The organism is Citrobacter sp. BDA59-3, from assembly GCF_015167655.1.
Taxonomy (GTDB): domain Bacteria; phylum Pseudomonadota; class Gammaproteobacteria; order Enterobacterales; family Enterobacteriaceae; genus Phytobacter; species Phytobacter diazotrophicus.
The window spans coordinates 4,710,225-4,767,767 of the sequence record NZ_CP063427.1 but is presented as its reverse complement, the minus strand read 5'-3'; the positions used below and the strand labels follow the sequence as shown (position 1 = coordinate 4,767,767).

The 57,543-nt window shown below is 53.0% G+C and carries 56 protein-coding genes and 2 tRNA genes (2 of these 58 running past the window's edge); 40 read left to right on the top strand and 18 right to left on the bottom strand.

The annotated features are described in order from the left end of the window. The 6 genes from nanR to nanQ all read left to right on the top strand — a co-directional run. Positions 1–614: the 3' portion of a transcriptional regulator NanR gene (nanR, locus tag IP582_RS22400; protein WP_370551777.1), read on the top strand. 169 nt of this gene lie to the left of the window's left edge; only the last 614 of its 783 coding nucleotides appear in the window; its start codon lies beyond the left edge, outside the window; the stop codon is at positions 612–614. A 145-nt stretch (positions 615–759) separates the two neighbouring features. Beyond that, positions 760–1,662 (top strand): N-acetylneuraminate lyase, encoded by a 903-nt coding sequence (gene nanA, locus IP582_RS22395; RefSeq protein WP_071194430.1) that lies wholly within the window; start codon positions 760–762, stop codon positions 1,660–1,662. A 107-nt stretch (positions 1,663–1,769) separates the two neighbouring features. Continuing rightward, complete coding sequence (locus tag IP582_RS22390; protein WP_193794481.1) at positions 1,770–3,260, top strand: MFS transporter; 1,491 nt, start codon at positions 1,770–1,772, stop codon at positions 3,258–3,260. Positions 3,261–3,266: 6 nt separating this feature from the next. Further along, positions 3,267–3,956, top strand: a complete 690-nt coding sequence (locus IP582_RS22385) for an N-acetylmannosamine-6-phosphate 2-epimerase (protein ID WP_193794480.1) — start codon at positions 3,267–3,269, stop codon at positions 3,954–3,956. After that, entirely contained in the window at positions 3,953–4,828 is an 876-nt protein-coding gene (locus IP582_RS22380) for an N-acetylmannosamine kinase (RefSeq protein WP_193794479.1), read from the top strand. Before IP582_RS22385 ends, IP582_RS22380 begins: the two co-directional genes overlap by 4 nt. Then, positions 4,825–5,292, top strand: coding sequence for an N-acetylneuraminate anomerase (gene nanQ / locus IP582_RS22375; protein WP_193794478.1), 468 nt, complete (start codon positions 4,825–4,827; stop codon positions 5,290–5,292). Before IP582_RS22380 ends, nanQ begins: the two co-directional genes overlap by 4 nt. Before the next feature lie 61 nt (positions 5,293–5,353). On the opposite strand, the gene gltD is transcribed toward nanQ, so the two are convergent. Then, entirely contained in the window at positions 5,354–6,772 is a 1,419-nt protein-coding gene (gene gltD / locus IP582_RS22370) for a glutamate synthase subunit GltD (protein ID WP_079497052.1), read from the bottom strand. Between the two features lie 9 nt (positions 6,773–6,781). Next, complete coding sequence (gene gltB, locus IP582_RS22365; RefSeq protein WP_125123811.1) at positions 6,782–11,242, bottom strand: glutamate synthase large subunit; 4,461 nt, start codon at positions 11,240–11,242, stop codon at positions 6,782–6,784. Between the two features lie 679 nt (positions 11,243–11,921). Between gltB and IP582_RS22360 the strand changes: the two genes are divergently transcribed. The 4 genes from IP582_RS22360 (at position 11,922) to mtgA (ending at position 16,885) form a co-directional block, all read left to right on the top strand. Further along, a complete protein-coding gene (locus IP582_RS22360; RefSeq protein WP_193794477.1) occupies positions 11,922–12,845 on the top strand; it encodes a TIGR01212 family radical SAM protein in 924 nt (307 codons plus the stop codon). Positions 12,846–12,934: 89 nt separating this feature from the next. After that, positions 12,935–15,274 carry an aerobic respiration two-component sensor histidine kinase ArcB gene (gene arcB, locus IP582_RS22355; protein WP_039077443.1) on the top strand — a complete coding sequence of 780 codons (2,340 nt, stop codon included), beginning with the start codon at positions 12,935–12,937 and terminating at the stop codon, positions 15,272–15,274. 232 nt (positions 15,275–15,506) lie between these two features. After that, a complete protein-coding gene (elbB, locus tag IP582_RS22350) occupies positions 15,507–16,160 on the top strand; it encodes an isoprenoid biosynthesis glyoxalase ElbB (protein ID WP_193794476.1) in 654 nt (217 codons plus the stop codon). 20 nt (positions 16,161–16,180) lie between these two features. Next, on the top strand, positions 16,181–16,885 hold the full coding sequence (mtgA, locus tag IP582_RS22345; protein WP_228007927.1) for a monofunctional biosynthetic peptidoglycan transglycosylase: 705 nt from the start codon (positions 16,181–16,183) through the stop codon (positions 16,883–16,885). Between the two features lie 38 nt (positions 16,886–16,923). Here the strand turns inward: mtgA and npr are convergent, their stop codons facing one another. The 11 genes from npr to IP582_RS22290 all read right to left on the bottom strand — a co-directional run bounded on the left by npr (position 16,924) and on the right by IP582_RS22290 (position 24,855). After that, a complete protein-coding gene (gene npr, locus IP582_RS22340) occupies positions 16,924–17,196 on the bottom strand; it encodes a PTS phosphocarrier protein NPr (RefSeq protein WP_039077446.1) in 273 nt (90 codons plus the stop codon). Next, a complete protein-coding gene (gene rapZ, locus IP582_RS22335; RefSeq protein WP_193794474.1) occupies positions 17,193–18,047 on the bottom strand; it encodes an RNase adapter RapZ in 855 nt (284 codons plus the stop codon). The genes npr and rapZ overlap by 4 nt, the downstream gene beginning before the upstream one ends. A 45-nt stretch (positions 18,048–18,092) precedes the next feature. After that, positions 18,093–18,584, bottom strand: a complete 492-nt coding sequence (gene ptsN / locus IP582_RS22330) for a PTS IIA-like nitrogen regulatory protein PtsN (protein WP_039077448.1) — start codon at positions 18,582–18,584, stop codon at positions 18,093–18,095. A gap of 80 nt (positions 18,585–18,664) precedes the next feature. Continuing rightward, positions 18,665–18,952: a ribosome hibernation promoting factor gene (gene hpf / locus IP582_RS22325; RefSeq protein WP_039077449.1), complete on the bottom strand. Its 288-nt coding sequence runs from the start codon at positions 18,950–18,952 to the stop codon at positions 18,665–18,667. A 22-nt stretch (positions 18,953–18,974) separates the two neighbouring features. After that, a complete protein-coding gene (gene rpoN / locus IP582_RS22320; protein ID WP_071194438.1) occupies positions 18,975–20,408 on the bottom strand; it encodes an RNA polymerase factor sigma-54 in 1,434 nt (477 codons plus the stop codon). 48 nt (positions 20,409–20,456) lie between these two features. Next, positions 20,457–21,182: an LPS export ABC transporter ATP-binding protein gene (gene lptB / locus IP582_RS22315; protein WP_039077451.1), complete on the bottom strand. Its 726-nt coding sequence runs from the start codon at positions 21,180–21,182 to the stop codon at positions 20,457–20,459. 6 nt (positions 21,183–21,188) lie between these two features. Continuing rightward, positions 21,189–21,755 carry a lipopolysaccharide ABC transporter substrate-binding protein LptA gene (gene lptA, locus IP582_RS22310; protein WP_071194439.1) on the bottom strand — a complete coding sequence of 189 codons (567 nt, stop codon included), beginning with the start codon at positions 21,753–21,755 and terminating at the stop codon, positions 21,189–21,191. Then, a complete protein-coding gene (gene lptC / locus IP582_RS22305; RefSeq protein WP_039077453.1) occupies positions 21,724–22,299 on the bottom strand; it encodes an LPS export ABC transporter periplasmic protein LptC in 576 nt (191 codons plus the stop codon). Before lptC ends, lptA begins: the two co-directional genes overlap by 32 nt. Continuing rightward, on the bottom strand, positions 22,296–22,862 hold the full coding sequence (gene kdsC / locus IP582_RS22300; protein ID WP_039077454.1) for a 3-deoxy-manno-octulosonate-8-phosphatase KdsC: 567 nt from the start codon (positions 22,860–22,862) through the stop codon (positions 22,296–22,298). The genes lptC and kdsC overlap by 4 nt, the downstream gene beginning before the upstream one ends. Before the next feature lie 14 nt (positions 22,863–22,876). Further along, the gene (kdsD, locus tag IP582_RS22295) at positions 22,877–23,863 is read right to left on the bottom strand and encodes an arabinose-5-phosphate isomerase KdsD (RefSeq protein ID WP_039077455.1); all 987 of its coding nucleotides are present in this window, start codon (positions 23,861–23,863) and stop codon (positions 22,877–22,879) included. Positions 23,864–23,877: 14 nt separating this feature from the next. After that, positions 23,878–24,855, bottom strand: a complete 978-nt coding sequence (locus IP582_RS22290; protein WP_193794473.1) for a calcium/sodium antiporter — start codon at positions 24,853–24,855, stop codon at positions 23,878–23,880. Between the two features lie 231 nt (positions 24,856–25,086). On the opposite strand from IP582_RS22290, the gene mlaF reads away from it, so the two are divergent. From mlaF to murA, 7 genes are all read left to right on the top strand, one after another. Continuing rightward, positions 25,087–25,899 (top strand): phospholipid ABC transporter ATP-binding protein MlaF, encoded by an 813-nt coding sequence (mlaF, locus tag IP582_RS22285; protein ID WP_108700569.1) that lies wholly within the window; start codon positions 25,087–25,089, stop codon positions 25,897–25,899. Positions 25,900–25,906: 7 nt separating this feature from the next. Beyond that, the gene (gene mlaE, locus IP582_RS22280; RefSeq protein ID WP_039077458.1) at positions 25,907–26,689 is read left to right on the top strand and encodes a lipid asymmetry maintenance ABC transporter permease subunit MlaE; all 783 of its coding nucleotides are present in this window, start codon (positions 25,907–25,909) and stop codon (positions 26,687–26,689) included. Positions 26,690–26,693: 4 nt separating this feature from the next. Further along, positions 26,694–27,245: an outer membrane lipid asymmetry maintenance protein MlaD gene (gene mlaD, locus IP582_RS22275; protein ID WP_039077459.1), complete on the top strand. Its 552-nt coding sequence runs from the start codon at positions 26,694–26,696 to the stop codon at positions 27,243–27,245. A 16-nt stretch (positions 27,246–27,261) separates the two neighbouring features. Further along, positions 27,262–27,897: a phospholipid-binding protein MlaC gene (gene mlaC / locus IP582_RS22270; protein WP_039077460.1), complete on the top strand. Its 636-nt coding sequence runs from the start codon at positions 27,262–27,264 to the stop codon at positions 27,895–27,897. Then, complete coding sequence (gene mlaB / locus IP582_RS22265) at positions 27,897–28,190, top strand: lipid asymmetry maintenance protein MlaB (protein WP_193794472.1); 294 nt, start codon at positions 27,897–27,899, stop codon at positions 28,188–28,190. The genes mlaC and mlaB overlap by 1 nt, the downstream gene beginning before the upstream one ends. A gap of 126 nt (positions 28,191–28,316) precedes the next feature. After that, a complete protein-coding gene (ibaG, locus tag IP582_RS22260) occupies positions 28,317–28,571 on the top strand; it encodes a BolA family iron metabolism protein IbaG (RefSeq protein WP_039077462.1) in 255 nt (84 codons plus the stop codon). A gap of 53 nt (positions 28,572–28,624) precedes the next feature. Continuing rightward, positions 28,625–29,884 (top strand): UDP-N-acetylglucosamine 1-carboxyvinyltransferase, encoded by a 1,260-nt coding sequence (gene murA, locus IP582_RS22255; protein ID WP_193794471.1) that lies wholly within the window; start codon positions 28,625–28,627, stop codon positions 29,882–29,884. Between the two features lie 51 nt (positions 29,885–29,935). On the opposite strand, the gene sfsB is transcribed toward murA, so the two are convergent. Both sfsB and ispB read right to left on the bottom strand, forming a co-directional pair. Next, entirely contained in the window at positions 29,936–30,208 is a 273-nt protein-coding gene (sfsB, locus tag IP582_RS22250) for a DNA-binding transcriptional regulator SfsB (RefSeq protein WP_039077464.1), read from the bottom strand. Positions 30,209–30,417: 209 nt separating this feature from the next. After that, entirely contained in the window at positions 30,418–31,389 is a 972-nt protein-coding gene (gene ispB, locus IP582_RS22245; RefSeq protein WP_039077465.1) for an octaprenyl diphosphate synthase, read from the bottom strand. Positions 31,390–31,647: 258 nt separating this feature from the next. Between ispB and rplU the strand changes: the two genes are divergently transcribed. The 4 genes from rplU (at position 31,648) to cgtA (ending at position 34,480) form a co-directional block, all read left to right on the top strand. Next, the gene (rplU, locus tag IP582_RS22240) at positions 31,648–31,959 is read left to right on the top strand and encodes a 50S ribosomal protein L21 (protein ID WP_003025032.1); all 312 of its coding nucleotides are present in this window, start codon (positions 31,648–31,650) and stop codon (positions 31,957–31,959) included. 20 nt (positions 31,960–31,979) lie between these two features. Further along, complete coding sequence (rpmA, locus tag IP582_RS22235; protein ID WP_003861831.1) at positions 31,980–32,237, top strand: 50S ribosomal protein L27; 258 nt, start codon at positions 31,980–31,982, stop codon at positions 32,235–32,237. Between the two features lie 95 nt (positions 32,238–32,332). Beyond that, on the top strand, positions 32,333–33,298 hold the full coding sequence (locus tag IP582_RS22230) for a DMT family transporter (RefSeq protein ID WP_039077466.1): 966 nt from the start codon (positions 32,333–32,335) through the stop codon (positions 33,296–33,298). A 15-nt stretch (positions 33,299–33,313) separates the two neighbouring features. Further along, positions 33,314–34,480 carry an Obg family GTPase CgtA gene (gene cgtA, locus IP582_RS22225; RefSeq protein WP_039077467.1) on the top strand — a complete coding sequence of 389 codons (1,167 nt, stop codon included), beginning with the start codon at positions 33,314–33,316 and terminating at the stop codon, positions 34,478–34,480. Between the two features lie 85 nt (positions 34,481–34,565). Here cgtA and dacB read toward each other — a convergent pair whose 3' ends face one another. After that, complete coding sequence (dacB, locus tag IP582_RS22220; protein ID WP_193794470.1) at positions 34,566–35,999, bottom strand: serine-type D-Ala-D-Ala carboxypeptidase; 1,434 nt, start codon at positions 35,997–35,999, stop codon at positions 34,566–34,568. 250 nt (positions 36,000–36,249) lie between these two features. On the opposite strand from dacB, the gene greA reads away from it, so the two are divergent. Beyond that, positions 36,250–36,726, top strand: coding sequence for a transcription elongation factor GreA (greA, locus tag IP582_RS22215; RefSeq protein WP_125123815.1), 477 nt, complete (start codon positions 36,250–36,252; stop codon positions 36,724–36,726). Between the two features lie 153 nt (positions 36,727–36,879). Here greA and yhbY read toward each other — a convergent pair whose 3' ends face one another. Further along, complete coding sequence (yhbY, locus tag IP582_RS22210) at positions 36,880–37,173, bottom strand: ribosome assembly RNA-binding protein YhbY (RefSeq protein WP_039077470.1); 294 nt, start codon at positions 37,171–37,173, stop codon at positions 36,880–36,882. A 121-nt stretch (positions 37,174–37,294) separates the two neighbouring features. Between yhbY and rlmE the strand changes: the two genes are divergently transcribed. From rlmE to IP582_RS22180, 6 genes are all read left to right on the top strand, one after another. Further along, a complete protein-coding gene (gene rlmE / locus IP582_RS22205; RefSeq protein ID WP_039077471.1) occupies positions 37,295–37,924 on the top strand; it encodes a 23S rRNA (uridine(2552)-2'-O)-methyltransferase RlmE in 630 nt (209 codons plus the stop codon). Positions 37,925–37,979: 55 nt separating this feature from the next. Then, the gene (gene ftsH, locus IP582_RS22200; RefSeq protein WP_039077472.1) at positions 37,980–39,911 is read left to right on the top strand and encodes an ATP-dependent zinc metalloprotease FtsH; all 1,932 of its coding nucleotides are present in this window, start codon (positions 37,980–37,982) and stop codon (positions 39,909–39,911) included. A gap of 100 nt (positions 39,912–40,011) precedes the next feature. Further along, entirely contained in the window at positions 40,012–40,866 is an 855-nt protein-coding gene (gene folP / locus IP582_RS22195) for a dihydropteroate synthase (protein ID WP_193794469.1), read from the top strand. Next, positions 40,859–42,196 carry a phosphoglucosamine mutase gene (gene glmM, locus IP582_RS22190; RefSeq protein WP_193794468.1) on the top strand — a complete coding sequence of 446 codons (1,338 nt, stop codon included), beginning with the start codon at positions 40,859–40,861 and terminating at the stop codon, positions 42,194–42,196. Before folP ends, glmM begins: the two co-directional genes overlap by 8 nt. Before the next feature lie 226 nt (positions 42,197–42,422). Then, on the top strand, positions 42,423–42,755 hold the full coding sequence (gene secG, locus IP582_RS22185) for a preprotein translocase subunit SecG (RefSeq protein ID WP_071194444.1): 333 nt from the start codon (positions 42,423–42,425) through the stop codon (positions 42,753–42,755). Positions 42,756–42,766: 11 nt separating this feature from the next. After that, a tRNA-Leu gene (locus IP582_RS22180) sits at positions 42,767–42,853 on the top strand. Between the two features lie 181 nt (positions 42,854–43,034). Here IP582_RS22180 and argG read toward each other — a convergent pair. Further along, positions 43,035–44,378, bottom strand: a complete 1,344-nt coding sequence (argG, locus tag IP582_RS22175; protein ID WP_039077476.1) for an argininosuccinate synthase — start codon at positions 44,376–44,378, stop codon at positions 43,035–43,037. Positions 44,379–44,756: 378 nt separating this feature from the next. Between argG and IP582_RS22170 the strand changes: the two genes are divergently transcribed. The 12 genes from IP582_RS22170 to mtr form a co-directional block, all read left to right on the top strand. Then, positions 44,757–44,833: transfer RNA gene (locus IP582_RS22170), tRNA-Met, on the top strand. Between the two features lie 208 nt (positions 44,834–45,041). After that, positions 45,042–45,494, top strand: coding sequence for a ribosome maturation factor RimP (rimP, locus tag IP582_RS22165; RefSeq protein ID WP_047373469.1), 453 nt, complete (start codon positions 45,042–45,044; stop codon positions 45,492–45,494). Positions 45,495–45,522: 28 nt separating this feature from the next. Beyond that, a complete protein-coding gene (gene nusA, locus IP582_RS22160) occupies positions 45,523–47,010 on the top strand; it encodes a transcription termination factor NusA (RefSeq protein ID WP_039077477.1) in 1,488 nt (495 codons plus the stop codon). Between the two features lie 24 nt (positions 47,011–47,034). Next, a complete protein-coding gene (gene infB, locus IP582_RS22155) occupies positions 47,035–49,749 on the top strand; it encodes a translation initiation factor IF-2 (RefSeq protein WP_039077478.1) in 2,715 nt (904 codons plus the stop codon). A 212-nt stretch (positions 49,750–49,961) separates the two neighbouring features. Next, a complete protein-coding gene (gene rbfA, locus IP582_RS22150) occupies positions 49,962–50,366 on the top strand; it encodes a 30S ribosome-binding factor RbfA (protein ID WP_039077479.1) in 405 nt (134 codons plus the stop codon). Further along, a complete protein-coding gene (truB, locus tag IP582_RS22145; RefSeq protein ID WP_193794467.1) occupies positions 50,366–51,313 on the top strand; it encodes a tRNA pseudouridine(55) synthase TruB in 948 nt (315 codons plus the stop codon). The genes rbfA and truB overlap by 1 nt, the downstream gene beginning before the upstream one ends. 144 nt (positions 51,314–51,457) lie before the next feature. After that, positions 51,458–51,727 (top strand): 30S ribosomal protein S15, encoded by a 270-nt coding sequence (gene rpsO / locus IP582_RS22140; RefSeq protein ID WP_004385056.1) that lies wholly within the window; start codon positions 51,458–51,460, stop codon positions 51,725–51,727. Positions 51,728–51,977: 250 nt separating this feature from the next. After that, the gene (pnp, locus tag IP582_RS22135) at positions 51,978–54,113 is read left to right on the top strand and encodes a polyribonucleotide nucleotidyltransferase (protein ID WP_193794466.1); all 2,136 of its coding nucleotides are present in this window, start codon (positions 51,978–51,980) and stop codon (positions 54,111–54,113) included. A 108-nt stretch (positions 54,114–54,221) separates the two neighbouring features. Beyond that, the gene (gene nlpI / locus IP582_RS22130) at positions 54,222–55,106 is read left to right on the top strand and encodes a lipoprotein NlpI (RefSeq protein ID WP_039077482.1); all 885 of its coding nucleotides are present in this window, start codon (positions 54,222–54,224) and stop codon (positions 55,104–55,106) included. 107 nt (positions 55,107–55,213) lie between these two features. Continuing rightward, positions 55,214–55,294, top strand: coding sequence for a protein YrbN (gene yrbN, locus IP582_RS22125; RefSeq protein WP_103245196.1), 81 nt, complete (start codon positions 55,214–55,216; stop codon positions 55,292–55,294). Beyond that, positions 55,287–57,206 (top strand): DEAD/DEAH family ATP-dependent RNA helicase, encoded by a 1,920-nt coding sequence (locus IP582_RS22120; RefSeq protein ID WP_039077483.1) that lies wholly within the window; start codon positions 55,287–55,289, stop codon positions 57,204–57,206. The genes yrbN and IP582_RS22120 overlap by 8 nt, the downstream gene beginning before the upstream one ends. 137 nt (positions 57,207–57,343) lie before the next feature. Then, positions 57,344–57,543: the start of a tryptophan permease gene (gene mtr, locus IP582_RS22115; RefSeq protein ID WP_039077484.1), read on the top strand. 1,045 nt of this gene lie beyond the right edge of the window; only the first 200 of its 1,245 coding nucleotides appear in the window; its start codon is at positions 57,344–57,346; its stop codon lies off the right edge, out of view.

The following is a 57,543-nucleotide window of genomic DNA, read 5'->3' as shown; positions in this document are numbered from 1 at the left end:
AGCTGATGGAGTTTTTCAATGTGGGCCGCCCCTCGGTACGCGAAGCGCTGGCGGCGCTCAAGCGTAAAGGATTAGTGCAAATCAGCAACGGTGAACGCGCCCGCGTTTCCCGTCCATCTGCCGATACCATCATTGGCGAGCTTTCCGGCATGGCGAAAGATTTTCTCTCCCGTCCCGGTGGTATTGCCCATTTTGAGCAGCTACGCCTGTTTTTCGAATCCAGCCTGGTGCGCCATGCGGCGGAACATGCCACGGATGAGCAAATTGAACGTCTCGGTAGGGCTCTGGAGCTGAACAGTCAGTCGCTGGACGACAACGCGCTATTTATTCGCTCCGATGTTGAATTCCATCGCGTACTGGCTGAAATCCCCGGTAATCCTATCTTTCTGACGATCCATGTTGCCCTGCTGGACTGGCTGATTGCCGCTCGCCCCACGGTGCCTGAAAAAGAGCTGCATCAGCACAATAACCTCAGTTATCAGCAGCATATTGAGATCGTCAATGCCATTCGCCAGCACGATCCCGATGCCGCCGATCGCGCATTGCATGTTCACCTCAACAGCGTTTTCGCCACCTGGCACGCGTTCGATAAACAGCAAAAATCCAGCAACTGATTGACCGATCCCTTTTGCGCGCTAGCGATCGTTTAGTGCGTTAGATCCCATTTAGCGTTTTCTCTCCCCGATGGCGATCATTTGCACTGGTATAATAGGTATAAAGGTATATAGTCAAAACGCACTCATGCAACAGGAGAAGATGATGACTGCTCAGTTAAGAGGGGTGATGGCCGCGCTGTTGACCCCGTTTGATGCCAGCGAAAAGCTGGATACCGAGAGCCTGCGCCGTCTGGTGCGTTTTAATATCAATCAGGGGATCGATGGGCTGTACGTGGGGGGATCCACCGGGGAAGCGTTCGTACAAAGCATTGCTGAGCGTGAACAGGTGCTGGAGATCGTCGCCGAAGAGGCGAAAGGCAAACTGACGCTGATTGCCCATGTCGGCACCGTCAGCACACACGAAACCCGGCAGCTTGCGCAGGCGGCCAGCCGCTATGGTTTTGACGCCGTCTCTGCCGTTACTCCGTTCTACTATCCGTTCAGCTTTGAAGAGCACTGCGACCACTATCGTGCAGTGATCGACGCCGCTAATGGTCTGCCGATGGTGGTTTACAACATTCCGGCGCTGAGTGGGGTGAAACTCACGCTGGATCAAATCGACACGCTGGTTACCCTGCCGGGCGTGGGCGCGCTGAAACAAACATCGGGCGATCTCTTCCAGATGGAGCAGATCCGCCGGGCGAATCCGGATCTGGTGCTCTATAACGGTTATGACGAGATCTTTGCATCCGGGCTGATGGCGGGCGCGGATGGTGGTATCGGCAGTACTTACAACATCATGGGTTGGCGCTATCTGGGTATCGTTCGCGCGCTGCAAACGGGCGACATTGCCACCGCGCAGCGCCTGCAGGCGCAATGCAATGAGGTTATCGAGCTGCTGATCAAAGTCGGTGTTTTCCGCGGCCTGAAAACGGTGCTGCACTACATGGATGTCCTGGCGGTACCGCTGTGTCGTAAGCCGTTCGCGCCGGTGGCGGAAAAATATTTGCCAGAACTTAAAGCGCTGGCGGCAGCACTGCAACAAGAGAAAGAACAACAACAGTGATCCGGAGCTGTCTGTCCGGAGGTGCTGCGCTGACCGGACAGACGGAGCCGCTCTTAACTCTGTCGGTCTACATAAGCGATGGGCAACGCCCATCGCGGGAGTATCACATGAGTACTGCTATGCAAAATATCCCGTGGTATCGCCATCTTGATCGGGCGCAATGGCGGGCTTTCTGCGCCGCCTGGCTGGGCTATCTGCTCGACGGTTTTGATTTTGTCCTTATCGCGTTGGTGTTAACGGAAATTCAGAGCGAATTTGGTCTGACGACGGTACAGGCGGCAAGCCTCATCTCCGCAGCCTTTATCTCCCGTTGGTTTGGAGGGCTGATGTTGGGCGCAATGGGTGACCGCTACGGTCGACGGTTGGCGATGGTCACCAGTATCCTTCTGTTCTCATGCGGTACGCTGGCCTGCGGGTTGGCCCCCGGCTTCACCACCATGTTTATCGCCCGGCTGGTGATCGGTATGGGGATGGCCGGAGAGTATGGCTCCAGCGCGACGTATGTGATTGAAAGCTGGCCCCGACAGTTGCGAAACAAAGCCAGCGGCTTTTTGATTTCCGGCTTCTCCGTCGGGGCCGTTATCGCGGCGCAGGTCTACAGCCTGGTGGTACCCGTCTGGGGCTGGCGCGCGCTGTTTTTCATCGGCATTTTGCCCATCGTCTTTGCCCTGTGGCTGAGGAAAAACATTCCGGAAGCGGAAGACTGGAAAGAGAGACATGCGGGTAAAGCGCCGGTACGCACGATGGTGGATATTCTGTATCGCGGCAAACATCGGGTGATTAACGTGGCGATGACAGTCATTGCCGCGACCTCATTGTGGTACTGCTTTGCCGGTGAAATGAAGAATGCCGCATTGGTGGCAATCCTCGGCCTGGTGTGCGCGTTTATCTTTATCAGCTTTATGGTGCAAAGCAGCGGCAAACGCTGGCCAACCGGTGTAATGCTGATGGTGGTGGTGCTCTTTGCGTTTCTCTACTCGTGGCCCATCCAGTCGCTGCTGCCGACTTACCTCAAAACCGAACTGGCCTATTCGCCTGCGACGGTAGCTAAAGTGCTGTTCTTTAGCGGATTTGGCGCTGCGGTGGGCTGTTGTGTTGGCGGTTTTCTGGGCGACTGGTTGGGGACGCGCAAAGCCTACGTCTATAGCCTGCTCGCCTCACAAATTCTGATCATCCCGGTGTTTGCCATTGGTGGCACTAGCGTATGGGTTCTCGGTTTTCTGCTCTTCTTCCAGCAAATGCTGGGGCAGGGGATCTCAGGCATTCTGCCTAAACTGATCGGCGGCTACTTCGATACCGACCAGCGTGCGGCAGGTTTAGGATTTACCTACAACGTTGGGGCCCTGGGCGGCGCACTGGCACCAATCCTGGGGGCGCTGATCGCTCAGCGTCTGGATCTGGGTACCGCACTGGGATCGCTCTCCTTTAGCCTGACCTTTGTGGTGATCCTGTTGATTGGGCTGGATATGCCCTCGCGCGTCCAGCGTTGGCTACGCCCCGAAGCGCTGCGTACCCATGATGCGATCGACGGTAAGCCATTCAGCGGCGCGGTCAGCCACAGCGATGGTAAGAACGGGTTATTAAAAACGAAAGGATAACCAGACATGTCTCTGATAGCGAAAATGGATGAACAAATTGGCCGCCGGGGTGGGCTGGTGGTCTCCTGCCAGCCTGTTCCGGATAGCCCACTGGATAAGCCGGAAATCGTGGCGGCGATGGCACTGGCCGCCCAGCAGGCCGGGGCGGTGGCGCTGCGTATTGAAGGCATTAACAACCTGCGTGCCGTACGTCGGGTTGTGACGCTGCCCATCATCGGCATTATTAAACGCGACTTAACGGACTCCCCGGTGCGCATTACCCCTTACGCTGAGGACGTCGATGCGCTGGCACAGGCGGGGGCAGATATTATCGCCATTGATGGTACCGATCGTGTTCGCCCGGTTGCGGTGCGTGACCTGCTGGCGCGTATTCATCACCACGGGCTTATCGCGATGGCCGATTGTTCCTGCGAGCAGGATGGCTTGTATTGCCAGCAAGCAGGAGCGGAGCTGATTGGCACCACGCTGTCTGGCTACACCAGCGAACATACGCCCGCAGAACCGGACCTGGCGCTGGTCACCACGCTCAGCCAGGCCGGATGCCGGGTGATGGCGGAAGGGCGCTATAACTCGCCCGAACTGGCGGCGCAGGCGAAGCGCCATGGAGCATGGGCGGTGACCGTCGGCTCAGCCATTACGCGGCTGGAGTACATTTGTCAGTGGTATTGCGATGCACTCCAGGAGGCAGCGACATGACCACGCTGGCGATTGATATCGGTGGCACCAAGCTTGCTGCCGCGCTGGTGGACGGTGACCTGCAGATTCACCAACGCCGTGAGTTGCCCACGCCCGCCAGTAAAACCCCGGATGCCCTGCGGGCGGCACTCCTGGCGTTGGTCGCCCCGCTTGTCTCTCAGGCCCGGCAGGTGGCGGTTGCCTCAACCGGAATTATTCGTGAAGGTACCTTGCAGGCGATCAATCCACAAAACCTGGGCGGTCTGTTGCATTTCCCGTTGGTTTCTACCCTGACGGAGATAACGGGCTTGCCTGCGCTGGCGGTGAATGATGCGCAGGCCGCTGCCTGGGCGGAGTACCACGCATTGGGCGAGAGCATCGACGATATGGTGTTTATCACGGTTTCCACTGGCGTAGGCGGCGGTGTAGTGAGCGATGGTGTGCTGCGTATGGGCCATGAGGGGCTGGCAGGCCATTTGGGCCATACGCTTGCCGATCCTGGCGGTCCGCGCTGCGGCTGTGGGCGAGTGGGATGCGTTGAAGCGATCGCTTCCGGGCGCGGTATCGCGGCAGCGGCGCAGGGTGATCTGGCAGGCTGCGATGCGAAAGCCATTTTTGCCCATGCGGCGAATGGGCATGCGCAGGCGCGCGAACTGGTTCAGCGCTCGGCGCAGGCGCTGGCGCGCCTGATTGCCGATATGAAGGCGACCACGGACTGCCAACGTGTGGTGGTGGGCGGCAGTATTGGCCTTGCACCGGGGTATCTGGCGCTAGTGCGTGCGTGTCTGGCCCTGGAGCCATCAGTCTATCGGGTGGTGTTAAGTGAGGCGTACTATCGCCATGACGCAGGATTACTGGGCGCCGCGCTGCTGGCGCAAGGAGTGAAAAAATGATGACAGGTGAAGTGGCGTCGCTCGCCCACTCGGGGTTGCATCCGGTGCTGCTGAATGCCCTGACGCTGGCACTGGATGCGCGCGTGCAGGAAAAGCCGCCGGGCAGTTACCCGCTACAGGGTGACGCTATCTTTATGAACATCATGCAATTTTCCACACAACCCGCGGAACAGAAGAAGGCCGAGCTGCATGCGCAGTACATTGATATCCAGCTATTGCTGGCGGGTGAAGAGCGCATTTTGTATGGCATTCCAGGGTCTGCACGGCAGTGCGATGACTGGCATGTTGAGGACGATTATCAGCTTTGCGCCGCGATTTGTGCCGGGCAGGTTGTCACACTAACGCCTGGCATGTTTGCGATTTTTATGCCGGGTGAGCCACATAAGCCGGGGTGTATGGTGAGTACTGCGCAAGAGATTAAAAAGGTGGTGATTAAGGTCTGTGCCAGCCTGCTTACGGCATAAAAAAGCCGGATGGTGTACCATCCGGCTTTTTCTTGCCTGTCCTGGATTTCCGGGAAAACCCTTATACTTCAAGCCAGTTGAGGATGCCGTCTGCCGCCTTACGGCCTTCGGCAATGGCGGTGACCACCAGATCGGAGCCGCGAACGATATCGCCACCGGCAAAGATTTTCGGGTTGCTGGTCTGAAACGCGTTCTCGCTGCCTTCCGGGGCGATGATGCGGCCCTGAGAGTCCAGCTCGACGCTGTGTTTCGCCAGCCATTCCATGCTGTGTGGGCGGAAACCAAACGCCATCACGACCGCATCAGCCGGTACCACATGTTCGGAACCCGCAACGATCTCCGCACGACGACGGCCTTTGGCATCTGGCGCACCCATTTCGGTACGCGCCATTTTCACGCCGCAGACTTTACCGTTGGCATTCACTTCGACACCCAGCGGCTGCACGTTGAACTGGAATTCCACACCCTCTTCGCGCGCGTTTTTCACTTCGCGTTTTGAACCCGGCATATTTTCTTCATCACGGCGGTAAGCACAAATCACATTGGTGGCACCCTGACGAACAGAAGTACGCACGCAGTCCATTGCGGTGTCGCCACCACCCAGAACAACAACGCGTTTGCCTTCCATGCTGATGAAGGGTTCGTCAGTCGATTCACCAAAGCCCATCAGTTGCTTGGTATTCGCAATAAGGAACGGCAGCGCGTCGAATACGCCATCGGCATCTTCGTTTTCCAGACCGCCACGCATCGACTGATAGGTGCCGACGCCAAGGAATACCGCGTCATAATCTTTCAGCAAGTCATCAAGCTGTACGTCGCGACCGACTTCGGTATTCAGCTTGAATTCAATCCCCATGCCAGTGAAGATTTCGCGACGGCGGGTCATCACCTCTTTTTCCAACTTGAATGCCGGGATACCGAAGGTGAGCAGACCACCGATTTCCGGATGGCGGTCAAACACCACTGCTTTGACGCCATTACGGGTCAGCACATCGGCGCATGCCAGACCTGCCGGACCTGCACCGATAATCGCCACGCGTTTGTCCGTCTGCTTCACGCCGGTCATATCCGGGCGCCAGCCCATCTCGAACGCTTTATCATTGATGTAGCGTTCGATGTTACCGATGGTGACCGCGCCGAACTCATCATTCAGCGTACAGGAACCTTCACACAGGCGGTCCTGCGGGCAAACGCGCCCGCAGACTTCCGGCAAGGTGTTAGTCTGATGAGACAGTTCAGCGGCCTCAAAAATACGCCCTTCGTTGGCCAGTTTCAGCCAGTTCGGGATGTAGTTATGGACCGGACATTTCCATTCGCAGTACGGGTTACCACAGGAGAGGCAGCGATCTGCCTGCGCCTTGGCCTGGCCTTCCGAAAATGGCTCGTAGATTTCAATAAATTCAATCTTACGGATCTTCAGCGGTTTCTTTGGCGGATCCACGCGCTGTAAGTCGATAAACTGGTATACGTTCTGACTCATTGCTGCCCCTTACTGCGCCTGCACACGCAGCTCTGCTGCGCTACGACTACGATGACCCAACAGTGCTTTCACATCACTGGACTTCGGTTTAACCAGTGCAAATTTCTCCGCGAAGGCTGGCCAGTTAGCCAGAATCTCTTCGCCGCGAGATGAACCGGTATGGTGCACATGCTCGGTAATCAGACCGCGCAGATGCTCTTCGTGGATGGCGAGGTCATCGACGCTCAACACTTCCACCAGTTCCGGGTTCACACGTTTGCGGAACTCGCCGTCTTCATCCAGGACATAGGCGAAGCCGCCGGTCATCCCTGCGCCAAAGTTCACGCCTGTTTTACCGAGGATACAGACGATACCGCCGGTCATGTATTCACAACCGTTATCGCCGATGCCTTCCACGACAGTAATCGCGCCGGAGTTACGTACGCCGAAACGTTCACCCGCGCGGCCTGCGGCATACAGACGACCACCGGTTGCGCCATACAGGCAGGTGTTACCGATAATGCTGGCCTCGTGGCTACGATAAGCAGAGCCTACCGGCGGACGTACCGCGACTAAACCACCTGCCATGCCCTTGCCTACGTAGTCGTTGGCATCGCCAGTCAGATACAGCTCAACGCCACCGGCGTTCCAGACGCCAAAGCTCTGGCCTGCGGTACCGCTAAAGTGCACGGTAATCGGATCCGCCGCCAGCCCCTGATCGCCATGCGTTTGCGCGATGTAGCCAGACAAAGATGCGCCGACAGAACGGTCCGTGTTGCGAATATCAAACCAGAACGTTTTGCTCTGGCGTTCGTCGACAAATGGTTTGGCCTGCTGTAGCAACTGCGCATTCAACACACCGTTGTCGAACGGCGGGTTGTTTTCGGTGCAGTAGAGCGCTTTGCCAGGATGCGGCTCGGCGGTTTCCAGCAGTTTCGACAAATCCAGCTTCTGTTGTTTGGCGGTGAAACCGTCCAGCTCTTTGAGCAGATCGGTGCGACCAATCAAATCCACCAGGCGCTTCACGCCGAGCTGCGCCATTAACTCACGTACTTCACGGGCGATAAATTCAAAGTAATTGGTCACTTTGAACGGCAGACCGTGGTAGTGATTTTTACGCAGTTTTTCATCCTGAGTTGCTACGCCGGTTGCGCAGTTGTTCAGGTGGCAAATACGCAGGTATTTACAGCCCAGCGCCACCATCGGGCCGGTACCAAAGCCGAAGCTTTCCGCACCAAGGATTGCCGCTTTGATGATGTCCTGGCCGGTTTTCAGACCGCCATCTGTCTGTAAACGAATTTTGTGGCGCAGACCGTTGGCCACCAGCGCCTGTTGGGTTTCCACCAGGCCCAGTTCCCACGGACAGCCCGCGTATTTCACCGATGACAGCGGGCTTGCACCGGTACCGCCATCGTAACCGGCGATGGTGATGAGATCCGCATAGGCTTTTGCCACGCCGGTCGCGATGGTGCCGACGCCTGGTTCGGAAACCAGCTTCACGGAGATCATCGCTTTCGGGTTGACCTGTTTCAGGTCGAAAATCAGTTGCGCCAGATCTTCGATAGAGTAGATATCGTGGTGCGGCGGCGGAGAAATCAGCGTCACGCCCGGTACGGAATAGCGCAGTTTAGCAATGTACGGGGTCACTTTATCGCCCGGTAACTGACCGCCTTCACCCGGTTTCGCACCCTGAGCGACTTTAATCTGAATCACGTCAGCATTGACCAGATACGCCGGGGTGACGCCGAAGCGACCGGAAGCGACCTGTTTAATGCGCGAAACTTTGTTGGTGCCATAGCGCGCCGGGTCTTCGCCGCCTTCACCGGAGTTGGAGAAGCCGCCGAGGCTGTTCATGGCTTCTGCCAGCGCTTCATGCGCTTCCGGGCTCAATGCGCCGATGGACATTGCCGCGGTATCAAAGCGTTTGAACAGTTCACTTGCCGGTTCAACGTCGTTGATGCTGACGGTTTCGCCGTTCGGCGTGATAGCCAGCAGGTCGCGCAGGGTCGCAGCCGGACGCTCATTCACCAGTTTGGCGTACTGCTGATAGTCGCTGTACTCGCCACTCTGGACGGCTTGCTGCAGGGTGCGCACCACATCCGGGTTATAGGCGTGGTATTCACCGCCGTGAACGTATTTCAGCAGACCGCCCGCTTCGAGCGGTTTACGTGCCAGCCAGGCGCGTTTGGAGAGGTTCAGCAGATCCTGCTGGAAGTCAGCAAAACCTGCGCCGCTGATACGGCTAACCACGCCCTGGAAGCAGAGTTCGGAAACCTCTTCGTGCAGACCAACGGCTTCGAACAGTTTTGAGCAACGGTAAGAGGCAATCGTCGAGATGCCCATTTTGGACATGATCTTGTACAGCCCTTTGTTGATGCCGTTGCGGTAGTTCAGCATCACCGTGCGGTAATTCTTCTCAATGGCTTTGGTATCGACCAGTTTTGCCAACGTTTCGTACGCCAGGTACGGATAAATCGCGGTGGCGCCGAAGCCCAGCAGCACTGCAAAATGGTGCGGGTCGCGGGCGCTGGCGGTTTCTACGATGATGTTGGCATCGCAGCGCAGGCTTTTCTCAACCAGACGGGTCTGCACCGCGCCAACCGCCATTGGTGCCGGTACCGGCAGACGGTTTTTAGCGATGTTACGGTCAGACAGCACCAGCAGCACGGTGCCGTTACGCACCATCTGTTCTGCTTTATCGCACAGCGCTCTCACCGTCTCTTCCAGCGAGGTTTCGGTCACATCGAAAGTGATGTCCAGCACATCTGCGCGATAGTGCTCCTCTTTCATGGTGGTAAGCTGCGTGAAATCGGAGTACAGCAGGATCGGCGATTTGAAGCTCAGACGGTGTGCCTGGCCTTCTGCTTCACAGAAGACATTCATCTCACGACCGATACTGGTGGCCAGCGACATCACATGGGCTTCACGCAGCGGGTCAATCGGTGGGTTCGTCACCTGTGCGAACTGCTGGCGGAAGTAGTCGTAAATGATACGCGGCTGGCTGGAGAGCACAGCAAACGGGGTATCGTCACCCATTGAGCCGACCGCTTCCTGGCCGTTTTCACCGAGTACGCGGATAACAGAATCGAGCTCTTCAAAGCTGTAGTTAAACTGCTTCTGATAGCTTGTCAGCAGGTCGTCATCCATTTCGCGGATACCAACCTGGTCATCGGCCAGATCTTCAAACGGCACCAGACGACGAACGTTTTTCTCCATCCATTCTTTATAAGGATGGCGGCTTTTCAGATCGTCATCGGTCTCTGCGGAGTGCAGAATGCGACCGCCACGGGTATCGATAACCATCAGCTCGCCCGGACCGACGCGGCCTTTTTCGACCACTTCGTCAGGCTGATAATCCCAGATGCCCACTTCGGAGGCACAGGTGATCAGCTTATCTTTGGTGATGACATAGCGTGCCGGACGCAGGCCGTTACGGTCCAGGTTACAGGCCGCGAAACGGCCATCGGACATGACGATGCCCGCCGGGCCATCCCAGGGTTCCATATGCATGGAGTTAAAATCGAAGAAGGCGCGCAGGTCCGGGTCCATATCCGGGTTGTTCTGCCAGGCTGGTGGTACCAGCAGGCGCATGGCGCGCACGATATCCATCCCGCCGGCCAGCAGCAGTTCCAGCATGTTATCCATGGAGCTGGAGTCAGAGCCGGTTTCGTTGACGAACGGCGCGGCATCATGCAGATCCGGGATCAGCGGGGTCTGGAATTTGTAGGTACGCGCACGAGCCCACTGACGGTTACCGGTGATGGTGTTGATTTCACCGTTATGCGCCAGATAGCGGAACGGCTGTGCCAGCGGCCAGCGCGGTACGGTGTTGGTGGAGAAGCGCTGGTGGAACAGGCAAATGGCCGATTCCAGACGCAGATCCGCCAGGTCCAGGTAGAAGCGCGGCAGGTCAGCCGGCATACACAGACCTTTATAGATGTTCACCAGGTTAGAGAGGCTACAAACGTAGAACTCTTTATCTTCCTGCAGACGCTTTTCAATGCGACGGCGGGCAATAAACAGACGGCGTTCCATATCACGCGGGCGCCAGCCAGCCGGGGCGTTAACAAAAATTTGCTCAATACGAGGCAGCGAGGAGAGGGCGATTTCACCGAGTACCCCTTCGTTGGTTGGCACATCGCGCCAGCCGACAATAGACAGGGTCTCACGTTGAAGTTCTTCTTCTACAATACGGCGAGATGTGCTGGCTTTTTCTGGATCCTTATTCAGGAACAGCATACCAACGGCATAGTTTTTGGCTAAACGCCAGCCGCGCTCTTCCGCAACGATACGGAAGAAACGATCGGGTTTTTGCAGCAGCAGACCGCAACCGTCGCCGGTTTTACCATCAGCGAGGATTGCGCCACGGTGCTGCATGCGGGCCAGTGCGTGAATAGCGGTACGCACTACCTTGTGGCTAGGTTCGCCTTCTATGTGGGCGATCAGGCCGAAACCACAGTTATCCCTCTCAAGGGATTTATCGTACAACATATCAGTGAACCTCCCCAGGCTCTGCGGGATTCCCATCCGATACCGATTGCGCGCGGGCACAGCAAGGGCATGGCGACGGGGCTAAATAAAGCCTCGAATGTCGCCCTCTTTAATTTCCTTTTCGCATCGGTACACAAGTGTTGAGGACTTGCTTAAGAGGGAATCTCAATAACTGCATAAATATGATGAGCAGACCACTCATCCAGAAAGCTTCCAGCGGATTCCCAACTTATCGGGAATCCGTACACAGGTCAAATGCCAGGCTTATTTATCTAATAATGTGCTAAAGGATGTTTAATTAATTGATATGTAAATGAATTTAACCTTATTTACAATCAATAAGCCCAGCGCGGAGCGGCAGAGTAATGTGATCTGACTCACTATCGGGAAGCGTTGTTAATGCGTTACCCTACTAAGAGAAATGTGGATTTCAGAATATTATTCTGAGATTGTTCTTATGAGCACATGAACGCACTGTTTTTCACTTGTGACACTATTTCTGCAAAATATCGTCTGAACATAAGGAAAAGTAATTGCCCGAAGAGTGCATGAAATTGCGGTAATCTTGACTGGTTATGCAATGAATAAAAGCCTTGCCGGGCGATTGATCCACATCATCGCCGTCGAAAGCTAAAAATGGCAGGCTTGGCCTCTTTTCAAAGGCACGGCCTGTCAGATTATGCAGTTACAAAAATTAGTCAATATGTTTGGTGGGGATCTTGCCCGTCGTCATGGACAAAAGGTTCATAAATTGACGCTTCACGGCGGTTTTAGCTGCCCGAATCGGGATGGCACCATCGGCCGGGGCGGCTGTACGTTCTGCAATGTCGCTTCTTTTGCCGATGAAGAGCAGCAGCATCGTTCGATTGCCGAACAACTGGCACATCAGGCGAACCTTGTGAATCGCGCTAAACGCTACCTCGCCTATTTCCAGGCTTACACCAGCACCTGGGCCGAAGTACAGGTGCTGCGTTCCATGTATCAACAGGCAATAAGCCAGGCCAGCATTGTTGGCCTGTGTGTCGGTACACGCCCGGACTGCGTACCCGAGGCGGTGCTGGATTTGCTAAGCGAATACAAAGATCAGGGGTATGAAGTCTGGCTGGAGCTGGGTCTGCAAACCGCGCACGATAAAACGCTGCACCGTATTAACCGTGGGCATGATTTCGCCTGTTACCAGCGAACCACCCGTCTGGCCCGCGAGCGCGGGCTGAAAGTCTGTAGCCACCTTATTGTCGGTTTACCGGGGGAAGGGCAGTCGGAATGCCTGCAAACGCTCCATCACGTGGTAGAGACTGGCGTAGACGGTATCAAGCTGCATCCCCTGCATATTGTGAAGGGCAGCATTATGGCCAAAGCCTGGGAGGCGGGCCGTCTGCAGGGCATTGAACTGGAGGACTACACTGTCACCGCCGGGGAGATGATTCGCGCCACGCCAGCGGAGGTGATTTACCATCGCGTCTCTGCCAGCGCCCGTCGCCCGACGCTTCTGGCGCCGTTGTGGTGCGAAAATCGCTGGACGGGAATGGTTGAGCTGGATCGCTATCTTACTGAACATGGTGTGCAAGGTTCCGCAGTGGGTCGCCCCTGGATCCAACCGTGACGGTTGCCTGGCTCCGCATTTTTCGCACAACCTTCAACGTGTTGCTCAGAATTGGGTATTATTGAACGGAATTGTTTAAGGAAATCGCTATGAAGCAAATCCGTTTACTGGCGCAATATTACGTCGACCTGATGATGAAGCTCGGGTTGGTTCGTTTCTCCCTGTTACTTGCCCTGGCGCTGGTGGTACTGGCTATCGTCGTACAAATGGCGGTGACGATGGTCTTACAGGGGCAGGTGGCGAGCATCGACGTCATTCGCTCTATCTTTTTTGGCTTGTTAATTACCCCCTGGGCGGTCTATTTCTTATCGGTTGTCGTTGAGCAGCTTGAAGAGTCACGTCAGCGCCTGTCGCGGCTGGTGGACAAGCTGGAAGAGATGCGCGACCGCGACCTCAAACTGAATATCCAGCTTAAAGACAACATCACCCGGCTCAACCAGGAGATGGCGGATCGCGAGAAAGCCGAAGCTGAACGTCAGGCGACATTTGAGCAGCTTAAAGTGGAGATGCAGGAGCGCGAGCAGACGCAGATCCAGCTTGAACAGCAATCCACCTTTTTACGCTCTTTCCTCGATGCCTCCCCAGACCTGGTTTTCTATCGCAACGAAGACAAAGAGTTTTCCGGCTGTAACCGGGCAATGGAACTGCTGACGGGCAAAAGCGAGAAGCAACTGATTAACCTTAAACCACAGGATGTCTACGCGCCGGAAGCGGCGGAGAAGGTCATTGAGACCGATGAGAAGGTGTTTCGCCACAATGTTTCGCTGACCTATGAGCAGTGGCTGGATTATCCGGATGGACGCAAAGCCTGTTTTGAAATTCGCAAGGTGCCCTATTATGACCGCGTAGGTAAGCGCCACGGCTTGATGGGCTTCGGACGTGATATCACCGAGCGTAAGCGCTATCAGGACGCCCTGGAGCGCGCCAGCCGCGATAAAACCACCTTCATCTCTACTATCAGCCACGAACTGCGCACGCCGCTTAATGGCATCGTCGGGTTGAGCCGTATTCTGCTGGATACCGATTTAACGGCCGAGCAGGAAAAATACCTGAAAACCATCCATGTCTCCGCCGTCACTCTGGGCAATATCTTCAACGATATTATCGATATGGATAAAATGGAGCGTCGTAAAGTCCAGCTCGATAACCAGCCGGTGGATTTCACCAGCTTCCTCGCCGACCTGGAAAACCTTTCCGGCCTGCAGGCGCACCAGAAAGGTCTGCGCTTTGTCATGGAGCCTGCCCTGCCGTTACCGCATAAGGTGGTCACTGACGGCACGCGGTTGCGGCAGATCCTGTGGAACCTTATCAGCAACGCCGTCAAATTTACCCGTGAGGGGCAAGTTACCGTCCGTGTGCGCTATGACGAAGGCGATATGCTGCACTTCGAGGTCGAAGATTCCGGGATTGGTATTCCTCGCGAAGAGTTGGATAAAATTTTCGCCATGTATTATCAGGTGAAGGATAGCCATGGCGGCAAGCCTGCTACCGGTACCGGGATTGGTCTTGCGGTATCGCGTCGTCTGGCGAAAAACATGGGCGGTGACATTGTTGTTACCAGCCAGCCGGGCAAAGGTTCGATCTTCACCCTGACTGTTCACGCGCCTGCGGTGGCAGAGGAAGTGGAAGATGCGTTTGAAGACGATGATATGCCGCTGCCAGCGCTGCATGTGCTGTTGGTGGAAGACATTGAGCTTAACGTGATCGTTGCCCGTTCCGTACTGGAGAAGCTGGGCAATAGTGTGGATGTGGCGATGACAGGAAAGGCCGCACTGGAGATGTTCAAACCTGGAGAATACGACCTGGTACTGCTGGATATTCAGTTGCCGGATATGACCGGGCTGGACATTTCGCGCATCCTCACCAGCCAGTTTGCCCGCGACGATTTACCGCCGCTGGTAGCGCTTACCGCCAACGTACTGAAAGATAAAAAAGAGTATCTGGATGCAGGGATGGACGACGTCTTAAGCAAGCCGCTGGCGGTCCCGGCATTAACTGCCATGATTAAGAAATTCTGGGATGCGGGCGAAGAAGAGGAGAAAGACGCAATGTCTGTTACCGAGGGTCAAAAATCACAAAACCTGCTGGATATCCCGATGCTTGAACAGTATATCGAGCTGGTTGGGCCGAAGCTGATCACCGATGGGCTGGCGGTATTCGAGAAAATGATGCCGGGCTATCTGAGTGTACTGGAGTCTAACCTCACCGCGCGGGATCAAAAAGGGATCGTCGAAGAGGGGCATAAGATCAAAGGTGCCGCTGGATCGGTCGGTCTTCGCCACCTGCAACAACTGGGTCAACAAATTCAGTCACCCGACCTGCCAGCCTGGTGGGATAACGTCGGTGAATGGGTTGAAGAAATGAAGCAGGAATGGCAGCACGATGTAGACGTCTTGAAAGCGTGGGTGGCGAACGCTGGAAAAAAATGACCCCGGATTAACCGGGGTGCGCGAATACTGCGCCAACACCAGGGAAATCGTGGCTGCGCCGTAAAGTTATATATTTTTTTATCAAGGGCGCAGTCGGGAAAATTTGAACTGCACGCACATAAGATAGCAAATCTTAAAGTATTTGTTACATCAATCAGCGAAATGTGTGAAGCGTAGCGCCCTTATCAAAATTTTTAATTATCCCGAGTACGTTGCATAAAGGATGAGCAAAATGAAAAAAATCGGTGTTGTTCTCAGCGGATCAGGCGTTTATGACGGATCGGAGATCCATGAAGCGGTCATCACCCTACTGGCGATCGCTCGCGAAGGCGCTGAGGCTGTATGTTTTGCGCCGGACAAGCGCCAGACCGATGTCATTAATCATCTCACGGGTGAACCGATGGGGGAAAGCAGGAACGTGCTGATCGAAGCGGCCCGCATCGCTCGCGGTGCGATCCTTCCGCTCGCGCAGGCATCAATAAACGATCTGGATGCGCTGATTGTTCCTGGCGGATTTGGCGCAGCGAAAAACCTGAGCAGCTTTGCAAGTCTCGGTAGTGAAAGCGTGGTCGACCCGGATCTGAAACGACTGGCTCTGGAGATGCACCAGGCGGGGAAACCGCTCGGCTTTATGTGTATTGCGCCTGCGATGCTGCCAAAAATCTTTGATTTCCCACTGCGTCTGACGATTGGTACGGATATCGATACCGCTGAGGTACTGGAAGATATGGGGGCTGAACATGTGCCTTGCCCTGTCGACGATATCGTGGTCGATGAGGATAACAAAGTGGTGACCACTCCGGCGTATATGCTGGCGCAGAATATTGCGGAGGCGGCCACAGGGATCGAAAAACTGGTCTCTCGTGTTCTGGTGCTCACTGAATGAGAGGGGCGCGTGGCCCGCTAATGGCGAAAATCAAAAAGCTATTACTCCGGGTGGTGCTGGCGCTGGGCATTTTCTGGGGCGGCGGTATTCTTCTGTTCAGTTTTTTGCCGGTGCCGTTTTCAGCCGTAATGGTCGAACGGCAGTTTGGGGCGTGGCTTACCGGGGATTTCGGCTATATCGCTCACTCGGACTGGGTCGGCATGGATGAGATCTCTCCCTGGGCGGCGCTGGCGGTGATTGCCGCCGAAGATCAGCGTTTCCCGGACCATTGGGGGCTGGATTTTGGCGCGATTGAAAAAGCCTTATCGCACAATGAACAGCATGAAAATCGTATTCGCGGTGCGTCAACCATTTCCCAGCAGACCATTAAAAACCTGCTGCTCTGGGACGGTAAAAGCTGGGTGCGTAAAGGCTTTGAAGCGGGATTAACGCTGATCACGGAGGCTGTCTGGACCAAGCGGCGTATTCTGACGGTCTATTTGAATATTGCTGAATTTGGCGATGGCATCTTTGGTGTGGAAGCCGCTTCGCAGCGTTACTTTCATAAACCCGCCAGCAAGTTGACGATGGCCGAGGCGGCATTGCTGGCGGCGGTATTGCCAAACCCGGTACGTTTTCGTGCGGATGCGCCCTCAGGGTATGTGCGCAGCCGTCAGGCGTGGATTATGCGTCAGATGCGTCAGCTTGGCGGAGAAGAGTTCCTGGAACGCAATAAACTGCATTGACGATACCCTCTCCATTGGGAGAGGGAAAACGCATGCAGTCAGTCTTCATCAAACCCGGCAATAAAAAGCGCAATGACGGCCGCCAGCGCTTCTTCTTCCTGGGGGCCTGTCGCTTCAATCTCTATCTGCCGACCTTTGGCGGAGTCCAGCATGAGTAGCGCAATCACGCTATTGGCCTCGGCTTCGGTTCCTTCGTCGTTACGCAGCAGCACCTCAGCATCAAAGCCCTGAACCAGTTCAAACAGTTTCATCGCCGGGCGGGCGTGCATACCCAGCTTATTGGTGATTTCCACAGTTTGTTTTACGGTCATGTTTTCCGTTTTTCCAGCGTACGATGACGAGACTGAACGTTTTTACCGCGCGAGCGGAAATAGTCCGCAAGTTGTTCAGCCACATAGACGGAACGGTGTTTACCGCCGGTACACCCAATCGCCACCGTTAAATAGCTGCGATTATTGGTTTCCAGCATCGGTAACCACAGTTCGAGATAACTGCGGGTCTGGTAGATAAAATTGTGCACTTCCGTATGTCTGTCAAGGAAGGCGGCAACCGGTTTATCCAGCCCGGTCATGGGGCGTAATTTCGGGTCCCAGTGCGGGTTAGGCAAGAAGCGTACGTCAAACACATAGTCGGCATCGATAGGGATACCGTGCTTAAAGCCAAAGGACTCGAACACCATCGTCAGCTCGCGCTCACGTTTACCCAACAGGCGGGTGCGGAGCATCTCGGCGAGCTCATGAACAGACATTTCCGATGTATCGACAATGAGATCCGCGCGTGAGCGCAGTGGCTCCAGCAGATTGCTCTCTTCATCGATGGCGCTTTCCAGAGACAGGTTTTTGCTGGAAAGAGGGTGCAGACGACGCGTGTCGCTGTAGCGGCGGATCAAGGTGTTACGATCGGCATCCAGGAACAGCAGTTGCGGTGAGAAATAGTCCGGCAGGCTGCTCATCGCCTGCTCAAAAATTTCCGGGGATTCCGGCATATTACGCACATCGATGCTGACGGCGGCTGACGTCTGGCGGTCAGCCAGCGTTCTTGCCAGCTCTGGCAACAGGATGACCGGCAGGTTATCGACGCAGTAAAATCCCATGTCTTCCAGGGCACGCAGGGCCACTGACTTACCAGAGCCCGAACGACCACTAACGATCATCAGGACCATGAGCCAATTCTCCTCAGAACCAATGACAGAAAGGCGGCTGTTGCGTTACGCATCGTCATTTTCGCCTTCTGTCAGCGTGATGATCTGATACAACTCCTCATCGCTTTGCGCTGAGCGCAGGCGGCGACAGATGGTTTTGTCCGCCAGACGCTTGGCCACCAACGAAAGCGTATGCAGGTGGGTTTTGGTCTGATCGGCGGGAACCAGAAGCGCAAAGAGCAGATCGACTGGCTGGTTATCAATGGCATCGAAGGCGATAGGTGTTTCCAGTTGCACAAAAACACCAACGGCACGAAGAGTATCTTCTTCGAGTTTTCCGTGAGGGATGGCGATACCGTTACCAATGCCGGTACTGCCCATTTTCTCACGCGTCAGGATCGCTTCGAAGACCACTTGTGGTGGCAGGCTCAACTGCTTTGCAGCCAGTTCACTGATAATTTCCAGGGCACGTTTCTTGCTCTGGCAGTGAACGCCACTACGGGTACATTCCTGGTTAAGGACATTGCTCAATTGAAGAGCGGAATCGTTGTTCATCATAATTTCACCTAAGCGTCGCCAGTGCAGACACCCTGCCGGGTTGCGGCAGGGTGATACGCGCCAGACGAGTGCCCGGACAATTAGTGTTGTTTCAGTTTATCTTTATGTTTCGTGAGCTGCCGTGCCAGTTTATCAATTAAACCGTCGATAGCAGCATACATATCTTGTCCTTCCGCACTTGCATGAATCTCCCCCCCGTTTACGTGCAGGGTCGCGTCCGAGATATGAGTCACTTTCTCCACTTTCAACACAACATAGACCTGATTGATCCTTTCGAAATATTGTTCGAGTTTGGCAAATTTCGCGGTGACGAATTCGCGCAGGGCCTCGGTAATCTCGACGTTATGTCCTGTGATGTTAAGCTGCATAGTGTCTTCCTTATCGGTTAGGTCACACCAGCTGTTTGCGCTGATTAGACGGCGGAATGGATAAAGACTCTCGATACTTCGCAACGGTTCGCCGCGCTACCATAATACCCTGATCTGAGAGCATGGTAGTCAGCTTACTGTCACTCAACGGCTTCGCAGGATTCTCTGCGGCAATTAATTTCTTCACCAGTGCACGGATAGCCGTTGACGAGGCTTCGCCGCCGCCTTCGGTATTCACATGACTGGAGAAGAAATATTTAAGCTCAAAGATGCCACGCGGACTGTGCAGATATTTTTGGGTCGTGACACGGGAAATCGTTGATTCATGCATCTCGACGGCCTGAGCAATATCGGCCAGTACCATCGGTTTCATAAATTCTTCGCCTTGCTCGAAAAACGCCTGCTGCTGTTCAACAATGCAGCGGCTTACCCTTAACAGGGTATCGTTCCGGCTCTCAAGGCTTTTGATCAGCCATTTCGCTTCCTGCAGATTGCTGCGGATAAACTGGCTGTCGGCATCGTTACGCGCCCCACCGCACATAGCGGCGTAGTGCTGGTTGATTTGCAAACGTGGAATGCTGTCGGAGTTCAGCTCGACCGTCCAGCGCCCATTGTGCTTGCGCACCAGCACGTCAGGAATGACATATTCGGGCTCGCCGGTCTGGATTGACTGGCCAGGGCGTGGATCAAGAGACTGGATTAAATTGACCGCCTCTTTTAGCACATCTTCTTTCAGACGTGTGACGCGCATCAGCGTTCGGAAGTCATGGTTAGCGAGCAGATCCAGGTGATCGCTGATGATTAAACGCGCTTCATCGCACCAGGGGGTCTCTTTGGCAAATTGAGAGAGTTGGATCAACAGGCAATCGCGCAGATCCCTGGCCGCAACACCGACCGGATCGAAACGCTGAATACGTTTCAGTACCGCTTCGACTTCATCCAGACCGATCTCTTCATCACCCATGCTTTCCAGGATGTCTTCCAGGGGAACGGTGAGATACCCCGTGTCATCAACAGCGTCGACAATGGAGGTCGCAATGGCGCGATCGGTATCCGAGAAGGGGGTGAGTTCCACCTGCCACATCAGGTAATCCTGTAGCGACTGGGTGGTCTCTCCCTGGTAAATAGGCAGTTCATCGTCAAGGTAATCGGTGCTGCTACCGGAAGGGGTGCCAGCGGTATAGATTTCGTCCCAACTGGCATCCAGGGGCAACTCTTCGGGCATCTCTTTTTGCTCAAGAGCGTCAACCGTGTCCAGCCCTTCGTTGTCCTGGGATTGTTGTGCATCCACTTCTTCGTGAAGATCGGTTTGCTCAAGCAATGGATTACTTTCCAGAGCTTGCTGGAGTTCTTGCTGAAGTTCCAACGTGGACAGTTGCAGCAGGCGAATAGCCTGTTGCAACTGTGGCGTCATGGCTAGCTGTTGGCTGAGCCTTAATTGCAAACCTTGCTTCATATTCAGAGCAGTACTCTCCGACTAAACACGTCAATAAACCCTACCCTATCAGAGTCTGAAGTCTTCCCCAAGATATACGCGCTTAACATGTTCGTCTTCAAGGATTTGCTGAGGCGTACCGTGCGCGATCAAATGCCCCTGGCTGACAATATAAGCCCGCTCACACACCGCCAACGTTTCGCGAACGTTGTGGTCGGTAATCAACACGCCAAGCCCGCTATCACGCAGGTGCTCAATAATGCGCTTGATATCAATAACCGATATCGGGTCAACGCCAGCAAACGGTTCATCCAGCAGGATAAATTTCGGGTTTGCGGCCAGCGCGCGAGCAATTTCGACACGACGACGTTCACCACCAGAAAGCGCCTGCCCCATATTGTCGCGCAGATGTTCAATATGAAACTCTTCCATCAGCTCGTTCGCCCGATCCACACGCTGTTCGGATGTGAGATCGTCGCGAATTTGCAGTACCGCCATGAGATTGTCAAATACGCTCAGGCGCCGGAAAATAGAGGCTTCCTGCGGCAAATAGCCGATACCGCGACGTGCCCGGGCATGTAGCGGCAGCAGACTGATATCTTCATCATCAATGATGATATTGCCCGCATCACGCGACACGATACCAACGACCATGTAGAACGTCGTGGTTTTACCTGCACCGTTAGGACCGAGCAGCCCGACAATTTCGCCTGAATTGACTGTCAGACTGACATCTTCCACCACACGACGACCTTTGTAGGCCTTGGCGAGATTCTTTGCAGTTAATGTTGCCATAACGAATTAGTTACTCTTTTTTTGCGCCGGAGCCGGAGCCGGGGTTTTATTGTTGCTCTTATCCTGCAACTGCGACGGCACCAGAACCGTCGTCACGCGTTTGCCTTTATCGCTGAAAGCCTGCATTTTCTGCTCTTTCACCAGATAGGTAATTTTGTCGCCCGTGATGTTGCTATCAAGCTGTTCAAGGTAGGCATTGCCTGTCAGGACCACGAAATCTTTTTCCAGCTCATAGTGCATCTGGGAGGCGTGGCCTTTCACAGGTTTGCCGTTATCCTGCATCTGATAAAAGGTGGCAGGATTACCGTAACCATCAATGATTTCTTTACCTTGCTGACCGCCAGGGCGTGTTACCACAACCTTGTCGGCATTGATTTTGATGGTGCCCTGGGTCACGACAACATTACCGGTGAAGGTCACCACATTCCCCTGCATATCCAGCGCCTGCTGATCGGAGTCGATATGGATCGGTTGCTCGGTATCGCCGGTCACCGCAAGCGCCGGAAGACTGGCGGCAAAAAGGACACTGGCCAGGGCAAAATTAAGGCTGAGTTTGTTTGTTCTGAATTTCATAGGAGCTTCTAACCTTTTCAATAAGCTCGGCGTTTTTGCTGCGTAAATTGCCGCGCATTTTCAGGCCGGTGGAATTAAATGTTGTTCCGTATAACGTAACTTGATCATCAGAGGCGACATCCTGCGTGATCAGGTTTATCTGTGCATTATCCGTCGTAATTTTTCGCAGTTGAGCATCCGCGGTCAGGGCGTTGACCTCAACATGTCCGTAAAGGTAAAGCATCCGGTCATTGGTCAGCTTCGCTTTATCCGCCTTAATGGACCACTCGGGAATTTTATCTTTGTCGAAAGTTGTTAGCACCGGCTGGGTAAACCAGGTGATTGCATCAGCGGAATAATATTCAACATGCTGTGCTATCAGCCGATAGTTCAAGGCACCTTCCGGACTGTAGACTACCGTATCGGTATGCTCGCTTTTATACGTTGGGTCAGTATTGTTAACGGTCACTTGTTCTGGCTGTTCGCGATCGGCCAGATTCACCCCAATCAGTATCAGTGCGACCAGTGACAGCACAATGATGACCCAACGTCTGGTTTTACTCATATTGATTGCCCTTTGGCCTCATCAAGCTTGCCTTGCGCCAGCAATAACAAATCACACACTTCACGAACCGCACCACGCCCGCCTGCTGTACGGGTGACATAATTCGCCCGAGGAATGAGCAACGGATGCGCATCCGCCACCGCCACGCTTAAACCGATTTCAGCCATCACAGGCCAGTCGATGAGGTCGTCTCCCACATACGCAACGTGTTCCGGCGTCAGCGAAAGTTTGCTCAATAACTCGCGATAAGCCAACAACTTATCTGATTGCCCTTGATAGAGGTGCGTAATGCCCAGCGTTTCGCAGCGGTCTTCCATCAGTTTAGCTTTTCGGCCAGTAATAATGGCAACCTCAATGTCGGACGTTAATGCACAACGGATACCGTAACCATCGCGGACGTTGAACGCTTTCAACTCTTCTCCATTATTACCCATGTAGATAGATCCATCAGATAAAACACCATCTACATCAAGAATTAACAGCTTAATTTTTTCTGCCTTCGCCATTACCTGCGTACTGACGGGTCCGTAGCATGTCGCAAGCGACGCTCCAACCTTACTCATTCTTCGATCCTTTTTCACACCACGCCCGCGCGCAGCAAATCATGCATATGTAACACACCCAGCAATTGGTCGCCATCGGCAACCAAAACAGAGGTGATATGGCGGGACTGCATCAGATTGAGCGCGTCCACCGCCAGTGTGCCAGGACGTACGCGAATACCGCCTGGCGTCATGACCTCAGCAATGCCTAAATTTCGCACATCCACGCCCATATCAAATACACGGCGCAAATCGCCATCAGTAAAAATGCCTTCGATTTTCATCAGATCGTCGCAAATAACCGTCAGACCTAAATTCTTGCGCGTGATTTCGAGCAGGGCGTCACGCAGCGTGGCCTCTTTACTCACATGCGGAATTTCATCCCCGGTATGCATGATGTCATTGACCCGCAGCAGGAGCTTACGCCCAAGCGCACCGCCAGGGTGGGAAAGCGCAAAATCCTCTGCTGTAAAACCCCGGGCTTTTAACAGCGCGACGGCCAGGGCATCTCCCATGACCAGTGCGGCGGTAGTACTGGATGTCGGTGCCAGCCCTAATGGACAGGCTTCTTGCGGCACCTTCACGCACAGATGAATGTCAGCCGCGCGGCCCATACTGCTGTCCGGACGGCTTGTCATACAGATCAGAAAGACTTTGAGTCGTTTGAGCACCGGGATCAACGCCAGGATCTCATTCGACTCACCGGAGTTCGACAGCGCGATCACCACATCCTGCGAACCGACCATACCCAGATCGCCATGCGCCGCTTCTCCCGGATGAACAAAGAAAGAAGAGGTCCCGGTACTGGCGAATGTTGCGGCCATTTTGCGGCCGATGTGACCGGATTTTCCCATTCCCATTACGACGACTTTGCCGCTGCAATAGAAAATTTTCTCGCAGGCCTGTGCAAAATCCTGATTGATGTATTGATCAAGCTGAGCCAGGCCTTCACGTTCAATTTGCAAAACGTCCCGGCCAGCCTGCTGAAAGTCGAAGCCCGGTTGCAGATCGATATGCGACATAAATGTGTGTCCAGTTATCCTGTCAAACGCGGCGTAACCCAGTACAGTAGTGCCAACCAGGTGATAAAACCGCCTAATAATAATGCGCCAGTTCCTTTGCCTGTCTGCTGCTTACGCCGCCAGCAGGTGAGGGCAAAAATGACGCTCACCAGTAACATCACGCCGTAATCTCGCGTAAAAGCCAGGCTGTTAAAATGACCCGGCGCTATCAGCGCGGGTAAACCCAGCACTAGCGTGATGTTGAAAATATTCGAGCCGATGATATTACCGATCGCAATATCGTCTTCTCCTTTACGTGCCCCGGCAATAGCTGTCGCCAGTTCCGGCAGCCCGGTCACAATGGCAATTACCGTCAGGCCGATGGTTAATTCGTTCATCGCGAAATAGTTTGCGACCACCGTGGCATTGTCTACGACCATACGCGTTGACATCGGCATAATGATGAGTGCAACGCCAAGCCACAAGAATGCCACTGACAGGCTGCCGCCACGCGGCAACTCTGCAACTTGTTCACGTGTTAGCGTATCGCTACCTTGCAGTTCAGCCAGACGGGCGATTTTAACAATGTATACCAGCCATAGCACGGCCAGCAGAAGTAAAAACAGGCCGTCAAGCCGGGTAAGTTGCCCGTCAAACAGGACAAACCCTGCCAGCATGCTGGTTATTAACATTAGCGGCAATTCACGGCGCAGGATATCGGAATGGACGGTAAATGGATGCAGAAGCGCAGCGAGTCCAAGAATCAACAGAATATTGGTGATATTAGAGCCGAGGGCCGTACCCATCGCCAGATCAAGCTGACCATGCATGGCGGCAGCAACGGAGACAATCATCTCCGGAAGAGAGGTGCCGATACTCACCACTGTCATCCCGATAAGTAACGGTGGAACGCCCAGACTGCGGCATAAAATCGAGGCGGCGAATACCAGTCGGTCAGCGCTGTATACCACTAACAGTAAACCAATAATTAACAGCGCCGTCGCTAAAAGCATCTAAAGTCCTTTCTTGAGGTATAATCTGCCGGTCCGCAGGCTGCGATTGCCGGGGAAACCGGGAATTTTAAGCGGCGTAGAGAATTCTTAATTTTGACTTTATGCGGCTCAAAAGTAAAACAAATGCCAGCTTTCGCTAACTCATACGGGTAATATTCTGTAAAAATGGTGGGTTCTTGCTGTTATCCGGCATCATGCTTAGACCCAATCAAGGCTTATAAGGAAGAAAGAATGAGCCAGACTGTGGCGAATCTGGTCGATATCCGTGGCGTGAGTTTCTCCCGTGGAAGTCGGCGTATTTTCGACAACATCTCGCTGACGGTGCCGCGCGGTAAAATCACCGCCATCATGGGTCCGTCCGGGATTGGTAAAACAACGTTGCTTCGTCTTATTGGTGGACAGATACCGCCAGACGCGGGTGAGATCCTCTTTGACGGCGAGAATATCCCCGAGATGAGTCGCTCCCGGCTGTTTACCGTGCGTAAACGGATGAGCATGTTGTTCCAGTCCGGCGCATTATTTACCGATATGACCGTGTTCGATAATGTCGCCTATCCGCTGCGCGAACATACGAACTTACCGGCTGCGTTGCTGAAAAGTACGGTCATGATGAAACTGGAGGCGGTAGGGCTGCGCGGTGCGGCAAAACTCATGCCTTCCGAACTTTCTGGCGGGATGGCGCGTCGTGCGGCGCTGGCAAGGGCTATCGCGCTGGAACCTGATTTAATCATGTTCGACGAACCTTTTGTCGGCCAGGATCCTATTACTATGGGTGTGCTGGTGAAGCTTATCTCTGAACTGAATAGCGCGCTGGGCGTAACCTGTGTTGTCGTCTCCCATGACGTGCCGGAAGTGCTGAGCATCGCCGACTATGCGTATATAGTTGCAGACCGGAAAATTGTGGCGCAGGGCAGCGCGCAAGGCTTGCAAGAAAACGCCGACCCTCGTGTCCGTCAGTTCCTCGACGGCATTGCTGACGGCCCCGTGCCGTTCCGCTATCCCGCAGGTCAATATCAATCCGATTTATTTGAGACAGGGAGTTAAGCCACTCATGTTGTTACATGCACTGGCGTCGCTTGGACATCGCGGGATCAAGACGATCGCGACGTTTGGCCGCGCTGGTTTAATGCTCTTCAACGCGCTGGTCGGTAAGCCGGAATTTGGCAAACACGCGCCGTTGCTGGTGCGCCAACTTTATAATGTGGGTGTCCTGTCGATGCTCATTATTATTGTGTCCGGCGTCTTTATCGGCATGGTGCTTGGCTTGCAGGGTTATCTGGTGTTGACGACCTACAGCGCGGAAACCAGTCTGGGAATGCTGGTGGCACTCTCCTTGTTGCGTGAGCTGGGGCCCGTTGTCGCTGCGCTGCTTTATGCAGGACGTGCGGGGTCTGCACTGACTGCGGAAATTGGCCTGATGCGCGCGACTGAGCAACTTTCAAGCCTTGAAATGATGGCTGTTGACCCACTGCGGCGCGTGATTTCCCCTCGCTTTTGGGCGGGTGTTATCTCTTTGCCATTGCTGACGATTATTTTCGTTGCGGTTGGTATCTGGGGCGGCTCGTTGGTGGGGGTGAACTGGAAAGGAATCGACTCAGGGTTCTTCTGGTCGGCGATGCAAAATGCCGTCGACTGGCGACTGGATCTGGTGAACTGTCTGATTAAGAGCGTCGTCTTTGCTATCACTGTAACCTGGATTGCTTTATTTAATGGTTACGACGCGATCCCGACTTCTGCCGGGATCAGTCGGGCAACGACGCGTACCGTTGTGCACTCTTCACTGGCCGTTCTCGGTCTGGATTTTGTGCTCACCGCATTGATGTTTGGGAATTGAGTTCATGCAAACGAAAAAAAGTGAAATTTGGGTAGGCATTTTTCTATTACTGGCGCTGCTGGCGGGGTTGTTTATCTGCCTGAAAGCGGCCGATGTCGCCTCTATGCGCACCGAACCGACGTATCGCGTGTACGCAACCTTCGACAACATTGGCGGTCTGAAGGCACGCTCGCCGGTCCGTATTGGTGGCGTAGTGGTTGGTCGTGTTGCGGATATTGAGCTCGATCCGAAAACCTATCTGCCGCGCGTCGCGATGGATATCGAAGAACGTTATAACCAAATTCCGGATACAAGTTCACTGGCCATTCGCACATCAGGTTTGCTGGGTGAGCAATATTTGGCTTTGAACATAGGTTTTGAGGATCCTGAGCTGGGAACTTCTATGCTTAAAGAAGGCAGCACAATCCAGGATACGAAATCCGCCATGGTGCTTGAGGACCTGATCGGACAATTCCTTTACAACAGTAAAGGCAGTGACAATAAGAATTCTGGCGATGCGCAGTCAAAACCGCAGGATGATACTTCCAGCGCACCGTCTGCTGGTAAGACGAATTAACGAGGAGAGTTGACGCATGTTTAAACGTCTATTAATGGTTGCCATGCTGGTTATCGCGCCACTTGGGCTCGCCAACGCGGCGGAGCAAGCTAATCCGTACAAAGCAATGCAGGAAGCGGCAAAGAAAACATTTGATCGCCTCAAAAATGAGCAGCCGAAGATTCGCGCGAATCCTGATTATTTACGTGATGTGGTTGACCAGGAATTACTGCCATACGTCCAGATTAAATATGCCGGTGCTCTGGTACTGGGGCGTTACTATAAAGACGCAACGCCTGCGCAGCGCGAAGCCTACTTCGCTGCTTTCCGTGAATATCTGAAACAGGCCTATGGGCAGGCGCTGGCAATGTACCACGGTCAGACATATGAGATTGCCCCGGAGCAACCGCTGGGTGATGCCACGATCGTGCCGATCCGTGTGACTATTATCGATCCAAACGGTCGTCCGCCAGTGCGTCTGGACTTTCAGTGGCGCAAAAACACGCAGTCCGGTAACTGGCAGGCGTATGACATGATTGCCGAAGGGGTGAGTATGATCACCACCAAGCAAAATGAATGGAGCGACCTGTTGCGCACCAAAGGTATCGATGGTCTGACCGCGCAGTTGCAGTCCATTTCTCACCAGAAAATTACTCTGGACCAGAAGAAATAATGACGCCGCAATTAAGCTGGGTGCGTGAAGGTGAACGGCTGGTGTTACAGGGCGAACTCGATCAGGATGTGCTGAATCCTCTGTGGAATGCTCGTCAGGAGGCAATGAAAGGGACAACCTGCATCGATCTTCACGCCGTATCGCGCGTTGATACTGCTGGTGTGGCACTATTAATTCACCTGATTGCTCAGGGGAAAATTCAGGGTCACCAGGTTACACTCGAAGGGATCAGCGAGAATTTGCAGACGCTTGCTGCATTATATAATTTGCCTGCGGACGTATTGCCTCGCTAATTTTTTCAGTACGTTACTCTTTAAAGCCTCGTTTGGTATACCGACGAGGCTTTTTGCTTATTTAAGACCGCCTCACTTTCCTCTAAGATGTGGGGCTGTTTTCACTATCAGATGAAATTAACGCCCATGGAAAATCATGAAATTCAGACAGTGCTGATGAACGCACTCTCTCTCCAGGAAGCCCACGTCACTGGCGACGGCAGTCACTTTCAGGTTATTGCTGTGGGTGAGATTTTTGACGGCATGAGTCGGGTCAAAAAACAGCAGGCCGTGTATGGCCCATTAGCGGAATATATAGCGGATAACCGCATTCACGCTCTCTCGATCAAAGCGTATACCCCGCAAGAGTGGGCACGCGATCGCAAACTAAACGGTTTTTGAGCTACGGGTATTACGCCCGCAGCGCGTGTGAATTCTTAACAGAGATCAGATGAATGGATAAGTTTCGTGTACAGGGGCCAACCCGGCTCCAGGGCGAAGTCACAATTTCAGGTGCTAAAAACGCCGCGTTACCGATCCTTTTTGCCGCACTGCTGGCAGAAGAACCGGTAGAGATCCGCAACGTTCCGAAACTGAAAGACATTGATACCACCATGAAGCTGCTGAGCCAGCTGGGTACTAAAGTTGAACGCAACGGGTCAGTCTGGATCGATGCAAGCAAGGTTAACGTATTCTGCGCACCTTACGATCTGGTCAAAACCATGCGTGCCTCTATCTGGGCGCTGGGACCACTGGTCGCGCGTTTTGGTCAGGGACAGGTTTCCTTACCGGGGGGCTGTGCCATTGGCGCGCGTCCGGTAGATCTGCATATCACGGGTCTGGAACAGCTTGGTGCAGAAATTAAGCTGGAAGAAGGTTATGTCAAAGCGAGCGTTAATGGTCGCCTGAAAGGCGCGCATATCGTCATGGATAAGGTCAGCGTCGGCGCGACCGTGACCATTATGACGGCGGCAACCCTGGCTGAGGGGACAACTATCATCGAAAACGCCGCGCGTGAGCCGGAAATCGTTGATACTGCGAACTTCCTCAATGAGCTGGGGGCGAAAATCAGCGGTCAGGGTACCGACCGTGTCACCATTGAAGGCGTTGAGCGTCTGGGCGGCGGTGTCTATCGTGTGCTGCCGGACCGTATTGAAACAGGCACCTTCCTGGTGGCTGCCGCAATCTCTGGTGGTAAAATCGTCTGCCGTAACGCGAAACCCGATACCCTTGACGCCGTGCTGGCTAAGCTGCGCGAAGCCGGTGCGGAAATCGAAGTGGGCGACGACTGGGTAAGCCTGGATATGCATGGTAAGCGTCCGAAGGCCGTCAACGTGCGCACTGCGCCGCACCCGGCGTTCCCGACAGACATGCAGGCACAGTTCACATTGCTGAACCTGGTTGCGGAAGGCACGGGTGTGATCACCGAGACGATCTTCGAAAACCGTTTTATGCACATCCCGGAACTGATTCGTATGGGAGCGCATGCGGAAATCGAAAGCAACACCGCGATTTGTCACGGCGTTGAAAAACTCTCCGGCGCGCAAGTGATGGCGACCGACCTGCGCGCGTCTGCAAGCCTCGTGCTGGCGGGTTGTATCGCGGAAGGGACGACGATCGTGGATCGTATTTACCATATCGATCGCGGTTACGAACGCATTGAAGACAAGCTGAGTGCGCTGGGTGCCCATATTGAGCGCGTAAAAGGCGAATAATCTCTCTTTGCACTAAAACCCCCAACCCGTTTGGGAAGGGGGTTATCCTGTTTATTTTGGCTTCCTTTGCCGCATCATGCTGGTTCTGTCGATAAATTCATGGGTTACGGGATCGTGATAGCGTGATGGCCATATCACCCAGGGATCGGTATCCAGCGCGCGGGCAATAATGAGCTCTCCTTTTGGCCAGGAGCGTGTCAGCGCATTCGCCAATGTCGATGAACTCAAACCACACTTGCGTGATTCTGCGGCCAGTGATGTCCCTTTTTTGTGCAGTCCGGCAATGATATCCGCCGGGTGCCAGTCAATGAATTTACTTTCCATTTTCTCTCCCTGGTGAAAGCCATTAAAACGTGATGGCAATATGTTGAGTACTTACCATGCTTATATAAGAGCTTTTGCTCTAAAAAGTTCAAGTAAGAGCGATAGCTTTAAGAATTCACCAAGGTTGTAGAACGTGTTTTTTTGAATGTGAATTGATTTTTATAGGAACTTATTGGCGCTTTCCCGTTGCTAGCGGGAAAGCGAGGTGATCAGTGATCGCGTTGGACCGCGATATGGGCCAGGCCAATGAGGGCTTCGCGCCATGGGGAGTCCGGAAGAATCTGTAGAGCAGCGATAGCTTTATCCGCCTCTTCCTCCGCACGACGACGCGTCCATTCCAGAGAACCACAGGCTGCCATAGCTTCCAGAACAGGTTCCAGAAGATGTCGTCCGTTGCCCTGCTCAATGGCCTCACGAATCATCTGTGCCTGCTCTGCAGTGCCATTGTGCATCGCATGCAGCAAGGGGAGAGTCGGTTTACCTTCGTTAAGGTCATCGCCGGTGTTTTTACCCAGCGTTTCACCATCTGCACTGTAGTCCAGCAAATCATCGATGAGCTGGAAGGCAGTACCAAGATAGCGGCCATAATCCTGTAACGCTTTTTCTTGTGCGTCACTGCAACCCGCCAGCAAACCAGAACACTGGGCTGCCGCTTCAAACAGACGCGCGGTCTTGCTGTAAATTACGCGCATGTAGTTCTCTTCGGTGATGTTCGGGTCATTGACATTCATCAACTGCAGAACTTCACCTTCGGCTATGACATTCACCGCTTCGGACATGACTTCCAGTACTTTTAGCGAGCCAAGGCTGGTCATCATCTGAAAGGCGCGGGTGTAAATAAAATCACCGACCAGTACGCTGGCCGCGTTACCAAACGCAGCGTTAGCGGTAGCTTTGCCGCGGCGCATATCTGATTCATCCACAACATCGTCGTGAAGCAGCGTCGCCGTGTGGATAAATTCGATTAACGCGGCGATGGTCACATGCGCGTTGCCTTCGTAGCCAACGGCACGCGCTGCCAGTACGGCAATCATTGGACGGATACGTTTACCGCCGCCGCTAACAATGTAATAACCCAACTGGTTGATTAGCTGAACATCAGAGTTGAGCTGTTGCAGGATTGTCGCATTAACACCCGCCATATCTTGCGCGGTTAACTCATTGATTTTTTCTAAATTCATCGCAAAAGCCGGGCTTTCAGTCCTGTTTACCACATATCAAAATGGGATAACGAAGGGTTACGGGTTAGAATAGTATTGTTGATTGTACTGAAAAAACGCGCCAGATAAACGTTACCCTACGCATTGTGTTTTTTTTCTGCATGGATTGACGATCGCTCTTGTCAAAGGCTCGCGTTTTGCGTAATATTCGCGCCCTATTGTGAATATTTATAGCGCACTCTGAATCACACGATGATGTGCGCGGAAGCGGAGTTTTTTATGTACGCGGTTTTCCAAAGTGGTGGTAAACAACACCGAGTAAGCGAAGGTCAGACCGTTCGCCTGGAAAAGCTGGACATCGCAACTGGCGAATCTGTTGAATTCGCAGAAGTTCTGATGATCGCAAACGGTGAAGAAGTCAAAATCGGCGTTCCTTTCGTTGATGGCGGCGTAATCAAAGCTGAAGTTGTTGCTCACGGTCGTGGCGAGAAAGTTAAAATCGTTAAGTTTCGTCGTCGTAAACACTATCGTAAGCAACAGGGCCATCGTCAGTGGTTCACTGATGTGAAAATCACTGGCATCAGCGCCTAAGACCTGAGGAGTAGATTTAAATGGCACATAAAAAGGCTGGCGGCTCAACTCGTAACGGTCGCGATTCAGAAGCTAAACGCCTCGGCGTTAAGCGTTTCGGTGGCGAATCCGTTCTGGCGGGTAGCATTATCGTTCGTCAACGTGGCACCAAATTCCACGCTGGTACTAACGTAGGTTGCGGTCGTGACCACACTCTGTTTGCTAAAGCAGACGGTAAAGTGAAATTTGAAGTTAAAGGCCCGAACAACCGTAAATACATCAGCATCGTTGCTGAGTAAGTTTTTCGTGGTCCGGTAACGGATGAAAGCCCCGCAACACGTTGCGGGGCTTTTTACATTAGAAGTCCGGAAAAGTTTCTGTAGGGAAAACGGGCATGAAGCAGCAGGCTGGCATTGGTATTCTTTTGGCGCTCACCACCGCAATGTGTTGGGGTGCACTGCCAATTGCAATGAAACAGGTGCTGACAGTGATGGAACCCCCGACGGTGGTGTTTTATCGCTTTCTAATGGCGAGTATTGGCCTGGGGGCCATTCTGGCCGTTAAAGGCAAGCTTCCACCGCTGCGTATCTTTCGTAAGCCGCGCTGGCTGGTAATGCTGGCTATTGCGACGGGCGGTCTGTTTGGTAACTTCATCCTGTTTAGTTCTTCCCTGCAATATCTTAGCCCCACGGCGTCCCAGGTGATTGGTCAGCTTTCACCGGTCGGCATGATGGTAGCCAGCGTCTTTATCCTGAAAGAGAAGATGCGCGGGACGCAGGTGATAGGCGCAATTATGTTGCTTTGCGGTCTGGTCATGTTTTTCAATACCAGCCTGATAGAGATTTTTACCAAACTGACCGACTACACCTGGGGTGTTATTTTCGGTGTCGGGGCGGCAACGGTTTGGGTCAGTTATGGTGTCGCGCAAAAAGTATTATTGAGGCGTCTGGCTTCACAACAGATACTCTTTTTGCTGTACACTTTATGTACGATAGCGTTACTGCCGTTAGCCAGGCCCGGAGTGATTTCCCAGCTCAGCAACTGGCAACTTGCGTGTCTGTTTTTTTGTGGCCTGAATACACTGGTTGGCTATGGCGCGCTGGCGGAAGCAATGGCGCGCTGGCAGGCCGCGCAGGTAAGCGCGCTCATCACCCTGACGCCGCTGTTTACGCTGTTTTTTTCAGATTTATTATCAATGGCCTGGCCCGATGTTTTCGCCAGACCGATGTTAAACCTTATCGGTTATCTCGGTGCGTTTGTCGTGGTTGCGGGAGCAATGTATTCCGCCATTGGCCATCGTCTTTGGGGACGCTGGCGCAAGCGCGAAGTGATTGTCACTTTGCCCCGCTCAGGCGAATGAGTTACGGAGAGTAAAATGAAGTTTGTTGATGAAGCGGTCATCCTGGTCGTGGCGGGTGACGGTGGTAACGGTTGTGTGAGCTTCCGTCGCGAAAAATACATTCCTAACGGTGGCCCGGATGGCGGTGACGGTGGTGATGGTGGCGACGTCTGGCTGGAAGCAGACGAGAACCTGAACACCCTGATTGACTACCGCTTTGAAAAATCTTTTCGCGCTGAACGTGGGCAGAACGGTCAAAGCCGTGACTGCACGGGTAAACGCGGTAAAGATGTGACGGTGAAAGTACCCGTGGGCACGCGTGTGATTGACCAGGGCACTGGCGAAACCATGGGCGATATGACCAAACACGGTCAGCGTCTGATGGTGGCGAAAGGCGGCTGGCACGGTCTGGGTAATACCCGTTTCAAATCATCCGTTAACCGTACGCCGCGTCAGAAGACAATGGGTACGCCGGGTGATAAACGCGACCTCATGCTGGAGCTGATGCTGCTGGCGGATGTGGGGATGCTGGGTATGCCGAATGCGGGCAAATCGACTTTCATCCGTGCGGTCTCTGCGGCAAAACCTAAAGTGGCTGACTATCCGTTTACCACGCTGGTGCCAAGCCTTGGCGTCGTGCGTATGGATAACGAAAAAAGCTTTGTTGTCGCGGACATCCCGGGGCTGATTGAAGGGGCGTCCGAAGGTGCCGGTCTGGGCATTCGCTTCCTTAAGCATCTTGAGCGCTGCCGCGTATTGCTGCATCTGATCGATATCGATCCGATTGATGGCTCTGATCCGGTTGATAACGCGCGGATCATCATTGGCGAGCTGGAAAAATACAGCGAAAAACTGGCGGCTAAACCGCGTTGGCTGGTCTTCAATAAAATTGACCTGATGGACAAAGCCACAGCAGAAGCCAAAGCCAAAGAGATCGCCGAAGCATTGGGCTGGGAAGATAAATATTACCTTATCTCTGCGGCCAGCCAGCAAGGTGTTAAGGATCTCTGCTGGGATGTGATGACCTTTATCATCGAAAATCCGATCACTCAGGCGCAGGAAGAGAAGCAGCCAGAGAAAGTCGAGTTTATGTGGGACGATTACCACCGTCAGCAGCTTGAAGAAAATGAAGAAGACGACCTGGACGATGATGACTGGGATGAAGATGACGAAGAAGGTGTTGAGTTCATCTACAAGCACTGATTCTGTTATTCCCCCGCAGGCGCAAGCCTGACGGGGTTACAGGCACTCTGAGCCGGGAAAGCGTTAACGCTACCCGGCTTTTTTGTTAATTGTTCTGGTAGATGTCTTTGTACAGACGGCTTTCAAAACGAACCAGTGGAATACGTCGGTTACGCTGATCGGCGGGTTCTACCGCATAACCCGACAGATATTGCACGAAAGCCATTCGCTGCCCACTGGCGGTAGTAATAAAGCCTGCCAGGTTGTAAACGCCTTGCAGTGAACCTGTTTTGGCAGAAACCTTGCCGTCCACACCAGCCTCATGCAGGCCCGCGCGATACTGCAATGAGCCATCATAGCCCGCAAGCGGTAGCATAGAGATGTAGTTAAGCTCGCTGTCATGCTGGGCAATATACTGAAGTACTTGCATCATGGTGGCAGGGGCAATCAGATTATGGCGCGACAGGCCGGAGCCATCCGCAATAATCGTGTTTCCGATATCTACACCGGCTTGCTGACGCAGAATTTGACGAACAGCATCAGAACCGGCGCGCCAGGTTCCCGGTACGCCAAAGTGGGCATGACCAATCATGCGGAAAACGGTATCGGCAATCATGTTGTCCGATTTTTTCAGCATGAGTTTCAGCAAATCGTGCAAAGGGGCCGATTGCGTGCTGGCGATAACTGTACCAGGTTCGTTAACTTGGGTCTGGCGCAGCAGGGTCCCCGTATAGGTAATGCCTGCATCCTTAAGTTCTGCCTTGATTATGGCCCCCGCATAACTGGCGCCGTCCTGGATAGCAAAAGCCAGGGGAAGCGGGTCAGTACGTTGTGGCAGGCAGCCGGTGAGCGTGAAGCGGTTTAAATCACCTGGTACAACATCCAGTTCGCAGTATTGCCCTTCGGATGAGCCGCGTGCCAGCGTACGAACCTGGCTGAACATGTTCACGGGGTAGTACGATGCGACGCGGATGTAGGCGAGGTCGCCGGGTTTCTGCGCGCTGTATAACGAAACAGAGAAACAGTTGCGGTCGACAATAGCGGCGGCGGGTGGGGCGCTGAAACACTGGGTCATGTCGTTCCATGGCCAGCCGGGGGCTTTGTCATGGCTGGCAAAAATCGATGTATCGATAAGAACATTACCCTCGATTTTTTGCACACCGGATTTTTTCAGGATTGCGACCATATTGCGGATATTTTGACGTTTTAACGTCGGATCGCCGCCAAATCTCGCCACTAAGTCCCCTTTCAACACGCCATCGGTAACCGTACCTTTACTCTCCAGCGTGGTGGTGAAACGGAAATCAGGGCCAAGCTGTAATAAAGCAGCCAGCGCGGTAATGACTTTTTGCGTACTCGCCGGTAAAGCCATTTGCTTGCCGTGATAATCGATGTCCGGTTCTTGTGCACCCACTTTTTGCACCATGAGGGCAAGGTTCGCGCCGTCCGGTAATTGGTTAATGTACTCGTCGACATTCGCGGCCTGGGCATTCAGGGCTATACTTGTGGTCAATCCGATGAAAAATCTGGAAAATCGCATAATCTCGCGCTAACAACCTGGAAACAAGCCGTCATACTACGGCGCATCGACCCGGAAAGTAAACGATGACCCATAGTGAACTTCCGGGTAAAATGCGTATCAAATTGAAAAATTACTGCTGACCTGGGGCTTTGTCTCCGGGTCAGTTTTCTTTTGCTTCTGGTCGGGGGTTATGCGCCTGAATCCGGGCAGACATAGCAGCCGGGGCGGGAGACTGCTCCTTACAGGAATGTTTAAAGAGGTATAACAAATGCAAGCTATTCCGATGACCTTACGTGGTGCCGAAAAACTGCGCGAAGAGCTGGATTTTTTGAAATCAGTGCGCCGTCCTGAAATTATTGCCGCGATCGCGGAAGCGCGTGAGCATGGTGACCTGAAAGAAAATGCGGAATACCATGCGGCCCGCGAACAGCAGGGTTTCTGTGAAGGGCGTATCAAAGATATCGAAGCGAAACTGTCCAACGCACAGGTTATCGATATCACTAAAATGCCGAACAATGGACGTGTGATTTTTGGTAGTACGGTAACTGTGCTTAATCTGGATACCGAGGAAGAGCAAACTTATCGCATCGTGGGTGACGACGAAGCTGACTTTAAGCAGAATCTGATCTCCGTAAATTCACCGATCGCGCGTGGCTTGATCGGTAAAGAACAAGACGATGTGGTTGTCATTCGTACCCCGGGCGGTGATGTCGAATTCGAAATTATCAAAGTGGAATACCTCTGAATAATTTCGTTAACCGCAGTTGTTGACGTATTGTAAAGAAAAGAAAAAGGCCGCATTGCGGCCTTTTAACAACTCAGTGAGCATGGCATTTTGCTCGTCTGTTAGCGAAAACCCCTCGTTTTACACAGATTTTGTGTTCAATTAAGGATATTCTTAGCGCGGCAGCGAGATTTTGCGCTCTTTAGCAGGACGATAAAGCACCAGCGTTTTACCGATGACCTGTACGTTACAGGCGCCGGTTTCACGTACAATAGCTTCCACGATCAAGGTTTTAGTCTCGCGGTCTTCGGTAGCGATTTTGACCTTGATAAGTTCATGGTGCTCTAACGCTTGTTCGATCTCGGCCAGTACCCCTTCGGTCAAACCATTATTGCCAAGCATAACTACAGGCTTGAGCGGATGTGCCAGACCTTTCAGGTGCTGTTTTTGTTTAGTACTCAGATTCATCGTATATTTTGCTTACGTTGGGATTGAAAACGGGTCATTCTACCGCCATCTCCCATATATCACCAAATCGCCGCGTGTAATTTTACGTTGCTGTATACGATGAACCCAGACGGAATGTGAAATGACAGGTAAGAAGCGTTCTGCCAGCTCGAGTCGCTGGCTTCAGGAACACTTTAGCGATAAATATGTTCAACAGGCGCAGAAAAAAGGGTTGCGTTCCCGTGCCTGGTTTAAACTTGATGAAATACAGCAAAGTGACAAACTTTTTAAGCCGGGAATGACGGTTGTCGATCTCGGTGCCGCTCCTGGTGGCTGGTCGCAATATGCGGTCACGCAAATCGGGGGCACAGGCCGTATCATCGCGTGTGATCTTTTACCTATGGATCCAATCGTTGGTGTGGACTTTCTTCAGGGTGACTTTCGTGATGAATTAGTCCTGAAAGCATTACTGGATCGAGTCGGGGACAGTAAAGTACAAGTTGTCATGTCAGATATGGCACCAAACATGAGCGGAACCCCAGCAGTTGATATTCCCCGCTCTATGTACCTGGTGGAACTGGCGCTGCAGATGTGCCGGGATGTGTTAGCGCCTGGTGGTGGTTTTGTTGTGAAAGTCTTTCAGGGCGAAGGTTTCGATGAGTACCTTAGGGAAATTCGCTCTCTGTTTACGAAAGTGAAAGTTCGTAAGCCGGACTCTTCCCGTGCCCGTTCACGAGAAGTGTACATTGTAGCGACCGGGCGAAAACTATAGTAACCTGACGCTGTTTTTAACACAGTTGTAATATGAGGTTAATCCCTTGAGTGACATGGCGAAAAACCTAATACTCTGGCTGGTCATTGCCGTTGTGCTGATGTCAGTATTCCAGAGCTTTGGGCCCAGCGAGTCTAATGGCCGTAAGGTGGATTATTCTACCTTCCTGCAGGAGGTCAATCAGGACCAGGTTCGCGAAGCGCGTATCAACGGACGTGAGATCAACGTTACCAAGAAAGATAGTAACCGTTACACGACTTACATCCCGGTGAACGATCCGAAACTGCTTGATAACCTGCTGACTAAAAACGTCAAAGTGGTTGGCGAGCCGCCGGAAGAACCGAGCCTGTTGGCTTCGATCTTTATTTCCTGGTTCCCGATGCTGTTGCTGATTGGGGTCTGGATATTCTTTATGCGCCAGATGCAGGGCGGCGGTGGTAAAGGCGCCATGTCGTTCGGTAAAAGCAAAGCGCGAATGTTGACGGAAGATCAGATCAAAACCACTTTTGCCGATGTTGCAGGCTGTGACGAAGCGAAAGAAGAAGTGGGTGAACTGGTTGAGTACCTGCGTGAGCCGAGCCGCTTCCAGAAACTTGGCGGTAAAATCCCGAAAGGCGTCCTGATGGTCGGCCCTCCGGGTACCGGTAAAACGCTGCTCGCAAAAGCTATCGCGGGTGAAGCGAAGGTTCCATTCTTTACCATTTCTGGTTCTGACTTTGTGGAAATGTTCGTTGGTGTCGGTGCATCCCGTGTGCGTGACATGTTCGAACAAGCCAAAAAAGCAGCACCATGCATTATCTTCATCGATGAAATCGACGCCGTCGGTCGCCAGCGTGGCGCTGGCTTAGGCGGTGGTCACGATGAACGCGAGCAGACGCTTAACCAGATGCTGGTCGAGATGGATGGTTTCGAAGGTAACGAAGGTATCATCGTTATTGCTGCGACTAACCGTCCGGACGTTCTTGACCCTGCGCTGTTGCGTCCGGGCCGCTTTGACCGCCAGGTCGTTGTGGGTCTGCCGGATGTTCGCGGTCGTGAGCAAATCCTGAAAGTGCATATGCGTCGCGTACCGCTCTCTCCGGATATTGATGCGGCAATTATCGCGCGTGGTACGCCTGGTTTCTCCGGTGCGGATCTGGCGAACCTGGTGAACGAGGCAGCGCTGTTTGCTGCTCGTGGCAACAAGCGCGTCGTTTCAATGGTTGAGTTCGAAAAAGCGAAAGACAAAATCATGATGGGTGCGGAACGCCGCTCCATGGTGATGACGGAAGCGCAGAAAGAATCTACCGCTTACCACGAGGCGGGCCATGCGATTATTGGTCGTCTGGTGCCGGAACACGATCCGGTGCATAAAGTGACGATTATTCCGCGCGGCCGTGCGCTGGGTGTGACCTTTTTCCTGCCTGAAGGTGACGCAATCAGCGCCAGCCGTCAGAAGCTGGAAAGCCAGATCTCCACGCTGTACGGCGGCCGCCTGGCGGAAGAGATCATCTACGGCGTTGAACATGTTTCTACCGGCGCGTCGAACGACATCAAAGTCGCGACCAACCTGGCGCGCAACATGGTGACGCAGTGGGGCTTCTCTGACAAACTCGGTCCTTTGCTGTACGCCGAAGAAGAGGGTGAAGTATTCCTCGGCCGTAGCGTCGCGAAAGCCAAACATATGTCCGATGAGACCGCGCGTATCATCGACCAGGAAGTGAAATCGCTGATTGAACGTAATTACAATCGTGCGCGTCAGCTCCTGAATGAAAACATGGACATCCTGCACGCGATGAAAGATGCGCTCATGAAATATGAGACCATCGACGCGCCGCAGATTGATGATCTGATGGCTCGCCGTGATGTTCGCCCGCCTGCTGGCTGGGAAGAACCAGGCACCAACAATTCTGACAGTAATGGCACTCCGCGTGCACCGCGTCCGGTAGATGAACCGCGTACGCCGAACCCGGGTAACACGATGTCTGAACAGTTGGGCGACAAGTAAGTTTTTTATTGTCGATAATGTGTTCTTTTGCTGAAACCCTGGGGCTTGCTCCGGGGTTTTTCTTTTTTGCGCAACCAAATATTCAAAAAGGTTTTACGTCATGAAATTGCATGCCCAGGGCACCACCCTCGATCTTTCTCATCCGCATGTGATGGGAATTCTCAATGTAACGCCGGATTCTTTTTCCGATGGCGGAACGCATAACACGTTGGTCGAGGCGGTCAGGCATGCCAATCTGATGATTAATGCTGGCGCAACGATTGTGGATGTCGGTGGCGAATCTACGCGTCCGGGGGCGGCGGAGGTCAGTGTAGAGGAAGAGCTGGAGCGCGTTATTCCGGTCGTCGAAGCGATAGCGCAGCGCTTTGAAGTGTGGATTTCTGTCGATACCTCTAAACCCGACGTTATCCGTGAGTCGGCAAGAGTAGGGGCGCATATCATCAATGATATCCGTTCGCTGACTGAACCTGGCGCGCTGGAAGCCGCTGCAGAAACAGGTTTGCCTGTTTGCCTGATGCATATGCAGGGCCAGCCAAAAACGATGCAGGAAGCGCCTAAGTATGATGACGTATTTACGGATGTGAATAGCTTCTTTATAAATCATATTGCCCGGTGCGAGCGGGCAGGTATCTCAAAAGAGAAATTGTTACTCGACCCTGGATTTGGTTTCGGTAAAAATCTCTCACACAACTACGCGCTCCTCGCCCGCCTGGCGGAGTTTCATCATTTTAACCTGCCCCTGTTGGTAGGAATGTCGCGTAAATCGATGGTTGGCCAGTTACTGAATGTTGGCCCGAACGAAAGGTTGAGTGGTAGCCTGGCCTGTGCGGTGATTGCCGCCATGCAAGGTGCGCACATTATTCGTGTCCACGATGTAAAAGAAACGGTTGAAGCCATGCGGATGGTGGAAGCCACACTGTCAGCGTCAGCGAAGGAAAACAAACGCTATGAGTAATCGTAAATATTTTGGCACCGATGGCATCCGTGGTCGCGTTGGTGATGCGCCAATTACCCCTGACTTTGTGCTTAAGCTGGGCTGGGCGGCTGGTAAGGTGCTGGCCCGTCATGGCTCACGCAAAATTATTATTGGCAAAGACACCCGAATTTCCGGCTATATGCTGGAATCCGCACTCGAAGCGGGTCTCGCTGCTGCGGGGTTATCTGCCTCTTTTACCGGGCCGATGCCCACTCCCGCAGTGGCATACCTGACCCGTACGTTTCGTGCGGAAGCGGGTATTGTCATCTCCGCATCACATAACCCTTTTTATGACAACGGCATTAAGTTCTTTTCTATCGACGGTACCAAGCTGCCGGACGCGGTAGAGGAAGCCATTGAAGCTGAGATGGAAAAAGAGCTGACCTGCGTGGATTCAGCAGAGCTGGGGAAAGCCAGCCGTATCGTGGATGCCGCTGGCCGCTATATCGAATTTTGCAAAGCCACATTCCCGAATGAGCTCAGCCTGAACACGCTTAAAATCGTTGTGGACTGCGCGAACGGTGCTACCTACCACATTGCCCCGAGTGTCTTCCGTGAGCTGGGTGCGAAAGTGATCGCAATGGGTTGCGAGCCTGATGGCGTCAACATCAATGAAAACTGTGGCGCAACGGATGTCCGGGCATTGCAGCAACGCGTTCTGCATGAAAAAGCAGATTTAGGTATTGCTTTTGATGGCGATGGTGACCGCGTGATCATGGTTGACCACGAAGGCAACAAAGTCGATGGTGACCAAATTCTCTATATCATCGCTCGCGAAGCTCTGCGTCAGGGCCAACTGCGCGGCGGTGCTGTAGGTACACTGATGAGCAATATGGGGCTGGAACTGGCGCTCAAACAGCTCGGCATTCCGTTTGCACGTGCGAAAGTGGGTGACCGCTATGTCCTGGAGAAATTACAGGAGAAAGGCTGGCGCCTGGGCGCGGAGAACTCGGGCCACGTCATTCTGCTGGACAAAACCACGACCGGCGATGGCATTGTCGCGGGCTTGCAGGTTGTGGCGGCGATGGTGCGTAATCATATGAGCCTGCATGATTTGTGCAGCGGGATGACAATGTTCCCTCAGGTACTGGTGAATGTGCGTTATACCTCAAGTGATATTGATCCGCTTGAAGATGAGCAGGTTAAAAGCGTGACCGCTGAGGTTGAAGCGGCACTGGGGAATCGTGGCCGCGTGCTGTTGCGTAAATCCGGCACTGAACCACTGATTCGCGTCATGGTGGAAGGCGAGGTTGAAGAGCACGTTGTCGCATTTGCCAACCGTATCGCCGATGCGGTTAAAGCGGTTTAACGGTCATTAAGTGTCTAAAAAGGCGGCGTTTGCTGCCTTTTTAATGCGCGATACCCCCGTTTTTGCTGTTTTTTTCCTCACTTGATAAAATGCGATTAAAATGGCCTTGCGAAGGTGATTCGCTTTGGTTAGTATTCACACCCGCTTCAGTGGGAAACATTAACAACCCCACTTTTATTGGTTTGAAGCATTGGCATGCGGCAACCCCGCAAGGAACAGGTTGATTATGTACGAAGCTCTTTTAGTTGTTTTCCTTATTGTGGCAATTGGCCTTGTTGGTTTAATCATGCTGCAGCAAGGTAAAGGCGCTGATATGGGAGCCTCATTTGGCGCAGGCGCTTCTGCAACGTTGTTCGGTTCAAGTGGTTCTGGTAACTTCATGACCCGTATGACCGCTGTGTTGGCGACACTGTTCTTCATCATCAGTCTGGTGCTGGGTAACATTAATACCAACAAAACCAATAAAGGAAGTGAATGGGAAAGACTGAGTGCTCCGGCTCAAACTGAGCAGACTCAGCCAGCAGCCCCGGCGCAGCCGAGCAGCGATATCCCGAAATAAGAAGTCGTCGTACCGAGGTGGTGGAATTGGTAGACACGCTACCTTGAGGTGGTAGTGCCCTAACGGGCTTGTGGGTTCGAGTCCCATCCTCGGTACCAATATTCCGAAAGAAAGACGCTAATAAGCGTCTTTTTTTCGTCTGTAGAAAAGGCCATGCGCCTGAATGTATGTGACTCGGACACGGATTGATGGCTATCTTCTCCACGGCGTGATGTTACTGCATAAATGCGTGGCATAAAAAAAGCCGCTTTCGCGGCTTTTCTCATTTTTGATCAGCGCTTATTTAGCTTTGTTTTCCAGATTTTCTACCTGCGGCAGACCTGTCGCAGAAGAGGCGGAAAGAAGACCGGACTGCGCATAACCGAACAGTTTTTCACGTGTATCGGTAATGTCCAGGTTACGCATCGTCAACTGACCAATACGATCATCCGGAGAGAATACGGAATCGCCTTTCTCCATGGTCAGACGTTCTGGCTTATAAGTCAGGTTATCAGACACAGTATTCAGGATGGAGTAGTCGTTACCGCGACGCAGTTCCAGCGTCACTTCACCCGTAATCTGGCTCGCCACCCAGCGTTGCAGACCATCACGCAGCATCAGTGCCTGAGAGTCGAACCAGCGACCCTGATACAGCAAACGACCCAACTGACGACCATGCGCATGATACTGCTCAATAGTGTCTTCATTGTGAATACCGGTCAGCAGACGCTCATAGGCGATATGCAGCAATGCCATCCCCGGCGCTTCATAAATGCCGCGGCTTTTCGCTTCAATGATACGGTTTTCAATCTGGTCGCTCATGCCCAGACCGTGACGGCCACCGATCCGGTTAGCTTCCATCATTAGCTCAACATCATCGCTAAATGTTTTACCGTTCAGGGCAACCGGATGGCCTTGCTCAAAACGTACGGTCACTTCTTCTGCCGGGATTTTTACATTTTCATCCCAGAACTTAACGCCCATGATCGGGTTTACGATCTTCACACTGGAGTTCAGGAATTCGAGGTCCTTCGCTTCATGCGTTGCGCCTAGCATGTTCGAGTCGGTGGAATACGCTTTTTCCACGGACATTTTGTAGTCGAAACCACAGGCGATCATGAATTCGGACATTTCCTGACGGCCGCCCAGTTCATCAATAAAATCGGTGTCCAGCCACGGCTTATAGATCTTCAGCTCGGCGTTGGTCAACAGGCCATAACGATAGAAGCGCTCAATGTCATTACCTTTATAGGTACTGCCATCGCCCCAGATGTTGACGCCATCTTCTTTCATTGCAGCAACGAGCATGGTACCGGTTACCGCACGACCGAGCGGGGTGGTGTTGAAGTAGGTCAGCCCGCCCGTTGTGTTATGAAACGCGCCGCACTGAATAGCGGCAATGCCTTCGGCAACCAGCTGCTTACGGCAGTCGATCAGGCGGGCATTCTCCGCGCCATATTCCTTTGCACGACGAGGAATTGCGTCATAGTCGTCCTCGTCAGGTTGACCCAAATTCGCAGTGTATGCGTAAGGAACGGCACCTTTTTTGCGCATCCACAGCAATGCCGCGCTGGTATCCAGCCCCCCGGAGAAGGCGATACCAATACGTTGACCAACCGGAAGATGCTTGAGAATCGTCGTCATAAAATAAATCCCTGCTTAATATACCTATGGTGAGAGACTTAACAGCCACGCCATGATGTTTAATACCATTTACTGTTGTTGCGATAGTGAATGGTTATGCAAAATAAATGAGTTTTCATTTAAACATCTTTTGGCGATGACAGGAAGAGAAGAGTGCAATTTTCATCGCAATAATGGCTGTAATGCCCTCTGAAAATGCATCCGCCATTACGCATGATAATACAAGTCCGGGCGCATAAAAGGCAAACCTGTCAGGGTTGACAGATAGTTATGTTTATCAATATAATGTACGCAGATTATACGTCCCGTCTTCGGTACCAAATCCCAGCATTATTTGCAAATCTTCTGCTAACCGAGTAGAATTTGCCACGTTTCAGGCGCGGGGTGGAGCAGCCTGGTAGCTCGTCGGGCTCATAACCCGAAGGTCGTCGGTTCAAATCCGGCCCCCGCAACCACTTTCCCTAAGTGTTCTTTTTCAAATATACTATGAAGACTTAACGCCTTCGTCGCTGGATTTGAAAAAAATACTCCCGGAAGGTTCTCCAGGCCGCAGTTGCGGCTATAGGGTTCAGTTATTTAAAGCCCCGATTTATCGGGGTTTTTTGTTATCTGACTACGGAATAACTGGGCTTTACGCCCTTTTTTTATGTCTTGGGGGTGGGCTTGTCCACATTAGAGCAAAAATTAACAGAGATGATCACAGCACCGGTTGAAGCACTGGGCTACGAGCTGGTTGGTATTGAATTTGTGCGTGGTCGCACATCTACACTGCGCATCTATATTGATAGTGAAGATGGCATCAATGTTGATGATTGTGCCGATGTCAGCCACCAGGTCAGCGCGGTGATGGATGTTGAAGATCCTATTACCGTTGCTTATAACCTGGAAGTGTCCTCACCAGGCCTTGATCGTCCCTTATTTACAGCGGAACACTACGCGCGTTTTACGGGTGAAGAGGTGTCGCTGGTCTTGCGTATGGCGGTACAGAACCGTCGTAAATGGCAAGGCGTTATCAAAGGTGTCGATGGCGAGATGATCACCGTTACGGTCGAAGGTAAAGATGAAGTGTTCGCATTGAGCAACATTCAGAAAGCGAACCTGGTCCCCCACTTTTAACAGTCTGGATTGAGGTGAAAGGCCCCCGATGAATAAAGAAATTTTGGCTGTTGTTGAAGCTGTTTCTAACGAAAAAGCGCTGCCGCGTGAAAAAATCTTCGAAGCGCTGGAAAGTGCTCTGGCTACAGCAACCAAGAAAAAATACGAGCAAGAGATTGATGTCCGCGTAGAGATCGATCGTAAGAGCGGTGATTTCGATACGTTCCGCCGTTGGGTTGTAGTCGAAGAAGTTACCCAGCCAACGCGCGAAATTACGCTGGAAGCGGCTCGCTTCGAAGACGAAAGCATGAATGTTGGTGATTTTGTTGAAGACCAGATTGAATCTGTCACCTTTGACCGTATTACCACCCAAACGGCAAAACAGGTTATCGTGCAGAAAGTGCGCGAAGCTGAACGTGCAATGGTTGTTGACCAGTTCCGTGAGCATGAAGGCGAGATCATCACGGGTGTGGTGAAGAAAGTGAACCGCGACAACATCACGCTTGATCTGGGTAGCAATGCCGAAGCAGTCATTCTGCGTGAAGACATGCTGCCACGTGAAAACTTCCGTCCGGGCGACCGTATTCGCGGCGTGCTCTACGCTGTACGTCCCGAAGCGCGTGGCGCACAGTTGTTCGTGACGCGTTCCAAACCTGAGATGCTGATCGAACTGTTCCGCATTGAAGTACCGGAAATCGGCGAAGAAGTTATCGAAATCAAAGCGGCTGCTCGCGATCCTGGTTCTCGTGCAAAAATTGCTGTGAAAACCAACGACAAACGTATCGACCCGGTCGGTGCGTGTGTAGGGATGCGTGGCGCACGTGTTCAGGCAGTATCAACCGAACTGGGCGGCGAGCGAATCGATATCGTCCTGTGGGATGATAACCCGGCGCAGTTCGTTATTAACGCCATGGCGCCTGCTGATGTTGCTTCTATCGTTGTTGATGAAGACAAGCACACCATGGATATCGCCGTTGAAGCCGGTAACCTGGCTCAGGCGATTGGCCGTAATGGCCAGAACGTTCGTCTGGCTTCGCAGCTGAGCGGCTGGGAACTCAACGTGATGACCGTTGAAGACCTGCAGGCGAAGCATCAGGCAGAAGCCCATGCAGCGATCGACACCTTCACTCGCTACCTCGACATTGACGAAGACTTCGCCACTGTTCTGGTTGAAGAAGGTTTCTCCACGCTGGAAGAACTGGCCTATGTGCCAATGAAAGAGCTGCTGGAAATCGACGGTCTGGATGAAGATACCGTTGAAGCCCTGCGCGAACGCGCGAAAAATGCCCTGACCACTCTGGCTCTGGCGCAGGAAGAAAGCATCGGTAATAAAGAACCGGCTGAAGACCTGCTGAACCTGGAAGGTTTGGATCGTGCGTTGGCGTTTAAACTGGCAGCCCGCGGTGTTTGTACGCTGGAAGATCTCGCCGACCAGGGCGTAGATGACCTGAGCGATATCGACGGTTTGACCGACGAGAAAGCCGGGGAGCTCATCATGGCCGCACGTAATATTTGCTGGTTTGGTGGCGAAGCGTAATAAACTGTAGCAGGAAGGAACAGCATGACAGATGTAACCGTAAAAACGCTGGCCGCTGAGATTCAGACCTCTGTGGACCGCCTGGTACAGCAATTTGCTGATGCAGGGATCCGTAAGTCCGCTGAAGACTCAGTGACGGCACAAGAAAAACAGACGCTGTTAGCGCATCTGAACCGTGAACACGGCTCAGGTCCTGACAAGCTGACGTTGCAGCGCAAGACGCGTAGCACATTAAGCATTCAGGGCACCGGTGGGAAAAGTAAATCGGTGCAGATCGAAGTCCGTAAAAAACGCACCTTTGTAAAACGCGATCCACAAGAGGCGGAACGTCTCGCAGCGGAAGAAGAGGCGAAGCGTGAAGCGGAGGATAAGGCCCGTCGTGAAGCAGAGGAAGCTGCTAAGCGCGAAGCCGAGGAAAAAGCCAAACGTGATGCCGAAGAAAGAGCGAAGCGTGAAGCGGATGAAAAAGCCAAACGCGAGTCTGCTGATAAAGCAAAACGTGAAGCTGCGGAAAATAGCAAAGTGAGCAACCAACAATCTGACGAAATGACCAGGACAGCCCAGGGTGAAAAAGCCCGTCGTGAAGCTGAGGCGCAAGATCTTAAGCGCAAAGCGGAAGAGGAGGCTCGTCGTAAGCTGGAAGAAAATGCGCGTCGCGTAGCGGAAGAAGCTCGTCGCATGGCTGAGGAAAACGAATCCCGTTGGAATGCCAGCAGCGATAAAGAAGAAGAAAGCAGCGACTATCATGTAACCACTTCTCACCATGCACGCCAGGCTGAGGACGATAGCGACCGTGAAGTCGAAGGTGGTCGTGGTCGTGGTCGTAACGCGAAAGCGGCACGCCCAGCGAAAAAAGGCAACAAGCATGCCGAAAGCAAAGCCGATCGTGAAGAAGCCCGTGCGGCCATTCGCGGTGGTAAAGGCGGCAAACAGCGTAAAGGTTCTGCTCTGCAACAGAGCTTCCAGAAGCCTGCGCAGGCAGTTAACCGTGACGTTGTGATCGGTGAAACGCTGACCGTTGGCGAGCTGGCAAACAAAATGGCGGTGAAAGGCTCTCAGGTCATCAAAGCGATGATGAAACTGGGCGCAATGGCCACCATCAACCAGGTTATCGACCAGGAAACCGCACAGCTTGTAGCCGAAGAAATGGGCCACAAAGTTATCCTCCGTCGTGAAAACGAACTGGAAGAAGCGGTAATGAGCGACCGTGATACGGGTGCTGCTGCTGAACCGCGTGCGCCGGTCGTGACCATCATGGGTCACGTTGACCACGGTAAAACCTCTCTGCTGGACTACATTCGTTCAACGAAAGTAGCCTCAGGTGAAGCGGGCGGCATTACCCAGCACATCGGTGCATACCATGTCGAAACCGAAAACGGCATGATCACCTTCCTGGATACCCCGGGCCACGCCGCGTTTACCGCGATGCGTGCACGTGGTGCGCAGGCAACGGATATCGTGGTTCTGGTTGTGGCTGCTGACGATGGCGTGATGCCGCAAACAATCGAAGCTATCCAGCACGCAAAAGCGGCGCAGGTACCGGTTGTTGTTGCAGTGAACAAAATCGATAAGCCAGAAGCGGATCCGGATCGCGTTAAGAATGAATTGTCCCAGTACGGCATTATGCCGGAAGAGTGGGGCGGCGAAAGCCAGTTCGTTCATGTATCTGCAAAAGCGGGTACCGGTATCGACGAGCTGCTCGACGCTATCCTGCTGCAGGCTGAGGTTCTTGAGCTGAAAGCTATCCGTACCGGTATGGCGAGCGGTGTTGTGATCGAATCCTTCCTGGATAAAGGTCGTGGTCCGGTTGCTTCCGTTCTGGTACGCGAAGGTACTCTGCATAAAGGCGATATCGTTCTGTGTGGCTTTGAATATGGCCGCGTACGTGCGATGCGTGATGAGCTTGGTCGTGAAGTTAGCGAAGCGGGTCCGTCTATTCCGGTTGAAATCCTCGGCCTGTCTGGTGTTCCGGCAGCGGGTGATGAAGCGACGGTTGTTCGCGACGAGAAGAAAGCACGTGAAGTTGCCCTGTATCGTCAGGGTAAATTCCGCGAAGTCAAACTGGCGCGTCAGCAGAAATCCAAACTGGAAAATATGTTCGCCAACATGACCGAAGGCGAAGTCCACGAAGTGAACGTCGTTCTGAAAGCGGACGTTCAGGGTTCTGTGGAAGCGATCACCGATTCTCTGCTGAAACTGTCTACTGACGAAGTGAAAGTGAAGATCGTAGGTTCCGGTGTTGGTGGTATCACCGAAACCGATGCTACCCTTGCAACGGCTTCGAATGCCATTCTGGTTGGCTTTAACGTTCGTGCCGACGCCTCTGCGCGCCGCGTGATCGAAGCTGAAGGTCTGGATCTGCGTTACTACTCCGTCATCTATAACCTGATCGACGAAGTGAAAGCAGCGATGAGCGGCATGCTGTCTCCGGAACTGAAACAGCAGATCATTGGTCTGGCTGAGGTTCGTGACGTGTTCAAATCACCGAAATTCGGTGCGATCGCGGGCTGTATGGTTACCGAAGGCACGATTAAACGTCATAACCCAATCCGCGTCCTGCGTGACAACGTGGTTATCTATGAAGGCGAGCTGGAATCCCTGCGCCGCTTCAAAGATGACGTTAACGAAGTCCGTAACGGCATGGAATGTGGTATCGGCGTTAAGAACTACAACGACGTTCGCGTTGGCGATATGATCGAAGTGTTCGAAATTATCGAGATCCAACGTAGCATCGATTAATTTTCGTCGGCTTTTGGGCCGCCACTGTGTTGGTTACGTTCACTCACCCCGGTCACATAGTTATCTATGCTCCCGGGGATTGATGAGCTTGCCGCCTTGCCGGAATCCCAAAAGCTTAGAAAATTGATTAGTGTAGACCGGGTAAGCGCAGCGCCACCCGGTATGAATTTCAAAAGGGGCTATAAGCCCCTTTTTTGTCTGGAGAATTTATTATGGCGAAAGAATTTGGTCGCCCACAGCGCGTAGCCCAGGAGATGCAGAAAGAAATCGCCATCATCCTGCAGCGCGAAATTAAAGACCCGCGTGTTGGCATGATGACGACTGTATCGGGCGTTGAAGTCTCTCGCGATCTGGCCTATGCCAAAGTGTTTGTGACCTTCCTGAACGACAAAGATGAAGCCGCCGTTAAAGCGGGCATCAAAGCGCTGCAGGAAGCATCCGGTTTCATCCGTACGCTGCTCGGCAAAGCTATGCGCCTGCGTATCGTGCCAGAACTGACTTTCTTCTATGACAACTCACTGGTGGAAGGGATGCGTATGTCTAACCTCGTCACCAGCGTGGTGAAACATGACGATGAACGTCGTGTGAACCCAACGGACGACAGCAAGGAGGACTGATGAGTCGTCCTCGTCGTCGCGGTCGCGATGTGCACGGCGTGCTGTTGCTGGATAAACCGCAAGGCGCATCCAGCAATGATGTACTGCAAAAAGTTAAACGTCTCTTTAATGCCAATCGCGCCGGGCATACTGGCGCGTTGGATCCTCTGGCAACAGGTATGCTACCGGTTTGTCTGGGAGAGGCGACAAAGTTCTCCCAGTATCTGCTGGATTCTGACAAGCGTTACCGTGTGATTGCGAAGCTGGGACAGCGCACCGATACCTCTGATGCTGATGGTCAAATCGTCGAAGAGCGTCCGGTCGATTTTAGCGTTGAGCAACTGGCCGCCGCGCTGGAGACCTTTCGTGGCGATATCGAACAAATACCCTCAATGTATTCTGCACTGAAATATCAGGGCAAAAAGCTGTATGAATACGCGCGCCAGGGTATCGAAGTTCCACGCGAAGCCCGACCTATTACGGTGTATGAACTGTTGTTCATCCGCCACGAAGGCGATGAACTGGAACTGGAAGTTCACTGCTCGAAAGGCACCTATATTCGTACAATTGTTGACGATCTGGGTGAGAAACTGGGCTGTGGCGCACATGTGATTTATCTGCGCCGTCTGGCGGTGAGTAAATATCCTGCTGAGCGAATGGTGACGCTGGAACAATTGCATGACCTGGTCGCGCAAGCTGAGCAGCGTGATATCCCGGCGGCTCAATTACTCGATCCGTTATTAATGCCCATGGATAGCCCGGCAGCTGACTACCCTGTTGTTAACCTTCCGTTGACTTCGTCGGTTTACTTCCGCAACGGTAATCCTGTGCGAACCACCGGTGTGCCGCATGAAGGTCTGGTGCGTGTCACTGAAGGTGAAGAGGCGAAATTTATCGGTATGGGCGAAATGGATGACGAAGGGCGTGTTGCTCCGCGTCGTCTGGTGGTTGAGTACCCGCCAGTCTAAGCCTCGTCTTGCGATAACCAGCCACTGAGAGTAGAATATTGGCGCTTAATGTCGGGTCAATTGTTTAACAATATCTGGTATTAATTCCGGGGTTGCTGAATTAGAGATCGGCACCCTCTCATTTTTTTATCACTGGAGTACAAAATGTCTCTAAGCGTTGAAGCTAAAGCAAAAATCGTTTCTGAGTTTGGTCGTGGCGAAAACGACAGCGGTTCTACCGAAGTTCAGGTTGCACTGCTGACTGCACAGATCAACCACCTGCAGGGCCACTTTGCAGAGCACAAAAAAGATCACCACAGCCGTCGTGGTCTGCTGCGTATGGTTTCTCAGCGTCGTAAACTGCTCGACTACCTGAAACGTAAAGATGTTGCACGCTACACCGCGCTGATCGAGCGTCTGGGTCTGCGTCGCTAATTCTTGCGAGTTTCAAGAAAGGGGCCGTAAGGCCCCTTTTTTCAACCAGACGGCAGTAATTAACAGTACAATAATGTATTGTTGCTATGAATGATCTTCGTTGCAGAGGTTCGCGCGGCTAATGAGAGGCTTTACCCACGAGAGCGGGGTTAGGGTTGTCATTAGTCGCGAGGATGCAGGAAGATCGGGTTTAAACGACAGCATCCCTGGGGGTTTCTGTCATTCATTAAGATTAAGAAAGGATAATATTTTGCTTAATCCGATCGTTCGTAAATTCCAGTACGGCCAACATACCGTTACGCTGGAAACCGGCATGATGGCACGTCAGGCGACGGCAGCCGTTATGGTTAGCATGGATGACACTGCGGTATTCGTTACTGTTGTGGGCGCTAAAAAAGCTAAACCGGGCCAGGATTTCTTCCCGTTAACTGTTAACTATCAAGAGCGTACCTACGCTGCTGGTAAAATCCCGGGTGGTTTCTTCCGTCGTGAAGGCCGTCCAAGCGAAGGCGAAACACTGATTGCGCGTCTGATTGACCGCCCGGTTCGTCCGCTGTTCCCGGAAGGCTTCGTTAACGAAGTTCAGGTTATTGCAACCGTGGTTTCCGTTAACCCGCAGGTTAACCCGGATATCGTTTCTATGATTGGTGCTTCCGCAGCACTGTCTCTGTCAGGTATTCCGTTCAATGGCCCGATTGGCGCAGCGCGCGTGGGTTACATTAACGATCAATACGTACTGAACCCTACCCAGGAAGAACTGAAGTCCAGCAAACTGGACCTGGTGGTAGCGGGTACCGAAGGTGCGGTACTGATGGTGGAATCCGAAGCAGAATTGCTGAGCGAAGACCAGATGCTGGGCGCAGTCGTATTTGGCCACGAACAGCAGCAGGTTGTTATCCAGGCCATTAACGACCTGGTAAAAGAAGCGGGCAAACCGCGTTGGGACTGGCAGCCAGAAGCCGTCAACGCAGCGCTGAACGCACGCGTTGCTGCTCTGGCAGAAGCGCGTCTGAGCGATGCTTACCGCATCACTGACAAACAAGAGCGTTATGCTCAGGTTGATGTCATTAAATCTGACGTTGTAGCTGCGCTGGTTGCAGAAGATGAAACCCTGGATGCCAACGAGCTGGGCGACATCCTGCACGCTATCGAGAAAAATGTTGTTCGTAGCCGCGTACTGGCAGGCGAACCGCGTATCGATGGTCGCGAAAAAGACATGATCCGTGGTCTGGACGTGCGCACTGGCGTATTGCCGCGTACTCACGGTTCCGCGCTGTTTACCCGTGGTGAAACTCAGGCTCTGGTTACCGCAACGCTGGGTACTGCCCGTGATGCGCAGATCATTGATGAGCTGATGGGTGAGCGCACTGACAGCTTCCTGTTCCATTACAACTTCCCTCCGTACTCCGTAGGTGAAACCGGTATGGTTGGCTCGCCGAAGCGTCGTGAAATTGGTCACGGTCGTCTGGCGAAGCGCGGCGTACTGGCTGTAATGCCGGAAGCGGATAAATTCCCGTACACCGTTCGTGTGGTGTCTGAAATCACCGAATCCAACGGTTCTTCTTCCATGGCTTCCGTGTGTGGCGCTTCTCTGGCGCTGATGGACGCTGGCGTACCGATCAAAGCAGCCGTTGCGGGTATCGCAATGGGCCTGGTGAAAGAAGGCGACAACTTTGTTGTTCTTTCTGACATCCTGGGCGATGAAGATCACCTTGGCGATATGGACTTCAAAGTAGCGGGCTCCCGCGACGGTATCTCTGCACTGCAGATGGATATCAAAATTGAAGGCATCACCAAAGAGATCATGCAGGTTGCGTTGAACCAGGCTAAAGGTGCTCGTTTGCACATCCTGAGCGTAATGGAGCAGGCGATCAATGCGCCGCGCGGCGATATCTCTGAATTCGCACCGCGTATCCACACCATCAAGATCAACCCGGACAAAATCAAAGACGTCATCGGTAAAGGTGGCTCTGTGATTCGTGCGCTGACCGAAGAAACCGGCACTACCATCGAAATCGAAGATGACGGCACCGTGAAAATCGCAGCGACCGATGGCGAAAAAGCGAAATTCGCTATTCGTCGTATCGAAGAGATCACTGCAGAAATCGAAGTAGGTCGTATCTACAACGGTAAAGTGACCCGCATCGTTGACTTTGGCGCATTCGTTGCCATCGGCGGCGGTAAAGAAGGTCTGGTTCACATCTCTCAGATCGCTGACAAGCGCGTTGAGAAAGTGACTGACTATCTGCAGATGGGTCAGGAAGTACCGGTGAAAGTTCTGGAAGTTGATCGCCAGGGCCGTATTCGTCTTAGCATTAAAGAAGCCACTGAACAAACTCAGCCTGAAGCAGCGCCGGAAGCGCCGCAAGCAGAGCAGGGCGAGTAAAATGGTGTTTGCCCTCCGCGAAAGCGGAGGGTTATTTAACTGGCAGGACGCCGTGTTTGCAGCCGGGGGACAGGACGTTCATCCAATTGTTGTCTTCGGGAGTGGGAAATGAAGCCTTTTTTGCGCTGGTGTTTCGTTGCGACAGCTTTAACGCTGGCAGGATGCAGCAACTCTGCCTGGCGTAAGAGCGAAGTCCTCGCGGTGCCATTGCAACCGACTTTGCAGCAAGAAGTGATTCTGGCGCGCATGGAACAAATTCTTGCCAGTCGGGCTTTATCCGATGATGAACGCGCACAGCTTTTATATGAGCGCGGAGTATTGTATGATAGTCTTGGTTTGAGGGCACTGGCGCGAAATGATTTTTCACAAGCGCTGGCCATCCGACCGGATATGCCGGAAGTATTCAATTACTTAGGCATTTATTTAACGCAGGCAGGCAATTTTGATGCTGCCTATGAAGCGTTTGATTCTGTACTTGAGCTTGATCCAACTTACAACTACGCGCACTTGAATCGCGGTATCGCATTATATTACGGCGGTCGCGATAAGTTAGCGCAAGATGATCTGCTGGCGTTTTATCAAGACGATCCCAATGACCCTTTCCGGAGTCTGTGGCTTTACATCGTTGAGCGGAAGCTCGATGAGAAGCAGGCTAAAGAAGCGCTGAAACAACGCTTCGAAAAATCGGGTAAAGAGCAATGGGGATGGAACATTGTCGAGTTCTACCTTGGCGATATTAGCGAACAAGAGCTAATGAACCGCCTGAAGGCAGACGCAACGGATAACACCTCGCTCGCTGAGCATCTCAGTGAAACCAACTTCTATTTAGGTAAGTACTACCTAAGTCTGGGGGAAAAGGACAGCGCTGCGGCACTGTTCAAATTAGCGGTGGCTAACAACGTTCATAATTTTGTTGAGCACCGTTATGCATTGTTGGAATTAGCGCTCTTGGGCCAGGAGCAAGATGACCTGGCAGAATCGGACCAGCAATAGCTGACGTACACATCAGCCCGTAATCATTACTTTGATTGCCATCACCTTCGCGGGTGAGGGCGTTGTTGTTCGTTAATACACCTACTTTGAGCCGGTTCACACTTTTAATGAAAATTACCGAAAATTTTCACGATGAGTTATGTAGACTGGCCGCCATTAATATCGAGGCACACGTACTACATGGCTGAATTCGAAACCACTTTTGCAGATCTGGGCCTGAAGGCTCCTATCCTTGAAGCCCTTAACGATCTGGGTTACGAAAAACCATCTCCAATCCAGGCAGAGTGCATTCCGCATCTGCTGGGCGGTCGCGACGTACTGGGTATGGCCCAGACGGGTAGCGGCAAAACCGCAGCGTTTTCATTACCGCTGCTGAACAATCTTGATCCTGAGCTGAAAGCACCGCAAATCCTGGTGCTGGCGCCGACCCGCGAACTGGCGGTTCAGGTTGCCGAAGCCATGACAGATTTCTCTAAACACATGCGCGGCGTGAACGTGGTTGCCCTTTATGGCGGCCAGCGTTATGACGTGCAGTTACGCGCCCTGCGTCAAGGGCCACAGATTGTTGTCGGTACCCCGGGTCGTCTGCTTGACCACCTGAAACGCGGTACGCTGGATCTCTCTAAACTGAGCGGTCTGGTGCTGGACGAAGCCGATGAAATGTTGCGTATGGGCTTCATCGAAGACGTTGAAACCATCATGGCAGAGATCCCGGACGGTCATCAGACCGCACTGTTCTCTGCAACCATGCCGGAAGCGATTCGCCGCATTACCCGCCGCTTTATGAAAGAGCCGCAGGAAGTGCGCATTCAATCCAGCGTGACTACTCGCCCGGACATCAGCCAGAGCTACTGGTCTGTGTACGGCATGCGTAAAAACGAAGCGCTGGTACGTTTCCTGGAAGCAGAAGATTTTGATGCGGCGATCATCTTCGTTCGTACCAAAAACGCGACCCTGGAAGTGGCAGAAGCGCTGGAGCGTAGCGGCTATAACAGCGCCGCGCTGAATGGCGACATGAACCAGGCCCTGCGTGAGCAGACTCTGGAGCGTCTGAAAGACGGTCGTCTGGATATCCTGATTGCAACCGACGTGGCAGCACGTGGTCTGGACGTTGAGCGTATCAGCCTGGTTGTTAACTATGACATCCCGATGGATTCCGAGTCTTACGTTCACCGTATCGGCCGTACCGGTCGTGCAGGTCGCGCTGGTCGTGCGTTGCTGTTTGTTGAGAACCGCGAACGTCGTCTGCTGCGTAACATCGAACGCACCATGAAGCTGACTATTCCAGAAGTAGAACTGCCGAACGCAGAACTGCTGGGCAAACGCCGTCTGGAAAAATTCGCCGCGAAAGTACAGCAGCAGCTGGAAAGCAGCGATCTGGATCAGTACCGTGCTCTGCTGGCGAAAATCCAGCCGTCTGCGGAAGGTGAAGAGCTGGATCTCGAAACGCTGGCCGCTGCTCTGCTGAAAATGGCACAGGGTGAACGTGCGCTGATCGTTCCGCCAGACGCGCCGATGCGTCCTAAGCGTGAATTCCGTGAGCGCGACGACCGCTTTGAACGCCGTGGCGATCGTAACGACCGTGGTCCGCGTGGTGACCGTCCTGAGCGTGGTGGTGAAGATCGTCCGCGTCGTGAACGTCGTGATGCTGGCGAAATGGAACTGTACCGTATTGAAGTTGGCCGTGATGATGGTGTTGAAGTTCGTCATATCGTTGGCGCGATTGCTAACGAAGGCGACATCAGCAGCCGTTATATCGGTAACATCAAGCTGTTCGGTACCCACTCTACCATCGAACTGCCGAAAGGCATGCCGGGCGAAGTTCTGCAGCACTTTACTCGCACCCGCATCCTGAACAAGCCGATGAACATGCAGCTTCTGGGTGATGCACAGCCACGTCCTGAGCGTCGTGGCGGTGGTGAGCGTCGTGAAGGTGGCCGCAGCTTCGGCGGTGGTGAACGCCGTGAAGGTGGTCGCAGCTTCGGTGGTGAGCGTCGTGAAGGCGGTCGTAGCGAAGGTCGTAACTTCAGTGGCGAACGTCGCGCTCCGCGTCGTGACCGCGAAGAAGGCTCCAGCCGTCGTCGTTTCGGTGACGCATAATCGCGCAGTAAGCCAGCTTTACACTTCGTAAAGTAATTGATACAACCCCGGTGCAAAACATCGGGGTTTCTTTTATCTGTTATGTACTCTTGTACTGGTACAATGCATCGGTATTTTACCTTACTGGAGAAGATAGCATGGCAACACTGACAACCACACAAGCGACCCCTTCGTTGCTTGCCGGTGTGGTGATTATTGGCGGAACGGTGATTGGTGCGGGGATGTTTTCACTGCCGGTGGTCATGTCAGGCGCGTGGTTCTTTTGGTCGATAGCGGCCCTGGTGTTCACCTGGTTTTGTATGCTGCATTCCGGGCTAATGATTCTGGAAGCGAACCT

Coding starts and splice junctions, on each gene's coding strand:
- nanA (WP_071194430.1), top strand. CDS start 760: ATGACTGCTCAGTTAAGAGGGGTGATGGCCGCGCTGTTGACCCCGTTT.
- IP582_RS22390 (WP_193794481.1), top strand. CDS start 1,770: ATGAGTACTGCTATGCAAAATATCCCGTGGTATCGCCATCTTGATCGG.
- IP582_RS22385 (WP_193794480.1), top strand. CDS start 3,267: ATGTCTCTGATAGCGAAAATGGATGAACAAATTGGCCGCCGGGGTGGG.
- IP582_RS22380 (WP_193794479.1), top strand. CDS start 3,953: ATGACCACGCTGGCGATTGATATCGGTGGCACCAAGCTTGCTGCCGCG.
- nanQ (WP_193794478.1), top strand. CDS start 4,825: ATGATGACAGGTGAAGTGGCGTCGCTCGCCCACTCGGGGTTGCATCCG.
- gltD (WP_079497052.1), bottom strand. CDS start 6,772: ATGAGTCAGAACGTATACCAGTTTATCGACTTACAGCGCGTGGATCCG.
- gltB (WP_125123811.1), bottom strand. CDS start 11,242: ATGTTGTACGATAAATCCCTTGAGAGGGATAACTGTGGTTTCGGCCTG.
- IP582_RS22360 (WP_193794477.1), top strand. CDS start 11,922: ATGCAGTTACAAAAATTAGTCAATATGTTTGGTGGGGATCTTGCCCGT.
- arcB (WP_039077443.1), top strand. CDS start 12,935: ATGAAGCAAATCCGTTTACTGGCGCAATATTACGTCGACCTGATGATG.
- elbB (WP_193794476.1), top strand. CDS start 15,507: ATGAAAAAAATCGGTGTTGTTCTCAGCGGATCAGGCGTTTATGACGGA.
- mtgA (WP_228007927.1), top strand. CDS start 16,181: ATGGCGAAAATCAAAAAGCTATTACTCCGGGTGGTGCTGGCGCTGGGC.
- npr (WP_039077446.1), bottom strand. CDS start 17,196: ATGACCGTAAAACAAACTGTGGAAATCACCAATAAGCTGGGTATGCAC.
- rapZ (WP_193794474.1), bottom strand. CDS start 18,047: ATGGTCCTGATGATCGTTAGTGGTCGTTCGGGCTCTGGTAAGTCAGTG.
- ptsN (WP_039077448.1), bottom strand. CDS start 18,584: ATGATGAACAACGATTCCGCTCTTCAATTGAGCAATGTCCTTAACCAG.
- hpf (WP_039077449.1), bottom strand. CDS start 18,952: ATGCAGCTTAACATCACAGGACATAACGTCGAGATTACCGAGGCCCTG.
- rpoN (WP_071194438.1), bottom strand. CDS start 20,408: ATGAAGCAAGGTTTGCAATTAAGGCTCAGCCAACAGCTAGCCATGACG.
- lptB (WP_039077451.1), bottom strand. CDS start 21,182: ATGGCAACATTAACTGCAAAGAATCTCGCCAAGGCCTACAAAGGTCGT.
- lptA (WP_071194439.1), bottom strand. CDS start 21,755: ATGAAATTCAGAACAAACAAACTCAGCCTTAATTTTGCCCTGGCCAGT.
- lptC (WP_039077453.1), bottom strand. CDS start 22,299: ATGAGTAAAACCAGACGTTGGGTCATCATTGTGCTGTCACTGGTCGCA.
- kdsC (WP_039077454.1), bottom strand. CDS start 22,862: ATGAGTAAGGTTGGAGCGTCGCTTGCGACATGCTACGGACCCGTCAGT.
- kdsD (WP_039077455.1), bottom strand. CDS start 23,863: ATGTCGCATATCGATCTGCAACCGGGCTTCGACTTTCAGCAGGCTGGC.
- IP582_RS22290 (WP_193794473.1), bottom strand. CDS start 24,855: ATGCTTTTAGCGACGGCGCTGTTAATTATTGGTTTACTGTTAGTGGTA.
- mlaF (WP_108700569.1), top strand. CDS start 25,087: ATGAGCCAGACTGTGGCGAATCTGGTCGATATCCGTGGCGTGAGTTTC.
- mlaE (WP_039077458.1), top strand. CDS start 25,907: ATGTTGTTACATGCACTGGCGTCGCTTGGACATCGCGGGATCAAGACG.
- mlaD (WP_039077459.1), top strand. CDS start 26,694: ATGCAAACGAAAAAAAGTGAAATTTGGGTAGGCATTTTTCTATTACTG.
- mlaC (WP_039077460.1), top strand. CDS start 27,262: ATGTTTAAACGTCTATTAATGGTTGCCATGCTGGTTATCGCGCCACTT.
- mlaB (WP_193794472.1), top strand. CDS start 27,897: ATGACGCCGCAATTAAGCTGGGTGCGTGAAGGTGAACGGCTGGTGTTA.
- ibaG (WP_039077462.1), top strand. CDS start 28,317: ATGGAAAATCATGAAATTCAGACAGTGCTGATGAACGCACTCTCTCTC.
- murA (WP_193794471.1), top strand. CDS start 28,625: ATGGATAAGTTTCGTGTACAGGGGCCAACCCGGCTCCAGGGCGAAGTC.
- sfsB (WP_039077464.1), bottom strand. CDS start 30,208: ATGGAAAGTAAATTCATTGACTGGCACCCGGCGGATATCATTGCCGGA.
- ispB (WP_039077465.1), bottom strand. CDS start 31,389: ATGAATTTAGAAAAAATCAATGAGTTAACCGCGCAAGATATGGCGGGT.
- rplU (WP_003025032.1), top strand. CDS start 31,648: ATGTACGCGGTTTTCCAAAGTGGTGGTAAACAACACCGAGTAAGCGAA.
- rpmA (WP_003861831.1), top strand. CDS start 31,980: ATGGCACATAAAAAGGCTGGCGGCTCAACTCGTAACGGTCGCGATTCA.
- IP582_RS22230 (WP_039077466.1), top strand. CDS start 32,333: ATGAAGCAGCAGGCTGGCATTGGTATTCTTTTGGCGCTCACCACCGCA.
- cgtA (WP_039077467.1), top strand. CDS start 33,314: ATGAAGTTTGTTGATGAAGCGGTCATCCTGGTCGTGGCGGGTGACGGT.
- dacB (WP_193794470.1), bottom strand. CDS start 35,999: ATGCGATTTTCCAGATTTTTCATCGGATTGACCACAAGTATAGCCCTG.
- greA (WP_125123815.1), top strand. CDS start 36,250: ATGCAAGCTATTCCGATGACCTTACGTGGTGCCGAAAAACTGCGCGAA.
- yhbY (WP_039077470.1), bottom strand. CDS start 37,173: ATGAATCTGAGTACTAAACAAAAACAGCACCTGAAAGGTCTGGCACAT.
- rlmE (WP_039077471.1), top strand. CDS start 37,295: ATGACAGGTAAGAAGCGTTCTGCCAGCTCGAGTCGCTGGCTTCAGGAA.
- ftsH (WP_039077472.1), top strand. CDS start 37,980: ATGGCGAAAAACCTAATACTCTGGCTGGTCATTGCCGTTGTGCTGATG.
- folP (WP_193794469.1), top strand. CDS start 40,012: ATGAAATTGCATGCCCAGGGCACCACCCTCGATCTTTCTCATCCGCAT.
- glmM (WP_193794468.1), top strand. CDS start 40,859: ATGAGTAATCGTAAATATTTTGGCACCGATGGCATCCGTGGTCGCGTT.
- secG (WP_071194444.1), top strand. CDS start 42,423: ATGTACGAAGCTCTTTTAGTTGTTTTCCTTATTGTGGCAATTGGCCTT.
- argG (WP_039077476.1), bottom strand. CDS start 44,378: ATGACGACGATTCTCAAGCATCTTCCGGTTGGTCAACGTATTGGTATC.
- nusA (WP_039077477.1), top strand. CDS start 45,523: ATGAATAAAGAAATTTTGGCTGTTGTTGAAGCTGTTTCTAACGAAAAA.
- infB (WP_039077478.1), top strand. CDS start 47,035: ATGACAGATGTAACCGTAAAAACGCTGGCCGCTGAGATTCAGACCTCT.
- rbfA (WP_039077479.1), top strand. CDS start 49,962: ATGGCGAAAGAATTTGGTCGCCCACAGCGCGTAGCCCAGGAGATGCAG.
- truB (WP_193794467.1), top strand. CDS start 50,366: ATGAGTCGTCCTCGTCGTCGCGGTCGCGATGTGCACGGCGTGCTGTTG.
- rpsO (WP_004385056.1), top strand. CDS start 51,458: ATGTCTCTAAGCGTTGAAGCTAAAGCAAAAATCGTTTCTGAGTTTGGT.
- nlpI (WP_039077482.1), top strand. CDS start 54,222: ATGAAGCCTTTTTTGCGCTGGTGTTTCGTTGCGACAGCTTTAACGCTG.
- yrbN (WP_103245196.1), top strand. CDS start 55,214: ATGAAAATTACCGAAAATTTTCACGATGAGTTATGTAGACTGGCCGCC.
- IP582_RS22120 (WP_039077483.1), top strand. CDS start 55,287: ATGGCTGAATTCGAAACCACTTTTGCAGATCTGGGCCTGAAGGCTCCT.